This is a genomic window from [Clostridium] scindens ATCC 35704 (assembly GCF_004295125.1).
Taxonomy (GTDB): domain Bacteria; phylum Bacillota; class Clostridia; order Lachnospirales; family Lachnospiraceae; genus Clostridium_AP; species Clostridium_AP scindens.
On sequence record NZ_CP036170.1, the window covers coordinates 171,979 to 229,649 of the forward strand.

The 57,671-nt window shown below is 45.4% G+C and carries 48 protein-coding genes, 1 CRISPR repeat array and 1 riboswitch (2 of these 50 only partly in view); of the genes, 6 read left to right on the forward strand and 42 right to left on the reverse strand.

Annotated features, from left to right (window positions below):
- From HDCHBGLK_RS00810 to pepI, 4 genes are all read right to left on the reverse strand, one after another.
- Positions 1 to 419: the 5' portion of a M24 family metallopeptidase gene (locus tag HDCHBGLK_RS00810; protein WP_039910110.1), read on the reverse strand. Its footprint begins 679 nt before the window's first position; the window shows 419 of its 1,098 coding nt (coding positions 1-419); it begins with the start codon at positions 417 to 419; the stop codon falls past the left edge of the window.
- Positions 420 to 541: 122 nt separating this feature from the next.
- On the reverse strand, positions 542 to 2,329 hold the full coding sequence (locus HDCHBGLK_RS00815; RefSeq protein WP_004608205.1) for an aminopeptidase P family N-terminal domain-containing protein: 1,788 nt from the start codon (positions 2,327 to 2,329) through the stop codon (positions 542 to 544).
- Between the two features lie 99 nt (positions 2,330 to 2,428).
- Positions 2,429 to 3,790: a peptide MFS transporter gene (locus HDCHBGLK_RS00820; RefSeq protein WP_004608204.1), complete on the reverse strand. Its 1,362-nt coding sequence runs from the start codon at positions 3,788 to 3,790 to the stop codon at positions 2,429 to 2,431.
- Between the two features lie 125 nt (positions 3,791 to 3,915).
- A complete protein-coding gene (gene pepI / locus HDCHBGLK_RS00825) occupies positions 3,916 to 4,806 on the reverse strand; it encodes a proline iminopeptidase (RefSeq protein WP_004608203.1) in 891 nt (296 codons plus the stop codon).
- A gap of 253 nt (positions 4,807 to 5,059) precedes the next feature.
- Between pepI and HDCHBGLK_RS00830 the strand changes: the two genes are divergently transcribed.
- Together HDCHBGLK_RS00830 and HDCHBGLK_RS00835 are read left to right on the forward strand one after the other, a co-directional pair.
- The gene (locus HDCHBGLK_RS00830) at positions 5,060 to 6,241 is read left to right on the forward strand and encodes an IS91 family transposase (RefSeq protein ID WP_039909242.1); all 1,182 of its coding nucleotides are present in this window, start codon (positions 5,060 to 5,062) and stop codon (positions 6,239 to 6,241) included.
- A 35-nt stretch (positions 6,242 to 6,276) separates the two neighbouring features.
- A complete protein-coding gene (locus HDCHBGLK_RS00835) occupies positions 6,277 to 6,471 on the forward strand; it encodes a hypothetical protein (protein ID WP_004607984.1) in 195 nt (64 codons plus the stop codon).
- Positions 6,472 to 6,606: 135 nt separating this feature from the next.
- Here HDCHBGLK_RS00835 and HDCHBGLK_RS00840 read toward each other — a convergent pair whose 3' ends face one another.
- The 16 genes from HDCHBGLK_RS00840 to HDCHBGLK_RS00915 form a co-directional block, all read right to left on the reverse strand.
- Entirely contained in the window at positions 6,607 to 7,197 is a 591-nt protein-coding gene (locus tag HDCHBGLK_RS00840) for a DUF6465 family protein (protein ID WP_004606780.1), read from the reverse strand.
- 156 nt (positions 7,198 to 7,353) lie between these two features.
- A complete protein-coding gene (locus HDCHBGLK_RS00845) occupies positions 7,354 to 8,208 on the reverse strand; it encodes a putative manganese transporter (RefSeq protein ID WP_004606781.1) in 855 nt (284 codons plus the stop codon).
- A 274-nt stretch (positions 8,209 to 8,482) separates the two neighbouring features.
- Entirely contained in the window at positions 8,483 to 9,103 is a 621-nt protein-coding gene (locus tag HDCHBGLK_RS00850) for a cytidylate kinase-like family protein (RefSeq protein WP_004606782.1), read from the reverse strand.
- Positions 9,104 to 9,204: 101 nt separating this feature from the next.
- The gene (locus HDCHBGLK_RS00855) at positions 9,205 to 9,423 is read right to left on the reverse strand and encodes an amidohydrolase family protein (RefSeq protein WP_039909674.1); all 219 of its coding nucleotides are present in this window, start codon (positions 9,421 to 9,423) and stop codon (positions 9,205 to 9,207) included.
- Positions 9,424 to 9,496: 73 nt separating this feature from the next.
- The gene (locus HDCHBGLK_RS00860) at positions 9,497 to 10,090 is read right to left on the reverse strand and encodes a TetR/AcrR family transcriptional regulator (RefSeq protein ID WP_004606784.1); all 594 of its coding nucleotides are present in this window, start codon (positions 10,088 to 10,090) and stop codon (positions 9,497 to 9,499) included.
- Positions 10,091 to 10,139: 49 nt separating this feature from the next.
- A complete protein-coding gene (gene cysK / locus HDCHBGLK_RS00865; RefSeq protein ID WP_004606785.1) occupies positions 10,140 to 11,066 on the reverse strand; it encodes a cysteine synthase A in 927 nt (308 codons plus the stop codon).
- A gap of 68 nt (positions 11,067 to 11,134) precedes the next feature.
- Positions 11,135 to 12,013: a phosphatidylserine decarboxylase gene (locus HDCHBGLK_RS00870; RefSeq protein WP_004606786.1), complete on the reverse strand. Its 879-nt coding sequence runs from the start codon at positions 12,011 to 12,013 to the stop codon at positions 11,135 to 11,137.
- A gap of 31 nt (positions 12,014 to 12,044) precedes the next feature.
- On the reverse strand, positions 12,045 to 12,719 hold the full coding sequence (locus HDCHBGLK_RS00875) for a CDP-alcohol phosphatidyltransferase family protein (protein WP_009249416.1): 675 nt from the start codon (positions 12,717 to 12,719) through the stop codon (positions 12,045 to 12,047).
- Between the two features lie 31 nt (positions 12,720 to 12,750).
- On the reverse strand, positions 12,751 to 13,782 hold the full coding sequence (locus tag HDCHBGLK_RS00880; protein WP_004606788.1) for a lysylphosphatidylglycerol synthase transmembrane domain-containing protein: 1,032 nt from the start codon (positions 13,780 to 13,782) through the stop codon (positions 12,751 to 12,753).
- Positions 13,779 to 14,495, reverse strand: a complete 717-nt coding sequence (locus HDCHBGLK_RS00885) for a phosphatase PAP2 family protein (RefSeq protein WP_004606789.1) — start codon at positions 14,493 to 14,495, stop codon at positions 13,779 to 13,781. Before HDCHBGLK_RS00885 ends, HDCHBGLK_RS00880 begins: the two co-directional genes overlap by 4 nt.
- A gap of 165 nt (positions 14,496 to 14,660) precedes the next feature.
- Positions 14,661 to 15,176 (reverse strand): transcription repressor NadR, encoded by a 516-nt coding sequence (locus tag HDCHBGLK_RS00890; protein WP_004606790.1) that lies wholly within the window; start codon positions 15,174 to 15,176, stop codon positions 14,661 to 14,663.
- Positions 15,177 to 15,211: 35 nt separating this feature from the next.
- Positions 15,212 to 16,063: a carboxylating nicotinate-nucleotide diphosphorylase gene (gene nadC, locus HDCHBGLK_RS00895; protein WP_025642794.1), complete on the reverse strand. Its 852-nt coding sequence runs from the start codon at positions 16,061 to 16,063 to the stop codon at positions 15,212 to 15,214.
- 28 nt (positions 16,064 to 16,091) lie between these two features.
- The gene (locus HDCHBGLK_RS00900; RefSeq protein ID WP_039909685.1) at positions 16,092 to 17,282 is read right to left on the reverse strand and encodes an L-aspartate oxidase; all 1,191 of its coding nucleotides are present in this window, start codon (positions 17,280 to 17,282) and stop codon (positions 16,092 to 16,094) included.
- 45 nt (positions 17,283 to 17,327) lie between these two features.
- Complete coding sequence (gene nadA, locus HDCHBGLK_RS00905; RefSeq protein WP_009249420.1) at positions 17,328 to 18,233, reverse strand: quinolinate synthase NadA; 906 nt, start codon at positions 18,231 to 18,233, stop codon at positions 17,328 to 17,330.
- A gap of 71 nt (positions 18,234 to 18,304) precedes the next feature.
- Entirely contained in the window at positions 18,305 to 18,532 is a 228-nt protein-coding gene (locus tag HDCHBGLK_RS19615; RefSeq protein WP_004606794.1) for a hypothetical protein, read from the reverse strand.
- Between the two features lie 172 nt (positions 18,533 to 18,704).
- Entirely contained in the window at positions 18,705 to 18,923 is a 219-nt protein-coding gene (locus HDCHBGLK_RS00915; RefSeq protein ID WP_004606795.1) for a type 2 periplasmic-binding domain-containing protein, read from the reverse strand.
- Between the two features lie 371 nt (positions 18,924 to 19,294).
- Here HDCHBGLK_RS00915 and HDCHBGLK_RS20155 point away from each other — a divergent pair, with 371 nt between their 5' ends.
- Complete coding sequence (locus HDCHBGLK_RS20155) at positions 19,295 to 19,552, forward strand: hypothetical protein (RefSeq protein WP_368444837.1); 258 nt, start codon at positions 19,295 to 19,297, stop codon at positions 19,550 to 19,552.
- Between the two features lie 376 nt (positions 19,553 to 19,928).
- The gene (locus tag HDCHBGLK_RS00925) at positions 19,929 to 20,825 is read left to right on the forward strand and encodes an NAD(P)/FAD-dependent oxidoreductase (protein ID WP_004606799.1); all 897 of its coding nucleotides are present in this window, start codon (positions 19,929 to 19,931) and stop codon (positions 20,823 to 20,825) included.
- A 506-nt stretch (positions 20,826 to 21,331) separates the two neighbouring features.
- Positions 21,332 to 21,968: a CRISPR direct-repeat array (repeat unit 33 nt; unit sequence ATTTCAATCCACGTTCCCATTGCAGGGAACGAC).
- Between the two features lie 403 nt (positions 21,969 to 22,371).
- Here HDCHBGLK_RS00925 and ppdK read toward each other — a convergent pair.
- The 7 genes from ppdK to tdh form a co-directional block, all read right to left on the reverse strand.
- On the reverse strand, positions 22,372 to 25,002 hold the full coding sequence (gene ppdK, locus HDCHBGLK_RS00930) for a pyruvate, phosphate dikinase (protein ID WP_004606803.1): 2,631 nt from the start codon (positions 25,000 to 25,002) through the stop codon (positions 22,372 to 22,374).
- Between the two features lie 676 nt (positions 25,003 to 25,678).
- The gene (locus HDCHBGLK_RS00940) at positions 25,679 to 26,284 is read right to left on the reverse strand and encodes a Gfo/Idh/MocA family protein (protein ID WP_233440720.1); all 606 of its coding nucleotides are present in this window, start codon (positions 26,282 to 26,284) and stop codon (positions 25,679 to 25,681) included.
- Between the two features lie 289 nt (positions 26,285 to 26,573).
- Positions 26,574 to 28,175: a transposase gene (locus tag HDCHBGLK_RS00945; RefSeq protein ID WP_004606807.1), complete on the reverse strand. Its 1,602-nt coding sequence runs from the start codon at positions 28,173 to 28,175 to the stop codon at positions 26,574 to 26,576.
- Positions 28,176 to 28,322: 147 nt separating this feature from the next.
- Positions 28,323 to 29,720: an aminopeptidase gene (locus HDCHBGLK_RS00950; protein WP_004606808.1), complete on the reverse strand. Its 1,398-nt coding sequence runs from the start codon at positions 29,718 to 29,720 to the stop codon at positions 28,323 to 28,325.
- Between the two features lie 200 nt (positions 29,721 to 29,920).
- Positions 29,921 to 30,694 carry an REP-associated tyrosine transposase gene (locus HDCHBGLK_RS00955; protein WP_039909675.1) on the reverse strand — a complete coding sequence of 258 codons (774 nt, stop codon included), beginning with the start codon at positions 30,692 to 30,694 and terminating at the stop codon, positions 29,921 to 29,923.
- A 142-nt stretch (positions 30,695 to 30,836) separates the two neighbouring features.
- Positions 30,837 to 32,030 (reverse strand): glycine C-acetyltransferase, encoded by a 1,194-nt coding sequence (locus HDCHBGLK_RS00960; RefSeq protein ID WP_004606810.1) that lies wholly within the window; start codon positions 32,028 to 32,030, stop codon positions 30,837 to 30,839.
- Positions 32,031 to 32,059: 29 nt separating this feature from the next.
- Positions 32,060 to 33,124, reverse strand: coding sequence for an L-threonine 3-dehydrogenase (gene tdh, locus HDCHBGLK_RS00965; RefSeq protein ID WP_004606811.1), 1,065 nt, complete (start codon positions 33,122 to 33,124; stop codon positions 32,060 to 32,062).
- Positions 33,125 to 33,425: 301 nt separating this feature from the next.
- Here tdh and sstT point away from each other — a divergent pair, with 301 nt between their 5' ends.
- Entirely contained in the window at positions 33,426 to 34,670 is a 1,245-nt protein-coding gene (sstT, locus tag HDCHBGLK_RS00970; protein WP_009248778.1) for a serine/threonine transporter SstT, read from the forward strand.
- A gap of 79 nt (positions 34,671 to 34,749) precedes the next feature.
- On the opposite strand, the gene HDCHBGLK_RS00975 is transcribed toward sstT, so the two are convergent.
- From HDCHBGLK_RS00975 to nifJ, 10 genes are all read right to left on the reverse strand, one after another.
- On the reverse strand, positions 34,750 to 35,460 hold the full coding sequence (locus HDCHBGLK_RS00975) for a pentapeptide repeat-containing protein (RefSeq protein ID WP_004606813.1): 711 nt from the start codon (positions 35,458 to 35,460) through the stop codon (positions 34,750 to 34,752).
- Between the two features lie 38 nt (positions 35,461 to 35,498).
- Positions 35,499 to 37,019, reverse strand: coding sequence for a 4-alpha-glucanotransferase (gene malQ / locus HDCHBGLK_RS00980; RefSeq protein ID WP_004606814.1), 1,521 nt, complete (start codon positions 37,017 to 37,019; stop codon positions 35,499 to 35,501).
- A 264-nt stretch (positions 37,020 to 37,283) separates the two neighbouring features.
- Positions 37,284 to 38,675, reverse strand: a complete 1,392-nt coding sequence (locus HDCHBGLK_RS00985; protein WP_009248781.1) for a glycine--tRNA ligase — start codon at positions 38,673 to 38,675, stop codon at positions 37,284 to 37,286.
- Positions 38,676 to 38,747: 72 nt separating this feature from the next.
- Positions 38,748 to 39,491 (reverse strand): DNA repair protein RecO, encoded by a 744-nt coding sequence (gene recO, locus HDCHBGLK_RS00990; RefSeq protein WP_004606816.1) that lies wholly within the window; start codon positions 39,489 to 39,491, stop codon positions 38,748 to 38,750.
- Positions 39,439 to 39,630, reverse strand: a complete 192-nt coding sequence (locus HDCHBGLK_RS00995) for a hypothetical protein (protein ID WP_004606817.1) — start codon at positions 39,628 to 39,630, stop codon at positions 39,439 to 39,441. The genes recO and HDCHBGLK_RS00995 overlap by 53 nt, the downstream gene beginning before the upstream one ends.
- A gap of 54 nt (positions 39,631 to 39,684) precedes the next feature.
- Positions 39,685 to 40,581 carry a GTPase Era gene (era, locus tag HDCHBGLK_RS01000; RefSeq protein WP_004606818.1) on the reverse strand — a complete coding sequence of 299 codons (897 nt, stop codon included), beginning with the start codon at positions 40,579 to 40,581 and terminating at the stop codon, positions 39,685 to 39,687.
- Between the two features lie 97 nt (positions 40,582 to 40,678).
- Positions 40,679 to 43,600 carry an insulinase family protein gene (locus tag HDCHBGLK_RS01005; protein ID WP_009248783.1) on the reverse strand — a complete coding sequence of 974 codons (2,922 nt, stop codon included), beginning with the start codon at positions 43,598 to 43,600 and terminating at the stop codon, positions 40,679 to 40,681.
- A gap of 229 nt (positions 43,601 to 43,829) precedes the next feature.
- Positions 43,830 to 45,440 carry a Na+/H+ antiporter NhaC family protein gene (locus tag HDCHBGLK_RS01010; RefSeq protein ID WP_009248784.1) on the reverse strand — a complete coding sequence of 537 codons (1,611 nt, stop codon included), beginning with the start codon at positions 45,438 to 45,440 and terminating at the stop codon, positions 43,830 to 43,832.
- Between the two features lie 104 nt (positions 45,441 to 45,544).
- Positions 45,545 to 45,712: riboswitch (Lysine riboswitch) on the reverse strand.
- 79 nt (positions 45,713 to 45,791) lie between these two features.
- Positions 45,792 to 46,565 carry a Uma2 family endonuclease gene (locus tag HDCHBGLK_RS01015; RefSeq protein ID WP_039909676.1) on the reverse strand — a complete coding sequence of 258 codons (774 nt, stop codon included), beginning with the start codon at positions 46,563 to 46,565 and terminating at the stop codon, positions 45,792 to 45,794.
- A 262-nt stretch (positions 46,566 to 46,827) separates the two neighbouring features.
- On the reverse strand, positions 46,828 to 50,361 hold the full coding sequence (gene nifJ / locus HDCHBGLK_RS01020) for a pyruvate:ferredoxin (flavodoxin) oxidoreductase (protein ID WP_004606825.1): 3,534 nt from the start codon (positions 50,359 to 50,361) through the stop codon (positions 46,828 to 46,830).
- Positions 50,362 to 50,662: 301 nt separating this feature from the next.
- Between nifJ and HDCHBGLK_RS01025 the strand changes: the two genes are divergently transcribed.
- Positions 50,663 to 52,051: a sodium-dependent transporter gene (locus tag HDCHBGLK_RS01025; RefSeq protein WP_004606827.1), complete on the forward strand. Its 1,389-nt coding sequence runs from the start codon at positions 50,663 to 50,665 to the stop codon at positions 52,049 to 52,051.
- A 93-nt stretch (positions 52,052 to 52,144) separates the two neighbouring features.
- Here the strand turns inward: HDCHBGLK_RS01025 and HDCHBGLK_RS01030 are convergent, their stop codons facing one another.
- The 5 genes from HDCHBGLK_RS01030 to HDCHBGLK_RS01050 all read right to left on the reverse strand — a co-directional run.
- Positions 52,145 to 53,086: a TIGR03943 family putative permease subunit gene (locus tag HDCHBGLK_RS01030; protein ID WP_004606828.1), complete on the reverse strand. Its 942-nt coding sequence runs from the start codon at positions 53,084 to 53,086 to the stop codon at positions 52,145 to 52,147.
- A 29-nt stretch (positions 53,087 to 53,115) separates the two neighbouring features.
- Positions 53,116 to 54,099 carry a CobW family GTP-binding protein gene (locus HDCHBGLK_RS01035; protein ID WP_039909677.1) on the reverse strand — a complete coding sequence of 328 codons (984 nt, stop codon included), beginning with the start codon at positions 54,097 to 54,099 and terminating at the stop codon, positions 53,116 to 53,118.
- Positions 54,100 to 54,266: 167 nt separating this feature from the next.
- Positions 54,267 to 56,249, reverse strand: coding sequence for a sodium-translocating pyrophosphatase (locus HDCHBGLK_RS01040; RefSeq protein WP_004606830.1), 1,983 nt, complete (start codon positions 56,247 to 56,249; stop codon positions 54,267 to 54,269).
- 153 nt (positions 56,250 to 56,402) lie between these two features.
- Positions 56,403 to 57,149, reverse strand: coding sequence for a tRNA pseudouridine(38-40) synthase TruA (gene truA / locus HDCHBGLK_RS01045; RefSeq protein WP_004606832.1), 747 nt, complete (start codon positions 57,147 to 57,149; stop codon positions 56,403 to 56,405).
- A 39-nt stretch (positions 57,150 to 57,188) separates the two neighbouring features.
- Positions 57,189 to 57,671, reverse strand: the 3' portion of a protein-coding gene (locus HDCHBGLK_RS01050; RefSeq protein WP_004606833.1) for an energy-coupling factor transporter transmembrane component T family protein. The gene runs 342 nt beyond the window's last position; only the last 483 of its 825 coding nucleotides appear in the window; its start codon lies off the right edge, out of view; the stop codon is at positions 57,189 to 57,191.

Sequence of the window (57,671 nt, forward strand, 5' to 3'; positions counted from 1 at the left end):
ATCAGTTCCTGCTCATGCTCATCTTTAATCATTCTTACATAATCAACGATCAGCGAACCATTGACGAATTTGCTTCCCGCCCCTAATTCCTGAAGTCTGAGAAGGAACTTTGACGGCCATACCTTATCAACGCCGACAATCTTGTCTTTCTCGACAAACTGACTTAAAATTTCAACGCCGTCCTGGATATCGCTGTACCATACAAGCTCTACTCCCAGGTCTTCGTCCTGTGGAAACAATTCATTAATAACCAGCTTATGATTTCCATTGACATTCAGGTAGAGAACTAACATTCTTTCGCCCGGTGCAAACTTTTTCCCAAGCAAATAATAAATTGCCAGCGGATCCGACATGATAAGCTGCGGTACGTCGTGCTCTTCCATCGATTTTAGAATTCTGCTTAATTTTGCTTCGTCCATCATAATAAACTTTCCCTCCTAATTGTGTTATGCATGATACATTTTATGTATTGTACATTTTTACCTTACTTTTTTAATTGTAGTATAGTATTCATTATGCACTTTGTCAACCTGACGCCGCACTAAATGGCTCTTGTATACTGTTTCAGCCATTGTCTTTCTTCTTCTGTAAGATGCGGTCCGATCTTTTCGTACACTTCCTGGTGGTAACGATTGAGCCATTCTCTTTCCGATCGGCTCATCTCTTCCGGATCGATGCCGTCCAGGTCAATCGGAGCAAAGGTGATCGTCTCAAAGTGCATGAACTGCCCGTATTTATTCTTCACCCCTTTTCTTACGATAAGTTCATTCTCAATGCGGATACCAAACTGACCGTCCTCGTAAATGCCGGGTTCATCGGTAATAACCATGCCTTCCTCTAATTGATGATGTTCATTCTTACTTGGAACTACATACCAGCGGAAACCGGTCGGCGGCTCGTGTACATTGGCAAGATAACCCACGCCATGTCCCGTACCGCACTGATAATCAAGGTCAAGATCCCAGATTGGTTCTCTTGCCAGGACGTCGAGATTATATCCATAGCATCCATATAAGAATTTGGCGCGGGATAAATTCATCATAGCGCGCACAACCGCCGTAAAATATTTCTTCATCTGCCGGTCAACAGAACCCAGTACAAAGGTTCTTGTAATATCTGTCGAACCTTCATAATATCCGCCGCCTGTATCATTTAAGAAAAAGGCGCCCCCTTTTAACGGTACGTCGGACTCTTCACACGGAGAATAATGCATCATAGCCGCATGGTCTTTATAGGCGCAAAGCGGTTCAAAACTATCGCGGATGTATCCGTCTTGTGCCGCACGTAAAGCGGTAAGCTTGTCAATAGAACTTAATTCTGTAATCACCTCTTTATCATAGTGATTCTTAACCCAATACATAAATTTGGTAACTGCAACGCCGTCTTTAATATGGGCGGCCTTGATATTATCAAGTTCGGTATCGTTTTTCATCGCTTTCATAAGGATAGTCGGATTCGCCGCTTCCACTATGTTACAGGAAATATTTTTATAAAGCGCATAGTTCATCTTCATCGGATCGATCAGAAGCGTCTCGGAAGCGTCAAGCTTTTGGATATCCTGGTAAATATCATTGTAAGGATGAAGCGTTACCTTTGCTTTTTTGAATTCATTAAGAATCCGGTCGTTTAATTTTTTCTCATTTACATAGAGTTCTACACCATCCATTCTTACTATGGCATAAGAAAGAAGCAGCGGGAAGTAATCGATATCGTCGCCGCGGACATTAAGAAGCCAGCATATATCGTCAAGGGATGCGATCGCATGAACGGTAGCGCCGTATTCCGCCATGGCCTTACGTACGCGCTCCAATTTTGACGCAATGCTTGCTCCGGTATATCTTTCTTCCAGAAAGAAAGCGGGTTTATCGGACAACGCCGGCCTGTCCTGCCAGATGGCATTGATAAGATCTTCCGAATAATGAATCTGAATCCCTTTGGAACCCAGCGCCACTTCATATTCCTGGCCTTCGCCCATGGACAGAACCCGCCCGTCGAAGGCAACCGTTCCGCCGGACGGAACCACATCCGAAAGATATTCTGTAATAGTAGGCGTATCGCCGACAAACATCTTCATCAAGCGGACGCCGGTTCCTGCCAGTTCCTGCTCCGCCTGGAAGAAATAACGCCCGTCCGTCCAAAGGCAGGCATCGTCCTGACATATAACGGCCGTTCCGTAAGAGCCGCTAAATCCGGTAATATATTGTCTTGCTTTAAAATGCTCTCCCACATATTCGCTTTGGTGAAAATCCGCAGTAGGCACAACATAAGCAGAAATACTCTTCTCTGCCATAAGCGCGCGAAGACTGGCAATTCGTTCTGATACTGTCATGATTCAAAACCTCCTCTTAAAAACATAGAATTCAAAAGTTATTATGTGAAAAAGAGACCGCTGACGCAATCTCTTTTTCTCTTTCTATGAAGTTGTTGATTATTGGGCTTTTTCCATCTCGTCCAGTTTTCCGCTGCACGCCCAGAGAATAATGCCAAGAATAATAATGACAATCGCTAATCCGCCGTAGCCCATAGTAAAGTCCATACCCTTAAGCCATGCATATAAAGCCGGGTAAGTCTTCTGGGCAAGGAACACGGCGATCGGCCAGAAGCCAAGCAGAAGTCCCAGCACCTTCGCAGGCGCAAGTTTGGAGATAAAGGAGTTCCCCAGCGGGGAGAATACCATCTCTCCGACAGACATCAACAGGCATACAAGCGCCAGCCAGAATACGGAGCACTGTCCGTTCACTGCGGCAATCTTATCTGCCACAACCATTACTATGTAAGAAATACCTACCAGTATAATACCAAGCGCCGTTTTTTTGAACATGCTCATGTCGCCCTTCGGTCTCTTGGCAAGTTTGGCCCACAACATCGCAAGTACAGGACCTAAGATTATACATACCAGAGCATTTACAGAATCAAACCAGGAAGTTGGAATCTGGAAACTTCCTATATACCAGTTGGCAAGATTCATATAATCGCTGCCGTTTCCCCAGCCAAAACGGAAGTAAGCCGGCATATAAGCCATATACCATACCATCCAGAATACGCTGGAGAACAGGGTTACAAGAACAATTGCCACAATTCGTTTGATATCGCCGGACGTCAATTTCGTGTCGCCATCCTTTTTCTTGCTGACCGTTTCAAATTCCCGCTGATCTGCCTTGAATGGTTTCTTCCCGGCATCTCCCAGAGATCTTCCGTTGAGAATAAACCATACCGCGTCAATGAACATGAAAATACCGCAGATTAAAAATACAGTATTGAAACTTGTCTTGAGCCCGAACAATCCTGTTGTAGCGAGTATTGCAATAAATGTGGTCCCGATAAAGGAACCGATGTTAACGAATGAATACTGAATCGAAAAGGCCGCGTCCAATTCATCCGCATCATGGAACAGCAGACCGTTGATACCGGACAGATTCCCCTTGAACAGTCCTGTGCCGACTGCTACCAGAATAATCATCGCCCATACCAGCGTCAGAGAATCTGCCCTCCATGTACAGAGGTATCCGAGGCCCATAAGAATCATTCCTAACGGTACGCAAATTCTCGGGCTGATCCAATGATCCGCAATGTAACCGCCAAAAAGAGGCGTAATGTACGTCCAGGCCACAAAAGAACCGGACATGGCAGAGGCTTCAATATCCGATAATCCCAAGCCGCCCGATGCAACCTCTGTTGCAATCCAAATGGCTAACAAATACTTCATTGTGTAAAACGCCAGCCTCTCAAATGTAAAACCGAGCGCGCAGACATAAAAGCCAAATGGTCTTCCTTTCTTTACTTTTTCCACTTCTCATCCCTCCTGTGTTTCATAATAATGCTTCATAAATCCATCTGCTATAAACGCAGTATGTACACATTTATGTATTATAGCATAAAGCTCCGCTTTATACAATCAGAAATTCATCAGACGGGCTAATCGTAATGATTCATCCATTTGATGAGTTCTTTGCAGTAATCATCATGTCTGTCTACGAAACAGGTATGTCTGGCATTCTCCCACAGAATCCACTTCGAATTAGGAATGCCGTCCGCCAGCGTCTTGGCAACAAGAGGAGAACACAGATCGGATATGCCGCTGCAGATCAAGGAAGGGATCTGAATCTCGCCAAGCCTGTCGGTATATTCGAAATCCTTCAGTGTTCCTGTCGGCGCGAATTCATTAGGTCCCCATCCATATATGTACGACTCTGAACCAGATTTTTTCGGTCTGGTGCAGCATGCAGGGGCATCCTGCCCAAGCCAGTAGTTACAGTATCTGTCCATGTATTCTGCAACTGCGGCATCGTAGGCCTCGCCGGTGAAATCTCCTGTAGTAAGCGCATGGTTAATGGCGTCCTGCATCTCCCGAGGCATCATTTTGATCCGGCGCAGGCCCTCCTTCTCCCAGAGCGAGCTGCTTGAGTGCCCGCTGGATATGATGAAACTCTTGACTCCCTTTGGTTTACGTTCAATCGCATAGGCAATCTGCATCATCCCTCCCCAGGACTGGCCGATGATGTGGCAGGTATCCAGTCCAAGGTGCGCTCTTAAAGCATCCAGTTCATCCAGCCAGACGTCCTGATTCCACAGTTCCGGATGCCCGTCAAGATAAGAATTGCCACAGCCAATCTGGTCATACATCACGATCATCCGGGCATCGTCATCTGCCAGATTATCCAACACCTCATAATAATTATGGGTAGAGCCCGGCCCCCCGTGCAGGCAGATCAACGGCGCCTTCCCATTCGGCTGCTTCTCACCGACAATCCTGTAATAGGTCTGATGCTCCAGGTATGGCATATAGCCTTCTGTAATTTTTGTCATGCTTCATAATCCTCCCTTCGGATAATTTTTTTACTAATTGCAGTATAATATATAAACAGCAAAAAAGAAATAACTTTACTTTTCCCTCATAGCCAAACGCACATCCAACCAGCAGTTTTACATAAGTCATCTCCTCCTTTTCGTCTGCAACGGCTGGAAGTAAAAATAGTGTCTTCGACACTTCAACTCCCCTGCCCCTCAATCATGAGGGATAGGGGTTTCTTTTTGCTTCATTTTGCTTCATAATGGTCTTATGAATATCTTACAAAAAATTTTTATCGAACATTATGAAGAAATGATTTATCTTCAACATCCTCGTGATGCTATTGTTGAGAATGTAGAAAAAATGATTCATTGTGGCGATCCATCTTATGGCGGCGCCATGTATATTTGTCCCAATTGTGGTAATTTCAAATTTACTGCTTTTCGTTGTCATTCTCGCTTCTGTCCAACTTGTGGTAACATGTATTCCATTGACAGAACTACTGCTATGTCTTTTAAGATTATTGATGTACAACATCGGCATTGTGTTTTTACCATTGATGATTCTTTGCGGCCTTTTTTTCTTAAAGACCGTTCTCTTCTTAACTGCCTTTTTTCGGCAGTCAACAGCGTGATTTCTCGTATGTTCCATAAAGAAAATAAATCTGAATTATTTACTCCTGGATTTATTTGCGTCCTTCATACCTTTGGCAGAGATTTAAAATGGAATCCTCACATTCACTGCCTTGTTTCTGAAGGTGGTGTTGGTAATACTCTTTCCTGGCGACACTTCAAACATTTTAACTATCATTTTTTACGTGATGCGTTCCAAACTGCTCTTTTAAATGAACTCCATCAAAAAATAGGTCCAGCTTTCAAAAAAGTAAAATCTGCTATCTATGCAAAAGATAAAAATGGTTTTTATGTTCGCGCCATGCCTAACAAGTGTAATCCTTCTCAGGTTATCAAATATATCGGTCGTTATCTTGGCAGACCTGTTATTGCTACTTCTCGCATTGATTCTTACGATGGTGATTTTGTCACCTTCCATTACAACCGTCATGAAGACAATAAACTTATTACAGAAACTGTTCCTGTTTTGGAATTCATTGACCGCTTAACACAACACATCCCTGAAAAACATTTTAAAATGATTCGCTATTATGGTATTTACGCTCGTCACCGTAATTCTGACAATTTTTTACGAAAAGCCATTTCCAGAGAAAAACATAACTTTTTTCTTTCACTCAATAGGTGGCGTGATTCAATCTTACATTCTTTTGGTTACGATCCTTTAAAATGTCCGAACTGTGGAAAAACCATGCTATTTTTAGAACTATATTTTAATCATAATCCTGTTCCTTTGCATGAATTATACGAAAAGGCTATGCAAAAACATAGATGTCGTTCGCCTGCCTCGTTTTCATATCTTCCAAAACCTCTTTTCTCATGATAAACTCAATATATCTTAAGAACGGAGGCCACACTATGAAACGTATAACAGAAGCAGAACTCGCAAAGGAACTAAGGGAACAGTACATTAAAAATCCACCAGAAGGTATGACTTCTAAAGAAGTCCATGACATGAGTGACGACGAACTTCTGGATATGGATTATTTCTTACATGAATTTGATAACCTTGATGATGACGATTTTGGTGAAGAGGGCTTTTACATCTTTTAATCCAAACCGTCTGATTCACTATGCCCGCTTTTGAGCGGGCTATTTTAGTCCCCAAGTTCTCCGAAAGGAGAACTTTCCTATAAAGTAAAAAAAGAGTACCTTTCAGCAAAAGGTACTCCCGGTCATACGTTTGCCTTAAAATGCAACCGCTCCTGTCTCTGTTCCATTGATAACATAGTACACGGCGCCTTCTTCCGGCTTTATGTATAGATCCATAGACTTAATATCTCCAACCTTTTTCCCGGTACTTGTCCAGGCTTTCTTTACGCTGGCTATGATATCTTTCTCTTCTACCTGTTTCCCGTAATATTCAACAAAGGCATTTACCTTTATCTCTTTTTTCGCTGTTGTCTTCTTTGCAGCCGTCGTTTTTGTTGCTGCCTTCTTCGTCGCTGTTCTTCTGGTTGTTGCTTTCCTTACAGGTGCTTTCTTTTCCGTTGCTTTCTCAGCTGCAGGAGTTTTAGCCGTCTCAGCCTTATCTGCTACCGGTGTTTTCTTTGGCTCTGTTTTTTCAGGCTCAGCCAACTTGACTGTCGTTTTTGCTTCAGCAGCCTGCTTGACTGGCTCTTTTGCTTCAGCAGCCTGCTTGACTGGCTCTTTTGCTGCCGCAGGTTTTACTGTTTCCGCTTTGACTGCTGCCATATCAGCAGATGCAGTTGTCACCGCCGCAGTTTTGTTCACAGTTTCTGTTTTCTTGGTTGCTGATGTTACTTTTTTTGTGGCCATGATAATTCCTCCTCATTTCTACTAAGCCTCATCACCTAGTCCTGAATATTATAGCACATTCTTCCAAAATTGCAATTCTTACCAAAAATTCCATGATATTGCCAGTATACTGGCGATTCAAACCGGCAAATTAATCAAATTTTGCCAATTCCCCTTCTACCTGCCCGCTACCCCTGCAATTATCATGCCGGCTGCTACTGCCACCAAGAACAGGACTCCGACAATCTTAAGGTTTTCCCTTCTATTCCGGTTCATCTTGAACAGAACCACAAGTCCGACGCCTGCCCCTGTACACAGTCCGGCGATCACTGAAGCAAAAGAAATCGCTCCATTCAGATACAGCTGGGTCAGAATAACGGATGCCGCGCAGTTAGGGATCAGGCCGATGATAGCCGCAATCACCGGCTGAAATATAGTATTCCCCAGCAGAAACTTAGATAACTGTTCAATACCGAAGATTTCTATGCAAAGATTCAAGATTCCTGTAAATATAAAAAGATAAATAAATATTCTTATTGTATGATGCCATACAGGCTTCCATATTCCCGCATCCTCTTCATCGCATCCACAGTCTTTGCACAGATTCCCGCTTTCCTTGACTGTGGCAATCTGATTCCGAAAGAAGATGTCTATGATATATCCTGCCGTAACCGCAATGATTACCTTTGCAGCAAGGAGAACTCCCACTTCCCGGATCCTTTCCGGGTTGCTCATAATAATCAAGACAGCCTCATCTGATGTGGCAATAAATACAGACAGAAGGGTTCCCACCGATATGATTCCGCCTGCGTACAGGTTCGCCGCCATAACCGAGAATCCGCATTGAGGCACGCATCCGGCAACTGCCCCAACAACCGGGCCTGCTTTCCCTACTTTTGCCAGCGCCTTTGCGGTAAAGTCACTGGAGTAATGTTCCAAAGCCTCTATTAAGATAAATGCCACAAATAAAAATGGAAGCATCTTCAGACAGTCAAAAGTGGTATCCATAACAGCCTCCACTAACATTTTCATATATATCCTATCCTTTCTGTTCCGGCCAATAAGCCTAATAGATTTATTTTAGATGCTTCTCCTATAATTTTCAAGGACAATTTAAAAGAACACGCCATCTATTGCCCGCTAATGATCGACAAAAATTGACAGACAACTGAATATTTTTTAAATTTGCACTTGACTTTTTTCTTCATAAGTTAAAATAATACCATAAAAGACGATGTTGATTCATCCAAATGCAGGCAGGGGCATAGTATTCATCCAAATACTATGCCCCTCGTACATCCTAAGACTACCAGCCTTTATACAGTTCTTCTAATATATCTACCGTCTTCTCCATGCCAAGCCGGCTTGCATTCAGCAGCATCTGATGCGCCTGCACGCTTCCCCAGTCAAGTCCTGTATGGGACTCATAATAATACTTGCGCTCACGGTCAATCTTCTTGATCCGATCTGCCGCCTTACGCTCCGACAGATCATATCGCTGTGCAATCCTCTTAATCCGGTCTTCCTTATCTGCACAGATAAAGACATTGATTAAATTAGGATTATCTCTTAACACGAAGTCCGCACAGCGCCCGACAATAACGCAGGATCCTCTCTCAGCCAGTTTGCGGATGATCTCGCACTGCAGTTCATACACTTGCTCGCTAAGCGGCTGTATGTATTCTGTGGCATTGATATAAGTGGAGTACTCCATCGGCGCAATCACATAGCCTGCCAGGAAACTGTTCAGCGTCGTCTCATCCACCGCCTGCGCGGTCTCCTCCCGGATATCCAGTTTCTCGGCTACCATCCTCACCAGATTATTGTCATACAGCGGGATATCCAGCCGTGTTGCCAGCCGATTGCCAATCTCATGCCCACCGCTGCCAAACTGACGGCCGATCGTAACTATTTTATGCTCTGCCATACCGATCCCTCCCTTTCCAGAAGACTTTATAACAACGACTATTATTTATCTTTATTATACATCTCTTTCAAGGGAAAATGCCACTAAAAACGTAATTTTTTCTAATCCGTCAGTTCTTCGCAGCGTTCCGTCGAATATACGACTCCTTCCTTCATGACAAAAGCACAGTCAAGAAGCGCATATGGATCTGTCATCAAGTCTCTCTTCCAAGCTGCGATATCCGCATATTTTCCCGGCTCAAGCGTGCCGATCTTATCCTCCAGCTGAAGGATCTCGGAATTCACCTGGGTCGCGGCATGCAGCGTCCGGAAGGTTCCCATCCTCATCTTTTACAGACTAAAGTCTTTAATTTGTCAAAAAAAGACTCCTTTCGGAGTCTCTTTCTTCCCTATTCTAGTCTCTCGGCCTCATGAATTCAATGTACAGGTCAAAGTTCCTGCTCCCAAAATATCCTAGTGAAAAGGAACCGTTCTGCACGCACCAATCCATAATGATGCCTCTTTCCAAAAGCAGTACATGATGCGCAAGTTCTTCTACCGACATATCCTCCCGGATCTCATGCTTTTTCTGGCCTTCGGCAATAATCTTCCTGACCAGCCTGTTATAAAACCGGTCTGGATTCAGGAAGCAGTCCTGCTTCTTCTTGGTCAGTTGGGACTGATACAATGCCGCCAAAAGTTCCGCCGATACATTACCTTCAATGAAGTATGAAACATATTGGCTTAACTGTTCAAGCTGCACGATACTGTCCAGGCTTCTGTCCATCGTCTCATAGAATTTCTCATATTCCCGGTCAAAAATGGCATACAGGGAATTCAGCAGTTCTTCCTTCGCTTTAAAATAATAATAAAATCCCCCTTTGGACGTATTGGCCTTCTTTACGATATCATCGACGGTGGTATTCTCATATCCCTGTTTATAAAATAGTTGCCAGGCTGCATCTATGATCTGCTTTCTTAAATCTTCTCTCTCTTCATGCTTTGCCATATACCCTCTTCCTACCTTCTCTGTTCTGTTGTCTGACAGCGCCCTTTGGCTAGTCAAACAACGGCGTTGAGAAATACCTCTCGGCAGTATCAGCTAATATGGTCACAACCGTCTTTCCCGGTCCCAGCTTCTTTGCAAGACGAAGGGCTGCAGCCACATTGGTTCCGCTGGAGATGCCGCACATGAGGCCTTCCTTTGCCGCCAGTTCCTTTGCCGTCCTCACTGCCTCCTCATCTGTGACAATCGCGATATCATCATAGATCTCCTGGTTCAGTATGGCCGGTATGACTCCATCGCCGATTCCCATCTGCAGATGGGATCCCACCTCTTTGCCGGACAATATTGCGGCATTCTCAGGCTCAATGGCCCAGATCTCCATATCTGGATTTGCTGCCTTAAGGGCTTCGCCGATACCGGTGATGGTTCCGCCTGTGCCAATGCCGGAGCAGAAGCCATGAATCGGCTTTCCTGCCTGCTCCAGGATTTCCTTTGCCGTCTGTTCCCTGTGGGCTGCGCTGTTCGCTTCATTTTCAAACTGCTGCGGCACATATACGTTTGGATCTTCCTTTGCCATAGAAAGCGCCGTCTCCATGCACTTTGCAATGCAGTCGCCTATATTCCCCGCATCATGGATCAAGATGACCTGAGCGCCGTAATTCTTCACCAGCTTTCTTCTCTCCTCGCTGACAGAATCCGGCATAATGATCACCGTCTTATATCCCTTTACCGCGCCGATAAGAGCCAGGCCGATCCCCTGGTTTCCACTGGTCGGCTCTACGATAATCGTGTCCTTATGAATAAGCCCTTTCTTCTCGGCTGCTTCAATCATATTCATTGCTGTGCGCGTCTTGATGGACCCGCCTACATTCACCGCTTCGAACTTTACCAGAACTTCTGCCTCATCCGGCCCCGTCATCCTGTTCAGGCGGATGAGGGGAGTATTTCCCACTGCTTCTAATACATCATTGTATATCATTGTTCATGACCTTCCTTTTGTTATTCTTATAATTAGACTATAGAACAAATTGGAAAATGTTTCAAGTATTATGCAGATTCCCCGATTCGTTCCCCCATCTTTACGATCGTCTCGTATCCCCTGGCCGTATTCAAAACCAGCTGCTCTTTTGGATGCACCGCGCCTTCCTGAAACAGCAGGATCACCGTAGATCCCCCGAATTCGAACCGTCCTTTCTCCTGGCCCCGTCTTACTTCACAGGCCTGATGATAGTTGGTGATGCGCCCTACCATCAGGGCGCCTACTTCCATCATGAGCACCGTCTTGAAATGCCGGCTTTTTAAAAGAGAATACTCCCTGGTATTCTCTTTGTAGATAGGAACCATATCATTGGCCACTGGATTAACGGTATGAAAGACCCCGGGGATATGGATGTTACGGGATTTTCTGCCTTCGTCAATATAGCAGTATCTGTGATAGTCGTCCACCGTAAGCCGGAACACGAAGGCCCATCCGCCATCATACCGTTCTGCAAGCCTCCTGGAACGGAGCAGGCTCTCAATCGTATACGGCGTATCCTTAATCACAAATGTGCCTTCTCCTGACCTTCCGCTTTTGATAGGATAAACGCTTAACTTCCCGTCACAAGGGCTGGTCAGCGTCTCTTCATCTCCCTGAGGCATACGATACTGCGGCTTTAACTTTCTGGTAAAGAAATCATTATAGGACGAGAATTCCTGCCTCAGGCAGCAGGAAAGATCAATCCTGTTTTTTCTCACAAATGGCCCGATCAGACATCGGGACCAGGGTTGCTCCAGAAGCCAGCCCCCTAATCGGGATACCCCCGGACGTGTCATGGCTTTCAGAAAGATTCTTCCCGCCCGGCTGGTATACAGGTGCCGAAGCAGTCTGTCCTGCCCGGATTCTTCTATCGTCTCTTTTCCGTCTCTGTCAATATATTTCATCATTTCCTTCACGCTCCATACCTGTAATGCAAGCCTAGTGCACCCATCTTGTGAACCAGGGCCATCCTGCGTGAAAACTGATTCGGTAATTGGTAAAAATCAGCATGATCAGCACGGCAACGCCAACCACTGCTACCAGGACTGCCAAAGTCGCGTTATTGGGCTTCTTAAGTTTGAAATCTACTACAAACAGGATGCCTACGATAATCAGCGCCAAAACCAGGCAAAGCCGGAATATGTAATCTGGCACGAAGAACTGTACCATAAATACCAGCGGAAGCACGATCGCCATGGATGTAATCGGCAGCCCGCGGTAGTATTTCTCCCCAGTCTCCGTCACCAGCGCATTCTTGGCTTCCATCACATTAAAATATGCCAGCCTTACTACGGAATTAACGCAGTATAGGATGATTGCCGCAATTCCAATGGGTCCCCGCACTCCCAGCAGATAGCAGATCAGCGCCGGGAACGCGCCGAAGCAGACTACATCGCACAGCGAGTCGATCTGAATTCCAAAGGCCTTCTCATCCTCGGTCCTGTCTTTCTTAGTACGTGCGATCTTCCCGTCAAACATGTCGCACAGTCCAGAGATCGCAAGGCACAGGATTGCCGTCTTGAATCTCCCGTGAATTGCCTGCGTCATTCCGAATACGGAAGAGGCAAGGCTTATATACGTTAATACTACCGTGTAATTATAATATCCTATCATTCTTCTTCTCTCTTTTCTTCATTCTTTTCTCTTATTCCACAGCCGGATCCCGGCCAATCCTTAAATGGGCGAATAATGTCAGGCCTGCGCAGAGCAGCAGCTGGATATAATATGCGATACCTCTGCTGAGCACCATTCCCGGCAGCAGCAGCCCCGCCGTAAATACCCCCCTAAAAATGATCAGGAAAAGGTTCTCGCTGATCCCCATCCCTCCCGGAAGCGGGAGCATATCTACCGATACGGAAACCACTGCCTGCAGCATTACCACGTCATACATATGGGCGCCATGGAGCCCAAAAGCCTTATATACGAACCAGGTGACAAAAAACAGGGCAAACCTCTGTAGAAATGTAATCGCCAGAACATTTATGATAACCTTTCCATGCGTTCTAAGATACACCGCCGTTGCATTATACTGATCCATAGATGCGGACAGCCTGCGCGTACGTTCCGGCTTGTACTTTAGGATTCTTAATCGCTCCAGCAGTTTCAGGCATTTCATCATGATCCATTTTGCCAGGGCCGGATGAAACGCCAGAACGGACATGGCAATACAGCAGCCAACGTTCAGGGCTACCCCCAGATAGAATACCGGGAGAATCCCCTCCAAGTACCGGTGAACGAATCCTCTCTGGAAGAACGCCACAAAAAGGCCGATCACTACCAGTACGGACTTATATGTTATTGTAACAATCATCAGAACCAATGTCGATACCGGAATGGGAATTTTATTCTTCCGCATATAGTAGATCTGCATTGGCTGGCCTCCGCTTGCCGAGGGCGTGATGGCGCTGAAGAAGAACCCCACGCAGGAGTATAGAAAACAGGTCCATCTCTTCTCATGGATCTTCAGCGTGCGAAACATATACCAGATAATTATGGACTCTCCCCATATGAAGATAATGACTCCCAGGCCTCCTGGCAGGATGTACCAGGGATTCACCTTAAGGATTGCCCGCATGACCGCTCTAAAATCCTCGCCTTTGAACACGCTGTATAGTGTCAGCGCGAATACCAGCAGTAGAAAAGCGGTATTGGCAATCTTTTTCTTTTTGCTTGTCACGCTTCCCCTTCTTTCCTGCTTATTTTTCCCTGCCTGTCAAAGATTCCCCTGTACAGCCAGTCGAATACCCGCTTCGGGCCGCGGTAAGCCTGCGTATGGAATGCCAGCCAGTAAGTCAGTTCGGCTATGGCAATTCCTCCAAACGCATCTATGATATAATGCTGCTTCGTCAACTGCGTAGAGACGCAGACCAGCAACGCAAAGATACAGGAAAAGGCCCGGTAAGCCTTAGGAATATTCTCTCGGCCCCGGATTCCGATATAGCAGAACCAGCTGACCAGGCAATGGATGGACGGAAACAGTCTTGTCGGCTCATCGATACTGTATATCATTCCAAGAAGCTTCACAAAAATATCGTCTCCCGCCAATACCGGACGCACATTCGTAGTCGGCAGCAGGATGAATATGATGCCGCTGACAATTCGCGATAGCATATCTGCCGTCACGAACCGGAAGCAGTGTTCTTCTCCCTGCCTTGCAATCAATATATAATTAATGATCCAGAATATATAACAGCCCAGATAAATGACAGTAGCCCCTGGCACCAGCGGAATCGCCCTATCAACAGGAAGCGTCAGGTCATAGTGCTTCCAGTTTCCTGTCAAGGCTTCCGTTCCGAAATAAACCAGGCTATTCACCGCCACGCAGGACAACAGCGGAAAAACCGCGTATAGGGGCAGGAACTGCTGGTTTTTTCTTCTCTTGTCAACCATATCTTCTCTCTCCTTCTTACCTGCCTACAGGACATTATAACAGACTTTCAGCAAGAAGCGGCATATCTTTAATAATTCTTCATAATTTTCTTTCTAAAAAAATTCCCTGAAGGCAGCGTAACATATATTTTGCCTTCAGGGAATCTCTATATACAGTCTGTCATATTATTTGCCACAAGGGACCAGGAAGCCCCTCTGTCTCAAGTCTTCTTCTATCATATCCAGCGTCTCCTTGCTATCGGCGCTTACACGGTGGTAATGGTAATTCGAAGTAATATTCTTAAGAGGGCTTGACTTGCCGCTGCGGATATCTTCCATGAACTCCGCCACCTTCCTTCTGGAATTCACGCCAAGCACTGCCTCCATATGGCCATAGACCCGGTGGTTGATCATGACATTCTCCACGCATCCGCCCAGATCGACGATGGCGCACAGTTCTTCCTCCAGCTGCTCATCCGTATGCTGTACCTTGAAATCCCGGCTCACCGACTTTGGGGCATTCAGAATATACCCCCGGTTAGTAGATATTATATCATAGCCGGAAGCCCGGATCAGCGCGATATCCTGTACAATGACCTGACGGCTCACCTCATATCTTAAGGCCAGCTTCGTTCCCGATACCGGAGTCCTGCTTTCCTTTATCTGTTGGATAATATCCGCCCTTCTATCAGAACCAGTCATTCGTTCTGTCACCTCCTGAAATATTTTTTGTCTTATTATACTACATGAAGGTTCTTAAGGGAAATATCCAATATTGGAGCAGAATGGGTCAATGCGCCGCTGGAAATATAATCAACCCCCAGGGATGTCAGGCGGCTGATATTCTCCTTCGTCACATTGCCTGAGCATTCCGTCTCGGCGCGCCCGTCTATGATGCGGATCGCCTCTTCCATCTCTTCCTGGGACATATTATCCAGCATGATTATGTCCGCGCCGGCTTCAACCGCTTCCTTGACCATATTAAGATTCTCTACTTCTACCTCTATCTTCCTCACAAAAGGCGCATACTCCTTTGCCATCCGTACCGCCTTTCCTACGCCGCCTGCTGCTCCGATATGGTTGTCCTTGAGCAAAACCCCGTCTGACAGGTTGTAGCGGTGGTTATACCCGCCGCCTACGCGGACTGCGTATTTTTCGAAGATCCTCATATTGGGGGTCGTCTTCCTGGTATCCAGAAGTTTTGTCCCGCTGCCTTCCAGGAGCGCTGCCACGGAATGGGTATAGGTGGCGATGCCGCTCATCCTCTGCAGATAGTTAAGCGCAACCCGTTCACCGGACAGCAGAACACGGATGTCCCCCTTCACCTTTCCCATAAGCTGGCCCTTCTTTACTTCATCTCCATCCTTACAGTAAAGTTCTACCCTGACCTTTGCATCCAGAAGTTCAAACACCCTGCCAAATACCTCCAGGCCTGCAATGATGCCATCCTGCTTGCAGATCAGATCCACTTCTCCTTCTGCCGCTTCCTTCATTACGGCATTCGTCGTAACGTCCTCGCTTGAAATGTCTTCTCTTAGCGCTTCCCTGATCAGATGGTCTACCTGCAGGGTCATCGTGATACTGTTCATATGTCTTCCAATCTCCTTTTCTTCCTTCTTACGCCGTCTCTTGCGCCACTTCTTCCTTCTCCATAGCATGTCCGATCTTTCTGGCTGCCCGCTTGGCAAATACCATGCTCTCTAATAGAGAATTGCTTGCCAGGCGGTTGGCGCCGTGCACTCCGTTGCAGCTGGTCTCCCCCACCGCATACAGATTCTCCATGCTGGTTTGGCTGTCCAGATCTACCCAGATGCCCCCCATGAAGTAGTGCTGGGCCGGAACTACCGGTATGCATTCTTTTGTCACATCGTATCCTTCTTCCAGACAGTGCTGGTATATATTAGGGAAATGCTTCAATATCTGCTCTCTGGGAATGTGCTCCATAGATAGCCATACATAATCGGTGCCATCCTTTTCCATCTGTCTGTGGATTGCCTCAGTAACCACGTCCCTTGGGAGCAGTTCGTTGACGAAGCGTTCTTTGTCTTTATTATATAAAACGGCCCCCTCTCCTCTTACAGACTCGGATATCAGGAATCGCCTCCCTGGCTTGGTAGAATACAAGGTAGTGGGGTGTATCTGTACATAATCCAGATGTTCCATCCGGATTCCATGCTTTCCTGCGATCTCAAGCGCATCCCCTGTCAAATGCGGAAAGTTCGTGGAATGCTTGTATCTTCCCCCAATCCCTCCGCTTGCCAGTATCGTATCCGCCGCATGGATGATCAGCCTTCCTTTGGAATTCTCTGCTATAATGCCGCTGCATCGCCCATTCTCTTCTATGACATCCGTCATCGTCGTATACTCATAGATTGTAACGTTATTTAGTTTTTTCACTTGCGCAAGCAGCTTGCTCGTAATCTCCTTGCCTGTAATGTCCTCATGAAACAGTATGCGTGGCCTTGAGTGGGCGCCTTCTCTGGTGTATGCGAATTCTCCGTCCTCTTTTTCGAATTCCACGCCATATCCCACCAGGTCTTTAATAATTTCCTGGGAACCACGTATCATAACATCCACAGCCTCTTTGCGGTTCTCATAATGCCCTGCCTTCAGCGTATCCTCAAAATAACTGTCATAGTCATCCAAGCCCCGCATCACGCAGATGCCGCCTTGCGCCAGAAATGAATCGCTGCTTTCAAGGTCCGACTTCGTTATCATCACGATTTTCTTATCCGCCGGCAGGCTTAAAGCGCTAAACAGCCCGCCCACGCCGCTGCCGATGATAACCACATCTGTATTTAACTCCATTTTCCAATCCTCCCTGGATGAACCATCTTCTTCATAACCTGCCATCTATTTCGCCAGCTCCAGCATTCTTTCCAGCGGCTTTTTAGAGTTCCTGCGCAGTTCATCGGCTACATGAATCTCATTGTCCCCATTCTCCAGAACATGGAGGATCTTCTCCAGCGTGATTGTCTTCATATCTTCACAGACTGGCTCCGTCTTCGTAAAATAGAACCTTTTTTCCGGGTTCTGCTTTTCCAGTTCATAGCGTACCCCATTTTCCGTGCAGATGATAAATTCTTTATTTTCACTCTTTCCTGCATATGCGATAATGCCGGAGGTGCTTCCTACATAATCCGATATCTTTCGGATCTCTTCCGGGCATTCAGGGTGCGTCAAGATCAATGCCTCCGGGTGCTGCCTCTTGACTTCCTTTATCTCTGCGATCTGCATCTTCTCATGTACCGGACAGTATCCTTCATTATAGACGAAATTCTTCTCCGGCACTTGTTCCGCTACATGATGTGCCAGATTCCTATCAGGGATAAAGAATATATTCTTATTGGGCAGCGCTTTGACGATCTTCGCCGCATTAGCAGATGTCACGCATACGTCGGAATGCCGCTTGAGTTCCGCCGTAGAATTAATGTAGCATACCACTGCCAGATCCTCGTATGTATCCCGCATTTTGCTTATGATCTGAGCATCTGCCATATGCGCCATGGCACAATCTGCCGAGGCATCCGGCATAAGGACCGTCTTTCCTGGATTCAGGATCTTGGCGCTCTCGCCCATGAACGACACGCCGGCAAATATAATAGTCTGTTCTGTCAGACCCACAGCCACCTTACTCAGATAGAAGGAGTCCCCAATATAGTCGGCAATCTCTTGCACCTCGGGCCTGACATAATAGTGGGCCAGAATGACCGCGTTCTTTTCCTCTTTTAACTTTTTAATCTTTTCCGTGATATCCATAGCATTTTTCTCCTTAACTTGAGTTCTCACTATTATACCACCGTTCTTTACATATGACAAGACAGATAAGTTTACACTCTTACGTAAGTTCTACGATTCCGCTCAACCAGCTGAATCTTTCCCTGATCCATGACCAGCACTTTTGTGCCAAGTTTCAGCGTCTCCGATATATCATTCGTTACAAAGAGTATTGTGATATGAGTCTGTGCATAGATTCTCTGCAATTCATCCTGAAGCCGGCCCCGGGTAATCTCATCCCCTGCCCAAAAAGGTTCTTCTTCCAGGCCAACGATTCCCATCCATTTGCCCAGAGCCTCCCGGGTACGTTTTCATAGGATATGTTCTGCTCCACCGTCATATGCGAAAACAGTACGCTACCTTGTATTGCATATCCGATATTCCTCCGAAGTTCTATCATATCCTTATTCCGGATATTCTCTCCATTGATAAAAATGTCCCCGGCATCCGCTTTCACGAAGCATCCTGGTCAGAGATGATTCCAGACAGTTTCTCTTTATATTCTTTCTGCATGTCTTTAAACAGGTCCTCGCTATACATTCCGTCTTTTTTCATCACCATATTCCATCCGGTCCCTGTATATTCCGAATACAGATCAAACTCTCCTTTTTCCATCCCCGGCTGGATATTGGATGTGCCGCATCCAACGCCTTGCGTAACCTCTGCCTTCATATCCGCGTCCTACTCAATCATCCTATCCAGCATCTCACCCAGGATGGACTGTTCCGTCATAGGCTTCATGGTTATCTTAAGCGTGTCTTCCTCCCTGCCGGCAAATACCTGCCCGACAATGATTCCCAGGCAGGCCAGCGGGCAATGGCTGCAAAAATATGATTGACCCTTTTGACTAAAAGATATACGTCTGCTGCCAGAAAGGAAGGGATTGCCGACTTCATTCTGATTGGTCAGATAGCAGAAATCCGTACGATCCTGGTAGAGTTAGATGAAGTGCCGGATGACTGACCATTGTAGATGAGCCCGATGATTTCAAGGCGGCTCAGCATGCGATCCTTCTGGCCTCTACCGGCAAGGCGGATGCCCTTATGAAGGGTCTTCTCCACACTTCTGCCTTCCTAAAAGCAAATTTCCACAAGAAATGCGGGCTGGTTGCCCCAGGCTCTCTTGTTAACCAGGTTACGCTCACTGAGTTCCCGGCACAGAATCGGCTCGTGCTGCTGAGCGACTGTGCCATTAATGTCTCGCCTTCTATAAAGAAAAGGTGCAGATCATACAGTATGCAGTCGCCCTGGCTCTTAGGCTCGGAATGGAATGCCCTAACGTGGCCTGCCTTGCGTCGGTAGAAGTCATAATTGAAAAAATGCAAGAAACCATTGATGCCGCTATACTTAGCAAGGCCAATGAACGAGAACAGATTAAAGGTTGCCGTATAGACGTCCCTCTGGCCGGTTTCCAGTAAGGCAGATATTCTGCTCATGCCGGACCTTTTCACTGTATTTAATTGGTACTTGGCCTAAAAATACACTTCTCTTTATATGTGCTCCATTAAATAGACGCCCCATTTTGGGATGTCTATTTATTTTTCTTATCATTATATAAAAATCTATAATTTTACATTATGATTTGATTGTGATATATTTTATACGGAACTTAAAGGAACTCTTGTTTCTGTAGGGGAGTCCCTTCTCTTACCCTCTATCCAGGAAAGGAAGTATCTTCATGTACGATATTATTATTATAGGCGCTGGTCCGGCCGGTATCAGTGCCGGAATCTATGCGGTAAGCCGCGGTAAAAAGACAGTGATTATTGAAAAAAATGCAGTAGGCGGAATCATCGGCAAAGTCTCCACCGTTACCCACTACTCTGCTATCGTGCCCGGCGAAACCGGAGCCACCTTTGCCAAGAGAATGGAACGGCAGGCTTTGGAGGCAGGTGTAGAAATCATCTATGAAAACGTTGAAAAAGTAACTCTGGAAGGTGATATAAAGACGATACGCACATCCCGTAATCATTATGAAGCACCAAAAATCATCCTCGCAAACGGAACCACCCCCAGAACGCTTGGCATTCCAGGGGAGGCCGAACTCTCTGGGAAAGGTATCGGCCTTAATGCTGCAAAGGATGGCCCATCCTATAAAGGCAAAAATATATATGTAGTAGGCGGCGCTGACGGAGCAGTCAAGGAAGCACTGTACCTGTCTCAGTTTGCCCAAAAACTTACAATCATTCATTTTGAGGATACATTGGGATGTGTTCCTGAATTCTTAAATAAAGTTCATCAGACAGATAACATCAAGGTCTGTCTCGCCTCCAGACTAAGCAAAGTGTACGGAAAAAACCATGTAGAAAAATTGGAGCTCCTTAACGAGAAAAATGGGACGGTTAATGTTATCGAAGATGACGGCTGTGGCATCTTCGTATATGCAGGCGCTGATCCCAATACCGAATTATATACGGAACTTAAGTTAGACAACGGATATATTCCGGTGAACGAAAAAATGGAGACCTCCATTCCGGGCGTATATGCTGCTGGCGATATTCGCGTCAAGCAGGTGCGCCAGGCTGCAACAGCCGTGGCAGATGGTGCTGTGGCTGCAATTAATGCTTCGATGTAGGTGCTTGGCTTGGTATTGTAATCAGGGCGGCGGAGAAAAATCTCCGCCGCCCTGAACTATAGGCATTTGCTTTATATAATAAAAACTTATAAATCTTTACGCATTTCTGCTTAAAATCCATTTTATTTCCCTTTAATTGTATAAATATAGCATAAACATATTGATTAATTCTTAATAACTTCGTAGTATGGTTTGTTTTAAAAAATAGGCCTTGCTTTTTTTGCGGTAAAAGGCTGATTTTCGATTCAAAATATGTCTTTCATACTCTAAAGGACGATGTAGTCAAGCCATTATGCCCATTAAGAGGTATCGATATTCGAATTCTCCCAAGTGGATCAACCTTGTACAGGAGCGCCTATATCTACTATGGTAATAATCCAACCTGCGTTCCCATGTGGGGAACGACGCATTTGACTTTGCAACATTACTGGCTATGCTTTAATTTCAATCCAAGTTCCCGCATGGGAACAACGCATTGGCAGTATGGCTGCTCACAGCCGTGGAATATTTCAATCCACGTTCCCATTGCAGGGAACGACGGTTATTGATACTGTCCAATATACCGGCTTAAAATTTCAATCCACGTTCCCATTGCAGGGAACGACGATGATGGATTCATTAACAAAACGGGGATTTAGAGATTTCAATCCACGTTCCCATTGCAGGGAACGACGATTGCCACCTGAAAACCTCCTTTCAAGATAGAATTTCAATCCACGTTCCCATTGCAGGGAACGACGCAAGCAGAATACGGCGCGTCTGCTGTAGGATACTATTTCAATCCACGTTCCCATTGCAGGGAACGACGGCTCATATACAGGGTTCCAATTCTGCGCGTCAGATTTCAATCCACGTTCCCATTGCAGGGAACGACAATTCTGCAATGAAGTTTTTCAACGTTTCCATTTTATTTCAATCCACGTTCCCATTGCAGGGAACGACCCATCTATTATTAAAATAACCTAATATGTTAGAATTTCAATCCACGTTCCCATTGCAGGGAACGACCAGGCAAGGCTCTTTGTGTCAGATCGGGAGAGAACATTTCAATCCACGTTCCCATTGCAGGGAACGACGAGAAGACCGTTGTTCCTTCTATGCCATTGTCATATTTCAATCCACGTTCCCATTGCAGGGAACGACAGCAAACTTATCCAATTTTTAATATATAACTGCAAAATTTTTGTGCTATATTACAGTTACCTTTAGATACATTCTCTCATCTAATCTATATTGTAATACAATACACTATTTTTGTGCAACTTTTTTGGTGCGAATATCCTGGGATTTTTATGTACGCTTCACATTCGCACTACTGAATCGATATCTAATTTTCAAGGAAATTTATTCTTTTTTTATATTTCTAATTTCTCAATTAGCTTTTTCATAAAGTTTTAATGATAAGAAGGACTGCCGTCTCGAACTCCTTTAGACATACTATTCCACCACCCTTAATTCTTGTTGGCTATAGTAAGAAAATCTTTCTAACAATATTCAAAAGACGCAGAGGCATACTGCCCCTGCGTCAAAATAACTTGTGATTTAATTATGCATTCTTTTCTGCGATTGCAGCCTGTGCTGCAGCCAGTCTTGCGATCGGCACGCGGAATGGTGAGCAAGATACATAGTTAAGACCTAACTTGTTGCAGAATTCTACAGAGGATGGATCTCCGCCATGCTCGCCGCAGATACCAACATGAAGTTTCTCATTTACTGGTCTTCCCTTAGCGATAGCCATTTCCATCAATGAGCCTACGCCTGTCTGGTCAAGTTTAGCGAATGGATCGTTCTCGAAGATCTTAGCATCATAGTAAGCGTCTAAGAACTTGCCGGCGTCATCACGAGAGAAGCCAAATGTCATCTGTGTCAAGTCATTTGTACCGAAGCAGAAGAAGTCAGCTTCTTTTGCGATATCATCTGCTGTCAGGCATGCTCTAGGAATCTCGATCATGGTACCAACTTCGTACTTAAGGTCGCTTCCTGCTGCTGCGATTTCAGCGTCTGCTGTCTCAACAACGATCTTCTTAACAAATTTGAACTCTTTGATATCTCCAACTAATGGAATCATAATCTCCGGGCAAACGTTCCAGTCAGTATGTGCCTTCTGTACATTGATTGCAGCACGGATAACTGCTTTTGTCTGCATCTTTGCAATTTCTGGATAAGTAACTGCAAGACGGCATCCACGGTGTCCCATCATTGGGTTGAATTCGTGAAGAGAATCAATGATTGTCTTGATCTGCTCAACAGTCTTGCCCTGAGCATCTGCAAGTTTCTTGATGTCTTCTTCTTCTGTTGGAACGAACTCATGAAGCGGCGGGTCTAAGAAACGGATAGTAACCGGGTTTCCTTCCAACTCTTCAAACAGTCCTTCGAAGTCTCCCTGCTGTACTGGAAGAATCTTCTCAAGTGCTGCTTCTCTTTCTTCTACTGTATCAGAACAGATCATCTCACGGAATGCATCGATTCTGTCGCCTTCAAAGAACATATGCTCTGTACGGCAAAGTCCGATACCTTCTGCTCCAAGTTCGCGAGCCTTCTTAGCATCTGCAGGAGTATCTGCATTTGTACGAACCTTCATTGTTCTATATTTGTCAGCCCATCCCATAATCCTTCCGAACTCTCCTGCGATTGTAGCATCAACAGTAGGAATCAGGCCATCATAGATGTTTCCTGTAGATCCATCAAGGGAAAGAGCATCTCCTTCATGGTATTCTTTTCCGCCAAGGGTGAATTTCTTGTTTTCTTCATCCATAGCGATGTCGCCGCAGCCAGATACACAGCATGTACCCATTCCACGCGCAACAACGGCAGCGTGTGATGTCATACCGCCACGAACTGTCAGGATTCCCTGTGCAGCTTTCATACCTTCAATATCTTCCGGTGAAGTCTCAAGACGTACAAGTACGACTTTCTCACCTCTTGCAGCCCATTCTTTTGCATCATCTGCAGTAAATACGATCTTACCGCAAGCTGCTCCTGGGGAAGCGCCAAGTGCCTTTCCAACCGGCACTGCCTTCTTAAGTTCGGCAGTATCGAACTGAGGGTGAAGTAATGTATCTAAGTTTCTAGGATCGATCATTGCAACGGCTTTTTCTTCTGTGATCATGCCCTCATCAACTAAATCGCAGGCAATCTTCAGGGCAGCCTGAGCTGTTCTCTTACCGTTACGTGTCTGCAGCATGTAGAGTTTCTTATCTTCGATTGTAAACTCCATATCCTGCATATCTCTGTAATGGTCCTCCAGTTTGTGGCAGATCTCTACGAACTGGTTGTACACTTCTGGCATAACTTCTTTGAGTTGATCAATCTTCTGAGGAGTGCGGACACCTGCCACAACATCCTCGCCCTGAGCATTCATAAGAAACTCGCCCATAAGCTTCTTCTCGCCGGTAGCCGGGTCACGAGTAAATGCAACACCTGTTCCTGATGTATCGCCCATGTTACCAAATGCCATCATCTGTACGTTAACAGCTGTACCCCAGGAATATGGGATATCATTGTCACGACGGTATACGTTAGCTCTTGGGTTGTCCCATGAACGGAATACGGCTTTGATAGCTCCCATAAGCTGTTCCTTTGGATCAGTCGGGAATTCTTCGCCAATCTTTTCTTTATATTCAGCCTTAAACTGCTCAGCAAGCACTTTCAGGTCTTCTGCTGTAAGGTCAACGTCCTGTGTAACGCCCTTTTCTGCTTTCATCTTATCGATCAGTTCTTCGAAGTATTTCTTTCCTACTTCCATAACTACGTCAGAATACATCTGGATGAATCTTCTGTAGCAGTCCCAAGCCCAACGTGGGTTGCCGGACTTAGCAGCTAATACTTCAACAACTTTTTCATTTAATCCAAGGTTCAGGATTGTGTCCATCATACCCGGCATTGATGCCCTTGCTCCTGAACGAACAGATACAAGAAGCGGGTTTTCTTTATCTCCGAATTTCTTACCTGTAATTTCTTCCATCTTTGTGATGGCTTCCATGATCTGTGCCATGATTTCGTCGTTAATTTTTCTTCCATCCTCATAGTACTGAGTACAAGCCTCTGTGGTAATTGTGAAGCCCTGTGGTACTGGAAGACCTAAATTTGTCATTTCAGCAAGGTTGGCACCTTTTCCACCCAGAAGGTTTCTCATGGTTGCGTTACCTTCTGTAAACATATAAACCCATTTTGCCATTTGTCATGACCTCCTAAACTAATTTTACTTTCTAAGTCGCACATAATATTGTACTGGTTTTGACAGGGTTCGTCAAGGGTTTTTGCTTAATCTTCCGGCACTTTGGCATACATTTCTCGCATGCAGCCCTCCCGTTCCTGACGCGTCTCATCCAAGTAAATTACTTTTCCTCCATTTTTCCTGGAATCTTCCGCCGCAAGTGCAATGATATGGCTTTCTACGGATTGCATAACCGAGGGTATGGTATTATCCGCCTCGCCCTCTCCGGTAATCAGGTCAAGGAATGCTTCTACCATCCTTCTCTCGCCTCCGCCATGCCCTGAAAAGTCTTCCGCAAGTTTGGATACATCAATTATCTCTTCTTTCTTGCCAAATCTTGAAAGCGTAATCATGTTTGCCCTCATGTCCGCGATAATCTGCCCTCTGGTTCCCATAAACTTGGTATAGTGGGAAACATCCGGCGTAAATCCGCTCATAGCAAGGCTTATAGTTGCTCCATCCATCATCTCCATATTAATAATCTGGTGGTCTACGACATTATTGCCGCAATCATAGACGCATTTGCCATAAGGCCCTTCCTCTATAGCCTTGCGAATGCTGGCCTCATCCGGATATGCAGACAGTACTTCCGTCGACCACCCTGTATTTCCGGCCAGAACGCCTGTATCCTCATTGGTTAAATAGATCTTCTCCGCATCAAAGATACAATCTTTTTTAGATTTGCAGCCTTTCGTACACCGGCCTGCTGCCCCTGTGGGCGCATTTTTTTCTTGAAATGATATGTATTTCCAAATGAAGATACGGATCTGCAAGTCTTGCCAGTAAGCCATAGGTACAGCTCCATATCGTGGCAGCATTTCTGCAGAATCATTGGACTGGTAACATTAGAATTTGCCCAGTTGCCTCGTACAAAACTGTTGGCCTTGTGCCAATATCCTACATTCATAATCCCCATGACGCTGACTACATCACCGATAGTTCCAGAATCGATGATCCTTTTTATTTCCTGATAAAATGGCGTATATCTTAAGACATGACATACCACAACGTTTCTTCCATATTTTTCTGCTGCCTCTTCCACCATCCGGCACTCCTTAAGGTTCGGCGATATCGGCTTTTCCAGCAGGATGTCATACCCCTTTTCCATTGCTTTTATTGCCTGGGACGCATGCTGGCGGTCCTGGGTTGTTATAAATGCCGCATCTGCCAGTTGGTCCTGCTCCAGCATTTCTTCCGCACTACTAAAACATTTTTCCAAAGGAATATGGTACCGCCCAGCCACCTCTTCTATTCTTTCAGGAATAGGGTCGGCTATTGCCACGTCTTTATACGTGTCTACTCATTTCTTCCTCCTCTGTCTGGAATCCTCCTATTTTTAACACTTTATTACAGTCACGAAAAGGAAGTGGCTGTTTCTGTCAATGTCATGAGTCAAACGACAAATGAGACATATTTTTGTCTCTGTACTATATTGAACCTTGAAAATTTAATACATTATCTTGATTTTTATGAATATCACTGTTAAAAGAACCTCGTTTCAGCTATGGACAGAGCATTTGGAATCCTCTTTGTTAAGCTATTTCCGGGGTTAGGGCACACTTGCCCAAGCGGCTCATATATTTGACCAGCTTTCGCACATTCATTGCTGCTACCTTAAACCCAAAATACAGCCTGCAACGTATCAATCCTCTCACAGGCATTTTGTCAACGTTATGTCGTTTCCTTAATGCTGCCGGAATGGTTTCTACTCCATTTCTAAAGTGGGCATATTCTTTCAATTTTTCAGTTTTAAAGAACCTTTGCTGCTCTGCATGGTAGGAAGTTCGTTTTGCAAGTTTTATTGTTGCAACCCTTACATGGAGTTGGGGATTACATTCCGCGAAATGTGGGCATCCCTTACATTGTTCTATCGGAAAGGATGCTTTGCATTTTTGTGTATTGATGTCATATACATTGCTTTTGGGTCTATGACCTGCAGGGCAGGAAATGATTTCCTTTCCATCCTCTGAGAATTTAAAATCTGCATAGATATCTGCCACATCAGCGCCCTTGAGATCTGTTGTGATAAGATGTACATTTTTTTCAGCGGCCTGCTTTACATTTTCGTATCCACAATAGCCACCATCTGTAACCAGAATGGTCTCTTCTTCGGATACCGGCTGTTTATCCAGATAGTCCTTTACAAACTGACTGTCACTGTAGATGTTCTTCTCAAACTGATAATCAACAACTATGGAATTGTTTTTATCTGCTGTTTCAACTACATTTGCGATATAGCCGCGATAGTCCTTACCAGCTTTTGCCCGAAACGTTGCATCCGGATCTGCGGGATTTTGAAGGAGCTCAGAGTTCATGTCTGATTTTCCGGATTTGAGGATCAAGTTCCCATCCGGTTCCTTATCAGTCTGTTCCTCGATCACTCTTATTAACAGTTGGTAATCACTTGATTCATCGTAGCGGCTTCCGCAGGCTGTGATGATCCGTGCAGCATCCTTTAGTACCTGTGTGATTTTACTCTCAGTATCTTCACTCCGATTATGATAAAGAACTCGATTATGATCATCTTCCTCTGTATAATGAATGAGGGATTTTGGAAATGCACCGTCTTCTGATTTATGCATGAATTTTGCTAAATTTGCAACGCAGGTATAAAGTAATTCGAGCCGACTCATTTTTTTGATGCTGGAAGCAACCATAAGAGAATCCATTCGACGCATTCCGGTATTTATTTTCATCATTTTCGCCATCTCAGACGACAGACCAACAATACACTGATGAATCAGATCAATTCCGGTGCGTTCTTCATAGGTATTGCATCTGGCACGAAATCTTCCCAAAGTACGGTCATTTAAAGGCTGTTCCTCAAAGCTTGTTGTATGGAGTGCGTACTGGTACCGGATATCAAACGGAAGTGTTTCAACAATTTCTTCATCGGTAAGTTGAAAAATCTCCTTGATGATTAAGGCACCAATGATAACATTCACCGGTGTGTTATGTCTTGAGGGGCGATCACTATAAAGAACTTTGAATGGTTCTTCATCGATTGCAGGAAATATATTTTCAGCAAAGTATTTTGCCCACGATTTTTCGAGCATTTTTATTTCCCTTTGGGTTAAGTTTGCAGTAGCATCAAATATGCTTATTTGTTGAGATGAATTGACTGAAAATGACATAATGAAACCTCCTGAAATCCATCTCTATTATACTACATATTTACAAGGTAATGTATTAAATTTTCAAGGTACTTATAGTGTTCATTTGTCGGGCAACTCATGACATTGCTGTTTCTGTCATTTCCTTTTTTGCTGTCTTCTGGTATTCTATTTAATTGCCAGAAAGGCCTTGTATCCCTTATAAGCCTCATAGACATCTGCCTTGCTTGTCACTTCCCAGGGCGCATGCATGCACAGCACTGCAACGCCGCTATCAATGACCTCCATGCCATAATTGGCCATAATATAGGCAATGGTTCCTCCTCCGCCAATATCCACCTTGCCCAGTTCGGCAAACTGATATGCTACTTCTCCGGCATCCATGGCATTGCGGATCTCGGCCAAATATTCAGCATTGGCATCATTAGATCCACTCTTCCCCCGGCTGCCTGTAAATTTATTAAATACCAGTCCTTTGGAGAAAAATGCAGAACTACGTTTCTCAAAAGCCTCTGCAAACATTGGATCATAAGCAGCGCTCACGTCAGAAGAAAGCATTTTGGAGTTCTGGAGAGTTCTTCTTACTTTCAGTTCGGACTCATTTCCACTTAATGCTACAAGTTCTGCAACTACATTTTCAAAAAATCTGGAATGCATGCCTGTTGCGCCAACACTTCCAATCTCTTCTTTGTCTACCAGGATACAGCAAGCGGTGCGGTCAACCTTTTCTACATCCAGCATGGCAAATAGTGAGGTAAATGCGCACACGCGGTCATCCTGCCCATAGGCCATAATCATGCTGAGGTCAAGACCGCAATCTCTTGCGCTTCCTGCTGGCACGATCTCCAATTCGGCGGAAACGAAATCTTCCTCTTCCATATTATAATATTCCTGAAGGAGTTTCATGATGTTGGCTTTGACTGCCTCTTTTTCTTCCTTGTCCAGATCGTCATTCTGTTCGATAGGACGGCTGCCAAATAGCAGATCAAGTTTCTCGCCTTCTATCACGACATTCGCTTTTTTCTCTAACTGCTTGGATGCCAAGTGTACCAGGAGATCCGTAATCACAAATACCGGATCCTCATCTTTTTCTCCAATATTCACTTCTACAATAGTGCCGTCTTTCTTGGCGATAACACCGTGCAGAGCCAAAGGGAGCGTTACCCACTGATATTTTTTAATACCGCCATAGTAGTGAGTGTCCAGGTATGCCAATTCTTCATTTTCGTAGAGAGGATTCTGCTTTACATCGATACGCGGGGAATCAATATGCGCGCCCAGGATGTTCATCCCATTCTCCAGCGGCTGCTCCCCTATGTTGAAGATTGTAATACTCTTGTCCATGCATACCGCATATACCTTGTCGCCTGGTTTCAGGCTGGCATTGGATTTTTTCACCTCGTCCAGGCTTTTATAGCCTTTTTCTTCTATCATGCTGACCGTCAGTCTGATACACTCACGCTCAGTCTTTCCTGCGTCAAGGCAGGATTTGTATTTTTCATTGGTTTGTTCTAATTCCTGCAATTGTGCAGGACTGTATGTTTTCCATGCATTTTTTCTGTCCATTGTTTTAATCTCCTTTCGTTCATTATATTATAACACAGGATAGCACCATATGACACGTAACATTTTTAACATGAACGCGTAACACTTTTAACTTTAACACGTAACATTTTTATAAAATGTTACGTGTTCCCCTTTCATAACTGGTGTACTATTTTGCCTAAACTGGTGTGTAAATATGAAAAATACCCTGTGCTATTCTGTTATTCACTATCAACCTGATTCTTTACCATAATGCATATATCCCGCGCTTTGCGCATTGATACTTTTAGCGTTTGCCTTATCTGTTGAATATATTCTTCTCGGTTTTCTTTTTCTTCAAATACTTGGCTTAATAGAAGAAGTTCTTTTTGAGAAAATAGTTCCTTTGCCAAATTCAAGGCTACTTCTATTCTTTGTTCCTCAACTTCGCAAGTAATATCTTGAAAAATTTGATTTTGAATATAACTAAATTCATGAAACTCTTCGAAATCGTTATAGGTTTTGAAATGTTTTTTATACATTTCAAATGCCTTTTCACAGATCAATCCTTGGGTTTCCGTAAAATATTCGCCCATACTGCTATATTTATATCGGACTACCTTTTTTACCATTTTTGCCTTTACTGGATTCATATGGATATATCTGAGACAAGTCCAGAAATATGACTCACTCTCAATACATTCACTCATAAAACGATTTTGAAAAACATGACCGTTTCTATTGTGCTTAAAATTATAATAAAACGCGTATTTTGCCAAGACTCTGGCCATAAATGATGATAATTCATTGAGTTCTGCCCGGAGGATAAAGTGGGCGTGATTAGACATAATACAATAAGCATAAATTTCTATACCATATTTCTCTTGAAACTCCAGAATAATTTTCTTCAGATAAACTTTTTCGCGTTGCTGATCAAATATCCTCTCCTTATTGATTCCTTTTACTACCACATGGTATAAACCGGTAAAACTTTCCCGCCTTCTTCTGTTTTTCACAAAACCCCTTCTTTCACTTTACACAGGGTATTTTTCATATTTACACACCAGTTTGGGCGATATAGCACACCAGTTATATCACATGGACACGTAGCACTTTTTAAAAGTGCTACGTGTCCATGTGAAAAATGTTACGTGTTCATTATTTCATCTCTTCTCGCACTTCTTTGAAGCACTTAACGATAAAATCAATATCTTCTTTAGTATGGCTTGCGCATACCTGGGTACGGATTCTTGCTTTTCCCTTCGGCACTACCGGATAGGAGAATGCTACTACATAAACGCCTTTATCCATCATGCGTTTTGCGAATTCTGCCGCAGTCTTCTCATCGTACAGCATAACCGGTACGCATGGGTGGGTTCCTGGTATAATATCGAATCCGTTGTCTACCAGTTCCTTGCGGTAGTATGCGGTTACTTCTTCCAGATGGTCACGAAGTTCCGTGCTTTGATCCAGCATATCGAACAATTCAATGCTTGCGCCTGCGATTGCTGGTGCAAGGGAGTTGGAGAATAAGTACGGACGGCTTCTCTGGCGAAGAAGGTCGATGATTTCCTTACGTCCGGACGTATATCCGCCGGACGCTCCGCCTAATGCTTTTCCAAGGGTTCCTGTGATAATGTCCACACGTCCCTGTACTCCGCAGTATTCTGGTGTTCCACGGCCTGTCTTTCCTACGAATCCTACTGCATGGCTGTCGTCTACCATAACCAATGCATTATACTTATCCGCAAGATCGCATACGCCCTTTAAGTTGCAGATGATTCCATCCATAGAGAATACGCCGTCAGTGGCGATCAATTTGATTCTTGCTCCAGCTTCATCTGCTTCTTTTAATTTTGCTTCCAGATCTTCCATATCGTTATTCTTATAGCGGAAACGTTTTGCTTTGCAGAGACGTACGCCGTCGATAATGGAAGCATGGTTTAATTCGTCACTGATTACTGCATCGTCTACTGTAAGAATCGTCTCAAATAATCCGCCGTTAGCATCGAAGCAGGAAGAATAAAGAATCGTGTCATCGGTTCCCAGGAAATCAGAAATCTTTTTCTCTAACTTCTTATGTATATCCTGTGTTCCGCAGATGAAACGAACGGAGGCGACTCCATATCCCTTTTCATCATATGTTTTCTTAGCCGCCTCGATCAGGCGCGGACTGTCGCCCAGTCCAAGATAGTTATTCGCGCACATGCAGAGAAGTTCTCTGCCGTCTTCCATCGTAACCTTTGCTCCCTGAGGAGATACGAACGGAGCCTCGCCCTTAAAAAGGCCTGCCTCTTTAATATCCTCTACTTCTTTCGTATAAATGCTTAAAATATCGTCTTTACGTGCCATTGGTATCAACCCTTCCTTTTTCTTATTTATTAATCATTAACATGCGCCCAGTCTAAGATGACTTTTCCGGACATTCCGGAAATCATTGCCTCAAAGCCTTTTTCGTAGTCTTTAATATCAAAGCGGTGCGTGATGATATCAGAAATATCAAGCCCTGCCTGAAGCATTGTAGACATCTTGTACCAGGTATCCCAAACCTTTCTTCCATAGATTCCTCTAAGGTTCAGTCCGTTAAAGATTACTGTCTCAAGGTCTACCGTAGCATCTGTTCTCTGAAGTCCCAGAAGAGCGATCTTTCCGCCGTGCTTCATATTATGGATCATATCGGCAAGTCCTGCCTGAGATCCGGACATTTCAAGTCCTACGTCAAATCCTTCTGTCATGCCGATCTCTTTCATAACATCAGCCAGTTTCTCTTCCTTAAGATTAACGGTTCTGGTTGCGCCCAATTTCTTTGCAAGATCCAGACGATAGTCGTTCAGGTCTGTCACAACAACATGTCTTGCTCCAGAGAACTTTACGATTGCCGCTGCCATGATACCGATCGGGCCTGCTCCCGCGATCAGGACATCCTCGCCCAGAACTTCATAAGAGAGGGCTGTATGCGTAGCATTTCCAAATGGATCAAAGATTGCATACATCTCTTCCGGAATTGCCGGGTTGCATGGCCATACATTGGAGGAAGGAATTACAAGATACTCGGCAAATGCTCCGTTTCTGTTAACGCCCACGCCTTTTGCATCCTTACAGTTTTCCTTATGCCCTTCCAGACAGTTCCTGCACTTGCCGCAAGTAATATGGCCTTCGCCGGATACCAGATCCCCAATCTTAAATCCCTGTACGCCGTCTCCTACTTCCACGATCTCTCCAACGTACTCATGTCCTGCAGTAAGGCCAATCGGAATTGTATGCTGTGCCCAATCATTCCACTGGTAAATATGTACATCTGTTCCACAAATCGCGGTTTTGTGAATCTTAATCTTAACATCATTCGGCCCAACTTCTGGAATTGGGACTCTCTTCATCCATAAGCCTTCTTCCGGCTTTTCTTTTACGAGTGCCCACATCATTCCATCATTCTTAATTTCTACCATGATTAAAACCTCCCAATTTTTTTCGTCTACCCCAGACGATTCTTTTCGTGTTAATTATAGCACCCCTTTTCTCCATATACAATGACGGATTCTAAATTTCCTTGTACAATACTCCCTATTTTTTGCATAATCGCCCATTTTTTCATGTTATTAATTTACAAAAAAAGTTTGTTAAATTTTAATTTATGTAGCATTATTCACAAGTTTATGAGATAATAGTTTTACGTTGGGGAAAACGAAACTAAAAAGAAAGAGAGGAAAGCAGATATATAAGCGTCAATATATCTGCGAAATGAGAGAAATGAAAAACATCATCACAAAATGGAACAGCATCAGTCTTGTTAAACGAATCATTTGCGGCTTGATAATCGGTCTGATTCTAGGTCTTGTTGTTCCACAGGCTACACCTATTGCTATGCTGGGTCAATTATTCGTAGGAGCATTGAAGGCGATTGCTCCAATCCTTGTATTCTTCCTTGTTATGAGTGCGCTTTGTAACCAGGGAAAAGGACAGAAGACAAATATGAAAACTGTAATTGTCCTCTATCTGTTAGGTACATTCCTTGCCGGCTGCGTTGCAGTTGCTGCCAGTTACTTATTCCCGATTACGCTTACACTCACAGACAGTGTGGAGGATATGACCGCACCTGGCGGTATCGGCGAAGTTTTAAGCAACCTTCTGCTTAACATTGTAGCAAATCCGGTTGGTTCAATCGTAGAAGCAAACTATATCGGTATACTAGCATGGGCGGTTATCTTTGGCCTTGCTCTTAAAAAGGCAAGCGATGGCACTAAGAAAGCATTGGAAAACATCTCTGATGCGGTATCACAGGCCGTTAGATGGGTCATCAACTGTGCTCCATTCGGAATTATGGGCCTGATCTTCAATACGATCTCCGAGCAGGGACTCAGCGTTCTGCTTGGCTACGGAAGACTGATCCTCGTAATCGTAGGAAGCGTATTCTTCGTAGCATTGGTTGTTAACCCAATCATCGTATTCATCTGCTACCGCAAGAATCCATATCCATTGGTTTTGAAATGTCTCAAGGACAGCGGTATTACTGCATTCTTTACACGTAGTTCCGCAGCCAACATTCCGGTTAACATGAAGCTCTGCGAAGAGTTAGGACTGGACGAAGATACATATTCTATTTCAATCCCTCTGGGAGCTACCATTAACATGGGTGGTGCAGCCATCACGATTTCCGTACTCGCACTTGCCGCAGCACATACGCTTGAAATTTCCGTTGATATCCCAACCGCTATCATTCTGTGTATAGTATCAGCAGCCAGCGCATGTGGAGCATCTGGTGTAGCCGGCGGATCACTGCTTCTGGTACCTCTTGCATGTAGTTTATTCGGTATCCCGAACGACGTTGCAATGCAGGTTGTAGGCGTAGGCTTCATCATCGGCGTTATCCAGGATTCCTGCGAGACAGCCCTGAACTCCTCTACAGACGTGCTTTATACAGCATCTGCAGAACTTCTGGACAGAAGAAAATACCCAGACAGATATGTTGGTCGTGAGTTAAATCCTAAAATCTAATATTTAATACAATATAAAAAGGCCACTGCGTAATATAAACCCAGTTACGCAGTGGCCTTTTTATTGATATATGTCTTATTTATCCTAAATAGTCAATCGCTTCTTCCCGGGTCATCCAGACGTGTATTCCGCCCCCGGAATCTACAAAGCGGTCCGGGTTAAAGTTCTTTGCATATACCATCTCGCCTGCTCGATACACAAAGTTCTCATCCACGTAGGCGTGGGCATCTTCGTAATTCTCTTTGTAATCCACGCTCTTGATGGTAAGCACCTTTGCCTTGTCGCACCGCACCTCGTTGGTGGTTCCGGATACTCGCTTTGCATCTCTTGGTATCAGCAGTTGCACGATCCGTCTGCCATAACACACCTTCCACCCAATGAATGGCTCCGTCTCCGGGCAGTAAAGATGAAAATATTTTGTATTTTCATCCGTCTTTATATCCGTAAGATCTGCCCGCTCCAGAGCCGATGCCAGCATATTCGCACCCCTGATATCTGCGCCGGCCATATTGCATCCCCGCAGGTCAGCAGAGTGCAGATCTGCTCCAGAAAGGTTCGTACCCCTAAAGGTCGAGCCTCCGAAAAACGCGTTGTCAGCCTTAATATAAGCCATATTCGCTCCATCCAGATTCACATTACGGATATCGCTTTTATTAAAGTTGATGTTGTGAAGATCCCAGCCTGATAAATCCATGTCCTCCAGCAGAATACCGTGCAGATCCAGTTGCTCTGCCGTCTTCCGGTTCCTAATTTTCTCTTCTAGTTCTTCCCGTGTCAATTTTCGAAGCATGCCCCTCTCCCTCTCATATACGAATAATCTATGGTATATTATATTCCTTTTTTATCTTCTTTGCAATTAGGCCTCCTTCTTTTTCTAACTGGCATCTTCCCTCCCTCTACGCGCCCGCTTTTGGCCAGCGCTTTTCTTATAAATGCCTTTTTATCCTTTAATTTATCCAAACTTGCTAGCCTCCACTCCCAGTTAGGCGTTCCTAGCGTGCCCGGAGTATTGAGCCTCCCCGCATTATCAAGTTCCAGCACGTCCTGTACTGGGAGTATCGCAGTATCCGCCTTATTGTCCAGCGTATAGCAGATAAAGTTTTTCACCAAGGAATCTTCCTCATACCCCCATGCATATAATTCTCTTTCCGTTGCCAATCTGACCTCTCGGGGCTGTCCTTCAAACCATCCTTTTATAGTCTCATTATCATGTGTTCCTGTATAGACGATCATATTTTCCCTATCCTCAAACAGATTGTTATGTTCCATAGGATCGAAAGTAAACTGAATAATCTTCATGCCCGGCAGATGATATGCGTCCCTGAGTTCATATACCTGCGGGCGCATATCTCCAAGGTCTTCCGCTACAATCCTGACATCCGGATTGTCTTTCAAAAGTACGTCAAGCAAAGCGTTGCCCGGCGCCTCGATCCATTCTCCTTCTCTCGCGGTAGGAGAAGACGCCGGAATCTTCCAGTAGGTATCGAATGCCCGGAAATGGTCAATGCGGATGATATCAAACAGTCTTGCATTATAGCCAAACCGCTTTCTCCAGAAGACAAATCCATTCTCCTTCATACGCTCCCAGTTATAGATTGGATTGCCCCAGCGCTGCCCGTCTTTACTAAAATAATCCGGAGGAACTCCTGCGATAAACGTCGGTTTTCCATCTGCTCCAAGCAGGAATTCATCCTGATTCATCCAAACGTCCAGAGAATCCAATCCAACATAAAATGGTATGTCGCCCATTATTTCTATCTTATTGACATTTGCATAGTTTTTAAGGGCCTTCCACTGCCTGTAGAATTCATACTGGACAAACATCTCAAAGCAAGTTTCCGCCTCATAGATGCTGATATCGAACGCTCGGTCTTTTATCCAATTTTTGTGTTCTTCCTTCCATTCATTCCAGCATTTCATGCCATTGTGTCTTTTAAGAGTCAGGAATACCGCATAGGGATATACCCATTCCTGCTTCTTAAACGTCTCATATTCAGAATCCGGGCTGAAATTCTGGAAGGCTTCCTGCAAATATTTCCGCTTATATGCTCGCACTTTTTCATAATCCACCCTCGCCTCTTCTCTGCGAAATGGAGCAGGCTTCCTGTTTAAAAGTCCTTCTTCCGACAATGCATCCAGATCCAGATAGATTTCATCTCCCGCAAAGGAAGAATACGGCTGATAAGGCGAATTACCATATCCCAAAGGATTCATTGGGAGAATCTGCCAGATGTGCAGTCCGCACTCCTTCATAATATCAATGAATTCCCTGCTTCCCCTTCCAAAATCTCCAACGCCATAATCCGATGGCAGTGCAGAGACCGGCATCAATAACCCTGCTTTTCTCATGTTGCTACTCCTTGTCCGCTATTCATGATCCTTTTCATCCGCCTGTACATCTTTCCGTTCCCAGAATAGCCTTTATACCTTTTAAAATGCCTCTACAGGCTCTTAGATATAGTATGCCGCCTTCATTGTATAGAGATGCAAAAATCAGCCCGAAATCACATTAAGCCCACAAAAGGCAGAAATTCCTTCTTTTGCGGAAGGACTTCTGCCTTTTTCTTTATTCGTTGCCTTTATCGAGCCGTATCGGACAGCGGCATTTTCTTCTTACCACTCAAACTTCTTTGCAAAATAAGCATCCAGGTCTTCGATCTTGATTCTCTCCTGCTCCATGGTATCCCTGTCGCGTACGGTAACTGCTCCGTCTTCTTCAGACTCAAAGTCATAAGTTACGCAGAATGGCGTTCCAATCTCATCCTGACGGCGGTAACGCTTGCCGATATTTCCACGGTCATCAAATTCGCAGTTGTACTTCTTGCTTAACTGGGCATACACTTTCTCTGCGCCCTCATTGAGCTTCTTAGACAGCGGAAGCACGCCGATCTTGATTGGCGCAAGCGCCGGGTGGAAATGAAGGACGGTTCTTACATCCCCGCCTTCCAGTTCTTCCTCGTCGTATGCACTGCACAGGAATGCAAGCACCATACGGTCTGCTCCAAGTGAAGGCTCAATAACGTAAGGAACATATTTGGCCTTCTTCTCGTCATCAAAGTAAGACATATCCTGCTTGGAGGTATTCTGATGCTGGGTCAGGTCAAAGTCTGTCCTGTCGGCGATGCCCCACAATTCTCCCCATCCGAATGGAAACAGGAATTCCACATCAGTGGTTGCCTTGCTGTAATGGCTTAATTCCTCAGGCGAGTGGTCACGATAGCGTACCTCATCATCCTTAAGCCCCAAAGTCTCCAGCCAGTTAAGGCAGAAACTCTTCCAATAGTTGAACCACTCAAGGTCTGTTCCAGGCTCGCAGAAGAATTCCAGTTCCATCTGCTCAAACTCTCTGGTACGGAAAGTAAAGTTTCCAGGCGTAATCTCGTTGCGGAAGGACTTGCCGATCTGGCAGATACCGAATGGAATCTTCTTTCTTGACGTACGCTGCACATTCTTAAAGTTTACGAAAATGCCCTGGGCAGTCTCAGGCCTAAGATACACTACACTCTTTGCATCCTCTGTAACGCCCTGGAAGGTCTTGAACATCAGATTAAACTCGCGGATCTCGGTAAAGTTATGCTTACCGCAGGACGGACATGGAACCTCATGCTCTTTTATATAGGCTTCCATCTGCTCGTGGCTCCATCCGTCAATGCTGTCTGCGATATCCAGTCCATTCGCATGCGCATACTCTTCAATCATCTTGTCTGCACGAAAACGCTCATGGCATTCTTTGCAGTCCATCAGAGGATCGCTGAATCCTCCCAGATGCCCGCTGGCTACCCATGTCTGCGGATTCATCAGTATCGCGCAGTCCACGCCAACATTATACGGGGATTCCTGAACGAACTTCTGCCACCATGCCCTCTTTACATTGTTCTTCAATTCTACGCCGAGATTTCCATAGTCCCATGTATTAGCAAGCCCGCCGTAAATCTCAGATCCAGGGTATACGAATCCTCTTGATTTCGCCAATGCTACGATCTTATCCATTGTCTTTTCTACCATATCCTCTTCCTCGCCTTCTATAGTTTCATAATTGTTAATTATTATACAGTTAACCACAGGGGTTTTCAAGTCTTATTCCACAATTGTTTCCAGTATTTCCAAGGATTTGAAGTGCCTGTCCACATAAACGTCCAGATACGCGCGCACCACCTTGCCCAGTTCCTCTAATATTTCCTCTTTTACCGTAAATGTATATAATTTTTCAATATTGGAACTGATGATATACTGCATTGCATACAGCGTTGACGTCTTAAGCGCCATACCGTCCGTAATCCTGCCCGAGCAGGCGCTGCATACCAGCCCGCCCTTACGGACGCTGAACAAGGCCGGGCGCTCCCTATCACCGCAGCAGATGCATTTAAACACCTGTGGCGCCTCGCCGTTAATTGCCACCGCCTTCAGTTCATATATGTACCGGACCAGACGGTTATCCAAATGCGGATTGGTCAGAGCCCGAAGCGTCTGGTACAGCAGTTTCAGCGGCTGGGTCTCATCGTTATACTCTCTGGCATAATAATCGGCAAATTCCAGAAAGTAAAATCCATAATAAGCCCCCTCCACATCTATCCTCAATTCCGAAAAATAATTGGTAACAGAGGCCGACACCAGCGTAAAAGATGTCCGCCCCTCATATACCATAAATTCTCCGAAAGTAAAAGGGCTAGTCACGCCTACAAGCGAGCTGTTGGGCCGCCTGGCCCCTCTGGCAAAGGCAGTTATCTTGCCCCTTTCCTTCGTCAGGATTACAACCCGCCTGTCATATTCACCTATAGGTGATGCTTTCAGCACCATCCCCGTCACGGTAACCTGATTCATTGTCTATTCCACCTGTCTGTCCTGCATTATCCGCCTCCCGGCGCTCTATTACCTGCCGGCAGATGTCCATTCCTCTGTAATAAAGATAGTCTGTCACACTGCCAGTCTTTGTAAAACTTTCCCAGTATCTGTCTTCCATAGAATCACCTCATCCTCCGTTGATAAGTTTAGGGTCTCCCATGGAAGCCTTTTTTTATTCGTCTTCCCGATATCCAAAATTTTTCATCAGATATTCACTGTCCCGCCAGTCCTTCTTTACCTTTACCCAAAGTTTCAGATTTACTTGGCAATCCAGCATTTTCTCGATCTCGTACCTGGCGGTGCTGCCGATCTTTTTCAACATATTTCCTTGTTTACCAATAATTATCCCCTTGTGGGAATCGCGCTCGCAGATAATCGTGGCATCGATATGCATGACCTTATTTTTCATCTTCATACTGTCAATCGCCACGGCAATCCCGTGAGGGATCTCTTCCTGCAGGGAATGCAGCGCTTTCTCCCGAATTAGTTCTGCCACGATCTGGCGCTCCGGCTGGTCGGTAATAGTATCTTCATCATAGAACTGCGGACCGTAGGGGAGATATTTCATCACCGCCTTAAGCAGTTCCTCGGTATTATTCCCGTTCCTCGCAGACACCGGGACAATCTCGGCAAAATCGTAGATATCCTTGTATGTCGCGATAGCCGGCAGAATCTCCTCTTTCTTTACGCTGTCAATCTTATTGATGACCAGAATGACCGGGGTGCTGACTTTCTTAAGCTGCTCCGCAATATGCTTTTCCCCTGCGCCTATGAATGTGGTAGGCTCCACCAGCCACAATACCACATCCACCTCGTTCAGAGTACGTTCCGCCACATTTACCATGTATTCCCCCAGTTTATTCTTGGCCTTATGGATCCCCGGCGTGTCCACGAACACAATCTGCCCTTCCTCCGTAGTCAGTACCGTCTGGATACGGTTTCGGGTGGTCTGGGGCTTATTGGACGTGATGGCGATCTTCTGGCCGATCAGATAGTTCATAAGTGTAGACTTGCCTACGTTTGGCCGGCCGATCAATGTCACAAATCCTGATTTAAAATCCTTCTTCATATGTTCTCCTTTAATTTAACACGTAACATTTTTCACTTTTGCACGTAACATTTTTCAAAAGTGTTACGTGCAAAAGTGAAAAATGTTACGCGTCCCGTTAAAAACTTGTCACAGTTCCAAATAGGTTTCTTTCTTCCTCGATTTTTTCTTCGCTGCCGATTACGCACAGCTGGTCTGCCTTTAACACTGCCTCTACCACCTTGGAAAGCCTGCGGATATCGTCCTGTCCTGCCTCCAGGATCTCTCTCCTTTCCTTCTGGATCATCTCGGCGCTGACTTTGTTCATATACAGGTTCATAGAACGGTCTCCTTTGGCTGCGGGCGTCATCGGCTGATCAATGTTGCTCATAGTGCCAATGATATATTTCGTCATATCGCGCTCGCTGACGGTAAATTCTTTCAGGTATTCAACGATTCCGTCATATACTTCCAGGGTACGTCTGAGATTCGGATCACGGTAGGATACGAAATACCCTTCCCCGATGCGGTTAAAATTGCTCATGCAGCCGTATGCGCCGCCTTTTACGCGGATATTCTGCCACAGGTACTCATAACTTAAGATGACCTTTAATATCTGCAGAGCGCCCGTATAGGATGCGCCATTGTCAATAAAATTACCGGTCCTCGCTACATACTGGACTTTCGACGCCGTCTTGAACCCTTCATTCTTTTTCTGACAGTGGATCATGCATGGAGAATCCTTTGGCTCTTCATGATTCAGGCTTGCCTTCATGGATGATATCATCGTCTCCATATCCTGAAGCCCTTCTTTTGCAGCCGTATAGCTAAGCATCATATTGTCCGCCCGGAACAATTGTCTTGCCAGGCTCTTAAGATTCTCAACCAGCCTGCCTTTCTCTTCTTCAAAATGTTCTTCGATATAGGCAATCTTCTCATAAAATTCGATTCCATTGGTCATATCTTTTAACTTGGCCGATGGGGACGAATAAGACATCGCCCTTAACGCCGCAGTCGTATGTCCGGACGACTGGAACTTCATTAAAAGCCTGGATTTAAGCATCGCCAGAATCTCTTTCAGACGCTTCTCATCCTCCAGTTTCGACTGGGTTAGAATCTCCGCCATCATGTCAAATGCCACCGGGAGTTTGGCATACAGCGCCTTTGCCTTGATTTCAAAGGTGGCCCTAAAGGCCTTCTCCCTCACGTTCGTCACATCCGAATAAAGTTCTAAAGATGTGCCAATGCCGCCTGTATGCATATTGATCTCATTAAACAATGCTCCATATTCAAAATGTTCTGTATCGATGATTCCGAGCACAGACTGCAGGATGCCTACATAGGAAAGCATCTCTTCTGTCACTCCCGACAGATCAAACATCACATCCACATATCCGATTCCATTGGTCTCTATCTCATGGAAGACTACTGGAACCCCCGAAATATTCATCTCCTCATTAATGATCGGCTCGATATCCCTGGAAATATCTTCTCTTTTAAGAATTGGAATCTTCGCCAGGTCTTCTTCATCATCCGGCGCAGACTGGTATGCTTCCAGCGCTTTGGTGCGCTCCACCAGCACTTCCTGCTCCCTCGCCGAGAGGCTGTTCTTGTAAGCTTGCAGCTTCTCCTCCAGTTCTCTGTCCCTCTGAGCTGTACGGCCCTTCTCTGGCTTTACGATCACGATGGCGCCATGGGTGTTGTCTAAAAGATATTTCTGGATCAATTCTTCATAATATCCGGTTCCAATCTGCTTCTTCAGGAATTCAAACGTATCCAGCGCCTCGATATGGATGAACGGCTTCTCATCATCATAGAGCCAGCTGTCCATCATCTGAAGGCCATACATCAGCCCTTTTGGATAATTTCCAAAATCCGCCTCCCGGTAACGGAATTCATGGTAATTAATTCCTGCTTCCAACGCTTTCTGATCGATCCCTTTATCTGCACACTCTCTGAGTACATCTTCAATCACCTGAATAAAAGCCTTTTTCTGCTCCTGGTTCGCGTTTTTAGATACGATGGAAAAAATAGGCTGGTAGATCCCATTGTCATAGGACCCCATAATATCCTTTCCGATCCCCGCATCTGTCAGCGCTTTCTTAAGCGGCGCTCCTGGCGCGGACAGTAATGCATAGTCCAGAATCTGGAATGCCAGATACAATTCTTTATCCAGACTGGTGCCGATTACCTTATTGTAGGAAAGATAGGTGTTATCCTCCTCAGATTCATCGCTTGCTATGGAATATGGAATCTCCTTCTCCACAATTTTAGCAAAAGGATCCTGGTACTTTATCTCTGAATCTACCGATACAAAGTCAAATTTGCTTAAATACTCTTTATCCAGCCAATCCAGTTTTTCCTCCATATCCATATCACCATACAGATAAATATAACTGTTGGATGGATGGTAATATTTTCTGTGGAAATCAAGAAACTGCTCATAGGTCAGTTCTGGTATTACTTCCGGATCCCCGCCCGATTCATTGGCGTAAGAAGTATCCGGGAAGAGTGTATTAAGAACCACCCGGTCCAGCACGCCTTCTGGCGATGAGAAGGCCCCCTTCATCTCATTATAGACCACGCCGTTATATTTAAGCTTATCTTCCACCGAATCCAGTTGATAACTCCATCCCTCCTGGCGGAAGATCTCCTCATGCTTGTAAATATTAGGATAAAGCACCGCATCCATATAAACGTGCATCAGGTTCTGGAAATCTTTATCATTACAGCTTGCCACCGGGTACACCGTCTTATCCGGATAGGTCATGGCATTGAGAAATGTATTCAGAGATCCTTTCACCATTTCTACAAATGGATCTTTGGCCGGAAAATTCCTGGAACCACACAGGACGGAGTGCTCCATAATATGCGGCACGCCTGTGCTGTCCTGCGGCGGCGTCCTGAAGCCTATGCTGAACACCTTGTTATCATCATCGTTTTCTACCAGCAGGATTCTCGCCCCGCTTTTCTTATGTCTGAGAAGGCATCCCTTTGCTTTGATACCCTTTAAGTCCTCTTCTTTTAATACTTGATAAGCATTTAAGTCTTTGACACCCATAAAGCTTCTTCTATCTCCTTTCATCGCGCTCATTTCTAACAATTATAACACCTTTTCGCACATGGTTGAAGGCGCAACATTTATTTTCTCCTGATTCCACGGCTTTACTTTGTATATCATGTCTTTCTTCGGATTTATTATTCTTTTTCACTGTATTAGAAAAAGGCCCGTCTTGCGGGCCTTCTCTACGACTTTTATATAACGTCTCTATCTCTTTGATATGTTCTCTTTATTCCTTGCCTATTGTATTCTTAATCACCAGCAGTGTAGCCACCATCAAGGCAATTCCTATCGGAAGACAAATGAATGGATTCTGAACGAATCCCGCAATCACATAGGTTACGAAGGAAACCGCCGCTACCGTTATTGCATAAGGCAGCTGGGTCGTCACATGGTTGACATGGTTGCACTGTGCTCCGGCAGAGGCCATAATCGTAGTGTCAGAGATTGGCGAGCAGTGGTCTCCGCAGACTGCGCCTGCCATGCAAGCGGAGATGGATATGATCATCATCCTTTCGTTGGTTCCAGCAAATACGGCAACAACGATCGGAATCAGGATGCCAAACGTCCCCCAGGATGTGCCTGTTGCAAATGCCAGGAAGCATCCTACCAGGAAAATGATGGCTGGAAGCAGATTCACAAATCCGCTGGCAGCAGAATCCATTACTCCCGCCACGTATTTTGCGGCGCCAAGGCTGTCTGTCATGGCCTTTAACGTCCATGCAAATGTCAGGATCAGGATTGCAGGTACCATGGCCTTAAATCCTTCCGGCACGCAAGACATGGATTCACTGAATCTCAGTACTTTTCTTGCCGCATAGAAGATAATCGTAATGATAAATGCGAAGAAACTTCCAAGCATAAGGCCAACGGATGCATCACTGTTAGAGAAAGATTCTACAAATCCTGAACCCGAGAAAAATCCTCCTGTATAGATCATTCCGATTACGCAGCAGATGATCAGGGCAATAATCGGAAGTACCAGATCTATTACCTTTCCTCCGGTCTCATCTATAACTTCCTCTGCCGTGGCATACGGCCTGTCCGGCGTGGTATACAGATCTCCCTTCACCGCATTATCCTCATGAAGCTTCATCGGCCCATAATTGATGTTCAAGCATACAATGACAACCATCATGACGATCGTCAGCAGCGCATAATAGTTATAAGGGATTGCACGGATAAATATGGAGAATCCATCTTCTCCTTCCACAAAGCCCGTAACTGCTGCCGCCCAGGATGAAATCGGTGCAATGATGCACACAGGGGCTGCCGTAGCATCGATAAGATAAGACAGTTTGGCGCGGGACACATTATGCTTATCCGTTACCGGCCGCATAACGCTTCCTACGGTTAGACAGTTAAAATAATCATCAATAAAAATCAGCACGCCAAGAACGATGGTTGCCAGCTGAGCACCTACACGGCTCTTGATGTGCGTGCTTGCCCAGCGTCCAAATGCTGCAGATCCGCCCGCCTTATTCATCATGCAGACCATAATTCCAAGAACCACCAGGAACACCAGGATTCCTACGTTATAACTGTCAGACAGCACGCCTACGATCCCGTCCTGGAATACATGCGTAATCGTCTTCTCAAACGTAAATCCTGAATAGAATATGCCTCCTATCAGAATACCCACAAACAATGAACTGTAGACTTCCTTCGTGATTAATGCCAGCACAATGGCAACAATCGGCGGAACCAGCGCCCAGAAGGAAGCATACATCTTTGGGACATATTCGGCCGCTTCATCAGCCGCAAATACCGTCATTGTACTGCAGGCAAGAATGCAAAGAAGTGCCAGAATCCCCCATACCGCTTTTTTCTTTCCTCTCATCGTAAAATTTCCTCTCTTTTCCTTTGAATATAAAAATGCCATGAACAACGCTAATCCGGGCGCGCTCATGGCATAATCTTCAATCTACCTAAAATCTTGTATTATACTCTGATAGCGCTCCACTGTTGTGACAGTCCGCAGCATCTTATGCATACGTCCCAGAACATGCATACGGGCCATGCACATCCTTCGGCGGCCTCCCCTTTCCTCTAAAGCAGCCGCCCGGGCTATGGCTTTTGAGTACTGATGAAATCCGCGCCTCTATCAAGTCCATTATTCATATAGTACATTTGTATCATTTTTCAATGGAATTGTCAATAAATGATAGATTTTTAGCAAAGTTTATCCCGATTATTCATAAAGAAAATTCATATATTCATATATTTCCCCAAAATCAACTTTGCACTCCCCCTCAAAAATCCCAACCGGCACCTTGTCCTCCCCGCCGTAAATAACCGGGTATTCCTCGTGCGCAAAGTCGTACACGACTACCTTTCTGCTCTCCGGATCCACCATCCAATATTCTCTGACTCCTGCATTCATATATTTATTAAGTTTTAAAATTGAATCCTTCTTCCTGGTCGTCTTGGACATAATCTCAACAATAAAGTCCGGCGCGCCATATACGCAGTTCATATGAATTCTTTCGCGATCGCAGACCACAAGTACATCTGGCTGTACCATCGTCCTGTCATCGCAGTCAAGCTGTACATCCAGAGGAGCCAGCATTGGCACGCACTTTCCCTTGCTGTTCCGGATATAGGACTTCAGCTGTTCCCATATCTCTGCTCCTATCAACTGGTGCACGGAAGTAGGAGATGACATATCATAGATGATTCCATCAATCAGTTCCGCCCTTCTGTCCTCCGGTAATGCGTAATAGTCCTCTATGATATAATTCCCCTGCTGCCTTGCCCGGTACTTCGCTGCCGCCTCTTCAATCCTGTCTCCTTCCTGACTTTTAAATGCCTTTTCCAGCGCCTGAAGCGTATCATATCGGGGTGATTCCGTTACGCCTGAGAATATCTTCTGTACAGTACCAAGAGGCACTCCAGAAAGTTCAGCAATCTTGTCATATGTATATCCCAGCATTCTTTTTTGCCTTTTCATCTCTTCCACAGTCATCGGCATCCTCTCCTTCTCTAAGCAATAATCATCATTTTCTTTCCATTATCATACCACTAATTCTCCATTTGCTCAACATTTCACTCCAATTAATATTTTTTCTATTTCATCAGCGCGAAAACAACCAATTTTTTTCCATTCTTCAACACTTAATGCCTGAGCCTCAAAAGGCTCAATAACAGCCAAAAAAATCCCGCCTCCGGTACTATACCGGAGGCGGAAGCCTTTAATCATATTATACTTTTACAATACCGAACGATTCTTATTCTTCTCCGTAAAGAGTGACCAGTTTCTTCAGGTATGCATATCTCTCTTTCGCCTCAGCTTCATTCTTAGCGAAGAGTTTCTCTGCCTTCTCAGGATTTGCTCTCTTCAGGGCGTTGTAACGGACTTCGCCGTCAAGGAATGCCTGATAATCTCCTGTTGGCTCCTTGCTGTCAAGCGTGAACTTAGCGCCTTCAGCTGCCGGATTGAATCTGAAATTATTCCAGTATCCGCACTCAACAGCTAATGCTTCCTCTGTCTGAGCCTTGCTCATGCCCTTCTTGATACCATGGTTGATACATGGAGCGTAAGCAATGATCAGTGATGGTCCTGGATAAGCCTCTGCCTCGGCAATTGCTTTAACAGTCTGGTTAAAGTCTGCACCCATAGCGATCTGTGCTACGTATACATAGCCATAACTCATTGCGATGCCTGCAAGGTCTTTCTTCTTCGTCTCTTTTCCTCCAGCTGCAAACTGTGCTGTTGCACCTGTCTTTGTAGCCTTGGAAGACTGTCCGCCGGTATTGGAGTAAACTTCTGTATCGAATACCATTACGTTGATGTCTTCGCCGCTGGCTAATACATGGTCAACACCGCCGAATCCAATGTCGTAAGCCCATCCGTCTCCGCCGAATACCCACTGGGATTTCTTAGCAAGGAAGTCTTTATTCTTAACGATGTCTTTGCATGTCTCGCAATTGCATCCTTCCAATGCTGCTACCAGCTTGTCTGAAGCATCTCCGTTAGAAGCGCCGCAGTTAAATGTATCCAGATATTCCTGGCAGGCTGCCTTAACTTCTGCTGATGCCTCTGCAGATGCTGCAACAGTTTCAACTTCTTCTTTCAGTCTCTTTCTGATTGCCTTCTGAGCAAGCAGCATACCATAGCCAAACTCTGCATTGTCTTCGAACAAAGAGTTAGACCAAGCCGGGCCCTGTCCCTTGACGTTTACTGTGTATGGCGTAGACGGTGAAGAGTTACCCCAGATAGAAGAGCATCCTGTCGCATTGGCAATGTACATTCTATCACCGAATAACTGAGTTACCAGTTTAGCGTATGGCGTCTCGCCGCATCCTGCACAAGCTCCGGAGAACTCAAGGAGTGGCTGTTTGAACTGGCTTCCCTTTACTGTCTCTGGCTTAAACTTAGCAACAACTTCTGGCTTAACTTCAATCTCTCTGCCGAAATCAAAGATATCCTGAGAAGCAACATTTGCTTCCATATTCCCCATAACAAGCGCCTTCTCGCCCTTCTTGCCTGGGCAGACATTTGCACAAGATCCACATCCTGTACAGTCATAAGCTGATACAGTGATTGCGAATTTCATTCCTGGCATGCCAATCATATCGATTGTCTTTGTTCCTTCCGGAGCCTTAGCCAGTTCTTCTTCTGTAAGCGCTACAGGACGGATTACTGCGTGCGGGCATACATAAGAACAGCGGTTACACTGGATACAGTTTTCTTCTTTCCATACCGGAATATCAACTGCGATGCCACGCTTCTCATATGCGGAAGAGCCTGATGGAGTAGATCCATCTACATAATCCTTGAATGCTGATACTGGAAGCGTATTTCCTTCCTGAGCATTAACCTTAGCCTGGATATTCTTAACGAAATCGACAACATCTTCTCTTCCACCCTTAACTTCTGGTGAGAACAGTCCTTCGTCTTCGCATGATTTCCAAGAATCTGGAACCTGAACTTCAACAACCTGCTTAGCGCCTGCGTCGATAGCGTCATAGTTCATCTGTACGATCTTATCTCCCTTTCTTCCGTAAGTAGCCTTAGCTGCTTTTTTCATAAGGTCGATTGCTTCTTCTTCCGGAATGATGGACGCCAGTTTGAAGAATGCTGACTGAAGTACCGTATTGATACGTCCGCCAAGTCCGATCTCTTTACCGATCTTGATACCATCGATCGTATAGAACTTGATGTTGTGATCCGCGATAAATGCCTTTACCTGTCCTGGCAGATGCTTATCAAGACCTTCCATATCCCATGGGCAGTTCAGAAGGAATGTTCCTCCGTCTACCAGTTCCTGTACCATATTGTACTTGTTTACATAAGAAGGATTATGGCATGCAACAAAGTTTGCCTTATGGATCAAATATGTTGATTTGATCGGTTTCTTACCAAAACGCAGGTGAGACATTGTAACACCGCCTGACTTCTTGGAGTCATAGTCAAAGTAAGCTTGTGCATACATATCAGTGTTGTCACCAATGATCTTGATAGAGTTCTTATTCGCGCCAACAGTACCATCTGCTCCAAGTCCCCAGAACTTGCAGTTGATCGTTCCTTCTGGAGTCGTAATAAGCGGAGCGCCGATTTCAAGAGAAAGATTTGTCACGTCATCTTCGATACCGATCGTGAATCTAGCCTTCTGTGCGTTATTAAATACTGCAACGATCTGTGCAGGCGTCGTATCTTTGGATCCTAATCCATAACGTCCGGAATATACAGGAACAGCATCAAACTTTGTTCCCTTTAATGCAGAAACAACGTCAAGGTATAATGGCTCTCCCTGTGCTCCTGGCTCTTTTGTCCTGTCAAGAACATTAATTGTCTTAACCGTCTCTGGGATCGCATCAATCAATGCCTGTGCGCAGAATGGTCTGTACAGGCGAACTTTAACAACGCCTACTTTTTCTCCAGCTGCTGCCATGTAATCGATCGTCTCCTCGATTGTATCGCATACAGAACCCATAGCAATGATAACCTTCTCTGCGTCCGGTGCTCCGTAGTAGTTAAACAGTTTGTAATTCGTTCCGATCTTAGCGTTAACCTTGTCCATGTATTCCTGTACGATAGCCGGCAGTGCATCGTAATATGGGTTACATGCTTCTCTTGCCTGGAAGAAGATATCCGGGTTCTGTGCAGAACCTCTCTGGCATGGATGATTTGGATTCAATGCATGATTTCTAAATTCATCTACTGCATCCATATCAACCAGGTCTTTCAGATCTTCATAATCCCATGTCTCAATCTTCTGGATCTCATGAGATGTACGGAATCCATCAAAGAAGTTGATGAAAGGAAGTTTTCCTTTTAATGCCGCGCAATGTGCAACTGGCGTCAGGTCCATAACTTCCTGTACGCTTGATTCGCAAAGCATTGCTGCTCCAGTCTGACGACAGGCATATACGTCGGAGTGGTCTCCGAAAATTGACAGCGCGTGGCTTGCAAGGGCACGTGCTGATACGTGGAATACACCCGGCAGCTGTTCGCCTGCTACTTTATATAAGTTAGGAATCATCAACAGTAATCCCTGAGATGCCGTAAATGTCGTTGTAAGAGCACCTGCTGCCAGCGAACCATGTACCGCTCCGGCTGCACCTGCTTCTGATTGCATCTCTGTCACCTGAACAGTTTGTCCAAATATGTTTTTTCTACCTTCGGTAGCCCACTCATCCACGTGTTCTGGCATAACAGATGATGGGGTGATTGGGTAAATAGCTGCAACTTCGGTATATGCATATGATGCGTGAGCTGCTGCCTGATTACCATCCATGGTCTTCATTTTTCTTGCCATTTTTGTTGTTCCTCCTTAAAATATGATACAAATCATTATTTGACGTGTGTAATTATTATAGTCCCTAACCCCTTAAAAGTCTAGTGATTCTTGGCTTTATTTTGTTCCTTTTTCCATACATCTGCTTCTTTCAAGACCGCCTGGCTGCCCCCTGGGATACCGTATTTTCTTGACAAAAATATATCTGTCGGTTATACTGTAAAAGAGGATTGAATTAAGCGAGGATGCTCTCACAAAACTTGTGAGCGCATCCTTTTTTAATTCATTGCATCTCAAATACTATAGAGATTGGGGTGTTTTTATGAGTAGTAATGAAACAGGTACTGGAAAAAGTACAAAAGAGCATGCACAGTGGGGGTCGCGTTTCGGGTACATCATGGTAGCCGCAGGAGCTGCTATCGGACTTGGTAACATCTGGCGTTTTCCATATCTTGCGTATGGCGGCGGCGGGGGCGTATTCATCGTCATTTACATCATCATGGCTGCCCTTATGGGGTATCCGCTGATCAAGGCAGAGAGTGCCATCGGACGTTTTGCAAGAGCCAATGTAGCCGCTTCTTTTGGCGCAGTAAAGAAAAAGTACCGATTTGTGGGCTGGATCGCCATTCTTTGTACGACTTTAATCGATATGTACTATGTCATCGTCGGAGGATGGGTTCTGAAGTATGCAGTAGCCTACATCATCGGGGAAGATTTCGGCTCCGACACGCAGGTTTTTTTTGACGGATTTACCGCATCCAGCGTCCAGCCGCTGGTCTATACGGCAATCGTTATGATCGTAGTTGCCGTCCTATTGTTCTTTGGCATCACCAACCTGGTAGAAAAAGTTACCAAAGTTATGATGCCTGCCTTGTTCCTTCTGCTGGTTGTATGCGGCATATGGGCCATTTTCTCCACGCCTAACGCTGTCGAAGGCCTGAAGTATTACATCGTACCGGATTTTAGCAAAATGAGCGTGAAGGTATTCGCTGATGCTGCCACGCAGGTATTGTTCTCCATCGGTATTGGCTGGGGAATCTTCGTAACTCTGGGCGCAAGCCTTCCAAAGGAAAATAATATCAAAAAAGACTCTGTTTGGATTGCAGTCTGCGACACGGTGGTTGCATTGACTGCAGGTTTCGTTATCATTCCTTCCGCCTATGGCGCAGGTGTAGATATGGCCAGCGGGCCTTCCCTGATCTTCGTGGTTATGACCCAGATATTCTCCAAACTTCCGGGCGGACGGTTTATCGGCATCTTCTTCTTCATAGCATTGCTGTTTGCAGCGCTCTCCACATTGTTTACGATCATCGAGATCCCAAACAAGTGGCTGGAAGAGTCCACGCATATGTCTCACCGGAAATCAACGACGATCACCTCCCTCATCATCTTCGCAGGCGGTATCATCGTATCCCTTGGGTTTGGAGTTCTGAGCAATGTCCAGCTTCCATTTCTGGATGTACATGGAGTGGCATACTACAATATCTATAACTGGCTGGATACCTTCACCGCTTACATTCTTCTGCCTCTCGGCTGCCTGCTTACCTGCTTCTATGTGGCAAAGGTATGGGGATTTAAAGATTTCGAGAAGGAACTTACCGTGAATGGAAGAGACGGAAAGTTCTCCCAGTTCCAGAAAGTGGTATACGCAGTTATCGTACCGGCGCTGATGCTGGTAGTAATTTTGAACTGCTTCGGATTTATTAACTAAAGCAAAAGATCATTTATAAAGGCGTCCCGGGAACGACATATTCGTTATCCGGGGCGCCTTCTCTATTGTTATTATCTAATGAATCCCGACTGCTTATCCTAAATAAACGACTTCCTCTTGAGGCTTTTGCGCGGGTTCCATTCCTATCAGGTGCAGCACCGGCTGCTCATTTCCAAAAGATACCGCTGCCTCCCATTCAAACCTTGCCCGCAGGCGAATCCATTCATTTTTCTTGAACTCGATCTTCTCATCGGATTTGCAGGGATATCCATAAAATCGGATGTCAGCGGCGCAGCAAGTCATGATCTTGCGGACCGGGACAAACATCTTCTCATCCATGCCCCTGGGCCTGAACGCCTGGGCAGTAAACTCAATCTCTTTATGGAGATACAGTTCCGGATGATCATATGCATCCACGTACCAGATGCCAAAATCACCATCCTCCACAACAATCTTGTCTCCTTTTACATCATAAGGCAGGTCCTCTGCCGATGGCTGGATAATCTTTCCATCCATTCCCTCAAAGATAAGCTGGGCCATAGGATTCTGCACCTTTAAAGCCCGTCTGAATCCGGAACGGTCTACCCCGTCCGGACAGCGGTTTACTACGATCAATTCCGATTCCGCCAGCTGCTCCATCAGCATATTACGCATATTGGCCAGATACATGTCCAGCGTTGTCCCATCCACGGTAGAGTACACCCCCTGCAGTTCCCAATTGCGAGGATATTTGATGGACAGCAGATCCTCCAGTTTCCACATTCCATTATATTCTATGACAACCTGAGTCGGATGATAATTCTTCTCACAGTTCTTAAAAAACACAGAATTCAACTGTTCAAATGCTTCCACCTTTAGCTGGGCCATCTCCTTGCTGTCCAGATATTCCTTGGAGTATTCTTCCTCCCCTTCTTCACACAATATCAGCAGTGTGAGTCCTGGCTCGATCCAGTCCTGCTCCATTAGCGTCTCCTTCACCAGAGTAGTCTTGCCGCTGTCCAGAAAGCCTGTACACACAAACACCGGTGTTACCATGTCGTCTCCCTCCTTTCCCCTATTCCTTCTTACTTCAAATGGAACAAGGTCATAAGTTCCTCTTCTTTCAGATCCGTTCCGATTACGCAGAGACGTCCCGTATAGTCTGGCTGTCCTTCTCTCACCTCATACTCCTGCGGCACAAGATCAAACTGCCTCCAAGAGCCGTCTGACATTTGGATAATTCCTTTTGACCGAAGCACTGTTCCATAGGCCTCTGTCTCCGATAATGCCTTCAGCATGAAGTCCAGTTCCTCCTTTGTGTACTTATGCGCCGTCTCTTTTCCCCAGCTGGTAAATATCTCGTCCGCATGGTGATGGTGATGCTCATGGCCGCACGCTTCATGCTCATGGTGGTGATGCTCATGATGGCAGCATTCTTGCCCATGCGTCTCTTCCAGCAGTCCTGCCAGCTCGCTTCCCTTCTCCAGAGCATGTATGATCGCTTCCTTGCCCAGCTGCGCCCAGGGCGTAGAGATGATGGCTGCCTCCTTATTCTCATCCCGCAGCATATGAACGCATTCCTCAATCTTATCATCGCTCATGGCCTGCGTACGGCTGATAACGATGGCAGAGGCATGCTCCACCTGATCTTTGAAGAATTCTCCGAAGTTCTTCAGGTATAACTTGGCCTTCTTTCCGTCTACAACCGTAATTCTTCCATCAATCGCAATATCCGCATCTTTTTTTACATCTTCTATGGCCTTCATGATGTCGGATAATTTCCCGACTCCTGAGGGCTCTATAATCACGCGGTCAGGCTGGTACTCCTCCAGTACTTTTTTAAGGGCCTTGCTGAAATCCCCAACCAGCGTACAGCAGATACATCCGGAGTTCATCTCTGTAATCTCAATTCCTGCATTTTTTAAAAAACCGCCGTCAATGCCAATCTCGCCGAACTCATTTTCAATCAGCACCAGTTTTTCTCCTGCGAATGCCTGATTGATCAGCTGCTTGATAAATGTGGTTTTTCCCGCTCCCAAAAAGCCGGAAATAATATCTACTTTCGTCATCCTTATTGCCTCTTTTCTATTTCCATTCATTGATTGATATACACATCCGACACATATATTACCACAAACTCTCCCAAGTTTCCAGTTATACCCAGTCAAACTATAACGGCAGTATTCCCAGTTCTCCACTGAAAATACTGCCGTTTGCATGAATGATTATTTTTCTCTTACAGCACGCCGCCTATTGATAAGAACAATGGTGCAAATACCAGTGATACGATCGTCATCAACTTGATCAGAATATTGATGGATGGGCCAGAAGTATCCTTAAATGGATCACCTACCGTATCTCCTACAACCGCCGCATGGTGCGCGTCGCTGCCTTTGCCGCCATGGTTGCCGTCTTCAATAAACTTCTTGGCATTATCCCATGCGCCGCCCGCGTTAGACATGAAGATCGCCATCATTACGCCGGTAACCAGCGCGCCGGCCAGAAGTCCGCCCAGGGCCGCAGGCCCTAACAAAATTCCTACTATCAGCGGCGCAAGCACTGCCATGATTCCAGGAACCAGCATCTCTTTCAATGCCGCGGTGGTGGAGATTGCGACGCAGGACTTATAATCCGGCTTTGTTGTCCCTTCCATAATGCCAGGCATAGTCTTAAACTGGCGTCTTACTTCCTCGATCATCTGATAAGCCGCCTTGGACACTGACTGCATCGTCATGGCAGAAAACAGGAACGGAAGCATGCCGCCGATAAACAGGCCGATGATAACCCTGCTGTTAAGGATGTCGATATTCTTAAGCTGCACAGCCTCTGCATAAGATACGAAAAGCGCCAAAGCCGTAAGTGCGGCCGATCCAATGGCAAATCCTTTGCCCATTGCCGCCGTCGTATTTCCAACTGCGTCCAGCTTATCCGTAATCTTGCGGACTTCCGGCTCAAGCCCGGACATCTCCGCAATACCGCCTGCATTGTCTGCAATTGGCCCATAAGCGTCAACCGCTACCGTAATGGCTGTCGTAGACAGCATTCCTACGGCTGCCAGAGCAATGCCATACAGGCCGCAGAACTGATATGCCACAAAGATGCCGGCGCAGATCAAAAGAATCGGGATCGCAGTTGACCTCATGCCCACCGCGAGGCCGCTGATAATCGTCGTTGCAGCGCCAGTCTCGGACTGTTCTGCTATCTCTTTTACAGACTTATAGTCTCCTGATGTATAGACTTCGGTAATGATTCCAATCAGCAGGCCGACAATAAGGCCAGCCACGATCGCGATAGCCGCATTGAAATCCCCGAAGAAATATTTACTGAATACAAATGCTACGATCAGTACGATCACGCTGGATGCATAAGATCCCATTTTAAGCGCTTTGTGCGGATTGGCCTTCTCATCGCCTTTTACGAAGAAGGTTCCAAGAATGGATGCCAGAAGCCCGCATCCTGCGATCATCAATGGAAAAACGGCGCCTGCCACTTTAAAATATACGATTCCCAAAGTCAGCGAAGATATAAGCGCTCCCACATAGGACTCGAAAAGATCCGCGCCCATTCCGGCAACATCGCCTACATTGTCGCCTACGTTATCAGCGATAACGGCTGGGTTGCGAGGATCATCTTCGGGAATGCCCGCTTCTACTTTTCCCACAAGATCCGCGCCCACATCAGCCGCTTTGGTATAGATACCGCCGCCAACACGCGCAAATAAAGCGATAGATGAAGCTCCAAGGCTGAATCCTGACAATACGTCCACATTCTTAGTGATCATATAGATGGCGCTCACTCCAAGAACGCCAAGGCCTGCCACGCACATTCCCATTACTGCCCCGCCGGAAAATGCGATTGAGAGCGCTTTGTTCATTCCGCCTTCTTTGGCAGCATTTGCAGTCCTGACATTTGCTTTTGTAGCAACCGTCATTCCGAAATATCCTGCCAGAGTAGAGAATAATGCTCCCACAACAAAGCAAATGGCAGTTACCCAGTTGCCAATGCCAAAGCCGATAAGTACGAATAATACGATGACAAAGAATATAAGAATCTTATACTCTGCCGTCAAGAAGGCCTGGGCGCCTTCGCCGATTGCAGCTGCAATCTCCTTCATCTTGTCTGTTCCTGCGTTTTGCCTGCTTACCCTTGCTGCCAGCAGGGCCGCGAACAGCAGGGCTGCAATGCCCAGCACCGGAACAATGTTTAAAAACATCTCCATAATTAAAATCCTCCCACAGATTTATTATAATTCTTATATTATCATAAAAATGCGGATTGTATAGTGTTTTTTTCAGATTCTATCAGAATTCCCAATTTTTTTGCACTTTCCTTCTTTTGTTCAGTATATTTATTTATACCCCTTTGATTCGCTTCATGACCCATCATACTCTATGCAAACCAGCGTAAGCCCTTCCGGAGGCGCCGTCACTCCAGCCTGCGTACGCTCCCTGGCTTCCAGGATTTCCTTCACCTTTGTCGGCTCATAGAACCCTCTTCCCACCCGTATCAAAGTGCCCGCGATAATCCGAACCATATTATAGAGGAATCCATTCCCTGTAATCCGAATGGTAATATCCGGCCCTTCCTGCTCGATCATTAATTCCTTCACTGTCCGAACCGTATCTTCCACACTAGTCCGTACATTACAGAAACTTACGAAATCATGTTCGCCCAGAAGATAAGCCGCTCCTTCCCTCATCTTCTCTACATTCATAGGAAATGATACAAAAGCGCTGTATCTGCGCTTTAAAGGGTTTTGTACCGGTGCGTTATAAATATGGTATTCATACGTCTTAAGGATCTCATCCTGATATCTGGGATGCCAGTCCAATGGAACTTCCTTTGAACTTACAATCACAATATCATCTGGAAGCCGCTGGTTCAGGGCATAAGCCATCCGCTCCGCCGGAATGGAAGACTCCGTATCAAATACAGCCACATTGCCTAATGCATGCACCCCGGAATCGGTCCGGCTGGCTCCGATCACATGAATGTCTTCTCCAGTCAGTTTCTTTAACTTTTTATTCAATATCTCTTCAACCGTAATTCCATTAGGCTGAATCTGCCAGCCGCAGTAATCTGTGCCATCATAGGCTATGGTCAGTTTAATTCTTTTCAAAAGGCACCGCGTCCTCCTTATCCATGTTACGTCCTGTCATCAGAATATCCAAAGATGCAGCGGCACGTACCTTCCAATAAAGAATACCGCCACCACATATGCCACGACCACGATATATGCCATACGATCTCTTGACTGGTACTTCAGAGGCTTCATCTTGGTCCTTCCCTCGCCTCCGCGGTAACATCTTGCCTCCATAGCCATTGCAAGGTCATTGGCGCGCCGGAAGGCCGATACGAACAAAGGAACCAGGATAGGGATCATATTTTTAGCCCGCTGAATAATATTGCCACTCTCCAAGTCAGCGCCCCGGGCAATCTGCGCCTTCATGATCTTATCTGTCTCTTCCAGAAGTATGGGAATAAATCGCAGCGCGATAGACATCATCATCGCCACCTCGTGCACAGGAACGCGAATCTTGTTCAATGGGTGCAGCAGTTTCTCTATTCCATCCGTCAGTTCATTCGGCGTTGTAGTAAATGTCATAAGCGAAGAGCCAATGATCAGATAGATCAGCCGGAT

Coding starts and splice junctions, on each gene's coding strand:
- HDCHBGLK_RS00815 (WP_004608205.1), bottom strand. CDS start 2,329: ATGACAGTATCAGAACGAATTGCCAGTCTTCGCGCGCTTATGGCAGAG.
- pepI (WP_004608203.1), bottom strand. CDS start 4,806: ATGACAAAAATTACAGAAGGCTATATGCCATACCTGGAGCATCAGACC.
- HDCHBGLK_RS00830 (WP_039909242.1), top strand. CDS start 5,060: ATGAATATCTTACAAAAAATTTTTATCGAACATTATGAAGAAATGATT.
- HDCHBGLK_RS00835 (WP_004607984.1), top strand. CDS start 6,277: ATGAAACGTATAACAGAAGCAGAACTCGCAAAGGAACTAAGGGAACAG.
- HDCHBGLK_RS00840 (WP_004606780.1), bottom strand. CDS start 7,197: ATGGCCACAAAAAAAGTAACATCAGCAACCAAGAAAACAGAAACTGTG.
- HDCHBGLK_RS00845 (WP_004606781.1), bottom strand. CDS start 8,208: ATGAAAATGTTAGTGGAGGCTGTTATGGATACCACTTTTGACTGTCTG.
- HDCHBGLK_RS00850 (WP_004606782.1), bottom strand. CDS start 9,103: ATGGCAGAGCATAAAATAGTTACGATCGGCCGTCAGTTTGGCAGCGGT.
- HDCHBGLK_RS00855 (WP_039909674.1), bottom strand. CDS start 9,423: ATGGGAACCTTCCGGACGCTGCATGCCGCGACCCAGGTGAATTCCGAG.
- HDCHBGLK_RS00860 (WP_004606784.1), bottom strand. CDS start 10,090: ATGGCAAAGCATGAAGAGAGAGAAGATTTAAGAAAGCAGATCATAGAT.
- cysK (WP_004606785.1), bottom strand. CDS start 11,066: ATGATATACAATGATGTATTAGAAGCAGTGGGAAATACTCCCCTCATC.
- HDCHBGLK_RS00870 (WP_004606786.1), bottom strand. CDS start 12,013: ATGATGAAATATATTGACAGAGACGGAAAAGAGACGATAGAAGAATCC.
- HDCHBGLK_RS00875 (WP_009249416.1), bottom strand. CDS start 12,719: ATGATAGGATATTATAATTACACGGTAGTATTAACGTATATAAGCCTT.
- HDCHBGLK_RS00885 (WP_004606789.1), bottom strand. CDS start 14,495: ATGGTTGACAAGAGAAGAAAAAACCAGCAGTTCCTGCCCCTATACGCG.
- HDCHBGLK_RS00890 (WP_004606790.1), bottom strand. CDS start 15,176: ATGACTGGTTCTGATAGAAGGGCGGATATTATCCAACAGATAAAGGAA.
- nadC (WP_025642794.1), bottom strand. CDS start 16,063: ATGAACAGTATCACGATGACCCTGCAGGTAGACCATCTGATCAGGGAA.
- HDCHBGLK_RS00900 (WP_039909685.1), bottom strand. CDS start 17,282: ATGGAGTTAAATACAGATGTGGTTATCATCGGCAGCGGCGTGGGCGGG.
- nadA (WP_009249420.1), bottom strand. CDS start 18,233: ATGGATATCACGGAAAAGATTAAAAAGTTAAAAGAGGAAAAGAACGCG.
- HDCHBGLK_RS19615 (WP_004606794.1), bottom strand. CDS start 18,532: ATGGGAATCGTTGGCCTGGAAGAAGAACCTTTTTGGGCAGGGGATGAG.
- HDCHBGLK_RS00915 (WP_004606795.1), bottom strand. CDS start 18,923: ATGAAGGCAGAGGTTACGCAAGGCGTTGGATGCGGCACATCCAATATC.
- HDCHBGLK_RS20155 (WP_368444837.1), top strand. CDS start 19,295: ATGAAGGGTCTTCTCCACACTTCTGCCTTCCTAAAAGCAAATTTCCAC.
- HDCHBGLK_RS00925 (WP_004606799.1), top strand. CDS start 19,929: ATGTACGATATTATTATTATAGGCGCTGGTCCGGCCGGTATCAGTGCC.
- ppdK (WP_004606803.1), bottom strand. CDS start 25,002: ATGGCAAAATGGGTTTATATGTTTACAGAAGGTAACGCAACCATGAGA.
- HDCHBGLK_RS00945 (WP_004606807.1), bottom strand. CDS start 28,175: ATGTCATTTTCAGTCAATTCATCTCAACAAATAAGCATATTTGATGCT.
- HDCHBGLK_RS00950 (WP_004606808.1), bottom strand. CDS start 29,720: ATGGACAGAAAAAATGCATGGAAAACATACAGTCCTGCACAATTGCAG.
- HDCHBGLK_RS00960 (WP_004606810.1), bottom strand. CDS start 32,030: ATGGCACGTAAAGACGATATTTTAAGCATTTATACGAAAGAAGTAGAG.
- tdh (WP_004606811.1), bottom strand. CDS start 33,124: ATGGTAGAAATTAAGAATGATGGAATGATGTGGGCACTCGTAAAAGAA.
- sstT (WP_009248778.1), top strand. CDS start 33,426: ATGAAAAACATCATCACAAAATGGAACAGCATCAGTCTTGTTAAACGA.
- HDCHBGLK_RS00975 (WP_004606813.1), bottom strand. CDS start 35,460: ATGCTTCGAAAATTGACACGGGAAGAACTAGAAGAGAAAATTAGGAAC.
- malQ (WP_004606814.1), bottom strand. CDS start 37,019: ATGAGAAAAGCAGGGTTATTGATGCCGGTCTCTGCACTGCCATCGGAT.
- HDCHBGLK_RS00985 (WP_009248781.1), bottom strand. CDS start 38,675: ATGGTAGAAAAGACAATGGATAAGATCGTAGCATTGGCGAAATCAAGA.
- recO (WP_004606816.1), bottom strand. CDS start 39,491: ATGAATCAGGTTACCGTGACGGGGATGGTGCTGAAAGCATCACCTATA.
- HDCHBGLK_RS00995 (WP_004606817.1), bottom strand. CDS start 39,630: ATGGAAGACAGATACTGGGAAAGTTTTACAAAGACTGGCAGTGTGACA.
- era (WP_004606818.1), bottom strand. CDS start 40,581: ATGAAGAAGGATTTTAAATCAGGATTTGTGACATTGATCGGCCGGCCA.
- HDCHBGLK_RS01005 (WP_009248783.1), bottom strand. CDS start 43,600: ATGGGTGTCAAAGACTTAAATGCTTATCAAGTATTAAAAGAAGAGGAC.
- HDCHBGLK_RS01010 (WP_009248784.1), bottom strand. CDS start 45,440: ATGAGAGGAAAGAAAAAAGCGGTATGGGGGATTCTGGCACTTCTTTGC.
- HDCHBGLK_RS01015 (WP_039909676.1), bottom strand. CDS start 46,565: ATGACTGTGGAAGAGATGAAAAGGCAAAAAAGAATGCTGGGATATACA.
- nifJ (WP_004606825.1), bottom strand. CDS start 50,361: ATGGCAAGAAAAATGAAGACCATGGATGGTAATCAGGCAGCAGCTCAC.
- HDCHBGLK_RS01025 (WP_004606827.1), top strand. CDS start 50,663: ATGAGTAGTAATGAAACAGGTACTGGAAAAAGTACAAAAGAGCATGCA.
- HDCHBGLK_RS01030 (WP_004606828.1), bottom strand. CDS start 53,086: ATGGTAACACCGGTGTTTGTGTGTACAGGCTTTCTGGACAGCGGCAAG.
- HDCHBGLK_RS01035 (WP_039909677.1), bottom strand. CDS start 54,099: ATGACGAAAGTAGATATTATTTCCGGCTTTTTGGGAGCGGGAAAAACC.
- HDCHBGLK_RS01040 (WP_004606830.1), bottom strand. CDS start 56,249: ATGGAGATGTTTTTAAACATTGTTCCGGTGCTGGGCATTGCAGCCCTG.